Genomic DNA, 43,646 nt, shown 5'->3' on the forward strand with positions numbered 1-43,646 from the left:
CTTAAACATAGGCAGAAGACTACCTCAAAATTTAAGCGTTGCCGCATGTCCGGTGTTTGCGGGGGCCGACCCAGCCACGCAAGGATGTCTTACGCAACATGATGTACATATCCCGGAAGACGTCTCCATTGAAACGGACGACCTAGCTTGTCTGAGGCGCGGGAGCTGAGCGATGTCCGCATATGAGCGGCCTTTCCCGCGAGAGACAGCAAGCCTATAAAGTCGCACTTACCGTTCATCGCGTTCGCGCAATTTCGCGGATTCCCGCATGAGTGCTGCTATTACGGCTTCGCGCTTCTCTGGGAACCGCGCCGAGATGCAAGCAACGTTCATCGCTACCGTTGGGCGTCCCGGACCAAAGGAGATGCAAGTGGCTACGCCGGTCCCACCCAAGTCGGACTCGTCCGCCACTACACAGTAGCCATCGATACCCGCCTGTTGAATGATTTGCTCGATGCGCGTCGGGTCCGTAATTGTCACCGGTGTCCGAGCGACAATCTTTTGCTGAGTCAGCATCCGTTGCTTGGTCTCATCAGGCAACACGGAAAGCATCACTCGGCCCATTGCTGTGCAGAAGGCGGGCAAGAGCTGATTCACCGTAATCTCATATCGAATCGGTTGCTTGCAAAGGGTCTGTTTAATGACCTTCACCTCTCCGTCCTTGGTCATTATTCCAAGGCTGACAGATTCGTCCAGTTCCTCCGCAAGAAGCTTCATCACGGGCTCCGCCAGAGCCGAAAGTCGCGCGATGTGGTCGCCACCCCATCCGAATCCGTGGCTGCGGAAGTAAGGATTCAGCTCGTATGAACCCTGCTCGTTACGAACGAGGTACCCGCGCGCGCATAAGGTCTTGAGCAGACCGAAAGCGCTGCTCTTTGGCAGACCAAACGTTGACACCACGGTCGCCAGACTTGCACTGCCATCAATGCCGGCAAAGTACTCCAGAAGCTCTAGCACCCGCGCGGCTGACCGTACTTCACTCATTTCTCTCTCTTCATTTTCAAAAGGCAGCTTCGAACCTCCTCAGCTGCGACTCGACAGTAGCCGGGAATATTACGCGAAGCCGTTCGCTCCCGCGGCCGACACCAGGCCAGTCGCTTGCGAGCGCCGAGCCGAGGGGTTAACCCCAGTTGGCGCTCGAACGCCCGCGTGAAACTATGTTTATGTGCATGAACGATGTTCGTATATATGAACGATACCACAAAGGAACGCGCTCAGCGCGTCTGAGCCCAAGGAGGCGTTAGCGCATGGCAACTTCGAACACAGTGATGGGTCGTCACAAAATGGAAGCGACTCAAGCGCCGGTACGGCCCCGCAAGCAGCTAGCTGCGGCGATGATTGGCAACACGCTCGAGTATTACGACTTCATCGTCTACGCGTTCCTCGCGTCGGTGCTCGCCCGGAAGTTTTTTGCAAGTGGCGACGAAGTCGCCGGCCTGCTCGCGAGCTTCGCGACTTTCGGCGTCGGCTTTTTAGCTCGCCCGCTTGGCGGCGTCATCATCGGTCGCATTGCCGACACGCTTGGCCGCAAGCTCGCGCTTCAAATTACGATTTTCGGTATGGCTCTCGGCACCGTTGGAATTGGCTGCCTTCCGACGTATCAAGACATTGGCCTCGCCGCTCCGATACTTCTGGTGTCGCTGCGACTAATCCAAGGTTTGGCCGCTGGCGGTGAGTGGGGAAGCTCTACCTCCCTCATCGTCGAATCAGCCCCCGAGGGCAAGCGCGGCATCTTCGGCGCGTTCGGTCAGGCGGCAATTGCGGCATCGAACCTGCTTTCAAGCCTCGCTGTTGCCGGCGTCACTGCCATGTTCACGACGCAAGAGATGGATGGCTGGGCATGGCGTCTTCCCTTCCTGTTCGGTGGCGTATTGCTAGTCGTCGGCGTCTGGATGCGCCGGTCGCTGCACGAGACGCCGAAATTCGAAGAAGCACAGGCAGCCGGAGAGAAAGCTGAAAAGCCGACGAGGAAAGCTGCGCTTGCAGCGATGGGACGCGCCTTTGGCTTCACGATTATCTGGACGGTCTCGTACTACGTGATGCTCTCGTATTTGCCGACCTTCATGATGAAGCATGTCGGACTCACACAACTCCAGGCACTCGCGTCGAACTCCATCGCGCTCGTCGTTCTCGTTGCCATGACGCCTATCTCGGGCCTGCTGTCGGACCGTTGGGGGCGAAAGCCGTTGCTTCTTGCGTGCTGCGTGGTGTTCGCCGTTTTCGCCTATCCGCTCTTTTCGCTGCTGCTGGCGCATCCGAGCTTCGGCATGGCCGTCGCCATCCAAATCTTCTTCAATATTTTCATCGCAGGTTTCTCTGGCGCGGCCCCTGCAGCGCTCTGCGAAATGTTCCCGACCAAGTCGCGCACGACGCTTCTGTCCATCGGGTATAGCCTTGCCACGGCAATTTTTGGTGGCTTCGCACCGTTCATTGCGACCGGCCTCATTCAACAAACCGGTTCGCCGATTTCCCCCTCCTATTACCTGGTTGCGGCCGCCCTTATATCGGGATTCGTCATCCTCTGGCTCAAGGAAACCGCGCATAAGGCTCTCGATTAAACCAGCTTCAACACCATAGGTGAACGAACACATGGAAGGTGACATTCTCATTTGGGGCGCTGGCGCCATCGGCGGTACCGTTGGCGCCCACCTGCAAAAAGCTGGCTATGACGTGACATATGTGGACGTCGTCGAAGAACATGTCGACGCCATCCGAAACCCGGAAAAAGGCTTGGTAATCACTGGACCGGTCAGCATCCTGCGTGTCACCGGACCGGCTTTCACGCCGCAGGAGCTCAACGGGACTTGGAAGCGAATTTTCCTGTGCGTGAAGAGTCAGCACACGGAAGCTGCTGCAAAGCAACTCGAGCCGTTTCTTGCGAAGGATGGCTATGTCCTCTCTCTTCAGAACGGTCTTTGTGAGAGCTACATCGCCACGGTCGTAGGGGCAGAGCGAGTGGTCGGTGCGTTTGTCAACTTCGGCGCCGATTGGACCGGTCCCGGCGAGATTCTTTACGGAAATCGTGCCGCAGTCGTGCTGGGAGAGCTCGACGGTTCGTCTACGGACCGCCTGAAGAAGCTGCTCGAAGACATGAAGCACTTCGAGCCGGATGCCATCGCGACGGAGGACATTGACTCCTATCTCTGGGGCAAGTTGGCCTATGGGTCCATGCTCCACGCGCAGGCGGTGGGTGACCTCGGCATCGCTGACTGCCTCGCACGCCCCGAACTCCTTCCGTTGTGGCAGCAAATTGGCTCTGAGGTGATAAGCGTCGCAAAAGCCGAAGGCGTCCGTCCAAAGGGCTTCAATGGCTTTCGTCCAGAGGCCTTCCGCGAAGGCGCGCCGAAATCAGAGGTGGAAGAAACCGTCGACGAGATGGTGGCATTCAATCGTCCCAACGCCAAAACACATTCTGGAATCTGGCGAGACCTCGCCATTCGCAAACGCAAGACTGAAGTGGACATGCAAGTCGGCGAAGTCATCCGCGCAGGAGCTCGACATGGAATCAAGACGCCGACGCTCGCCGGGCTTCAGAAGATGATTCACGAAATTGAAGATGGCCATCGGGCAATGTCCGATTCCAATCTCCTGGAGTTGCTTGCATGAAACTAGATTTCTCGGGTCAGGTTGTCGCCGTCACAGGTGCTGGTAGCGGATTCGGACGTGCGATTGCGGCGCAGTTCGCAGACCTCGGAGCGAGGGTGTACGCCACCGACGTTAGTGATGCGGCGCTGAGTCCATTGAAGGGGCCCAATATCGAAACAGCCGTCGTCAACCTGCTCGACCGCAGAGCGTCGGCGCAATGGGTTGCTTCCATAGCAGAGTCGGCTGGGCGATTGGACGTAATGGTCAACAACGCCGGTGGAGTCATGGGTCAGGCACACAAGCCACTCGAGACGGTATCCGATGATGAGTGGGACCGTGTAATTGACATCAATCTAGGAAGCGCGTTCGCACTGGCGCGTGCGGTGACGCCTGTGATGAAAGCTCAGAAAAGTGGCGCAATCATCACTATTTCCTCGGGCGCCGCGCTTCAGGCATCGCTCACGGGCGTGCAGGCCTATTGTTCAGCTAAACATGGAGTCCTCGGGCTCACGCGACAACTCGCCCATGAGCTTGGGCCATTCGGCATCCGCGTCAACTCCGTCGCCCCTGGCTTTGTTCGCACGAACCCGGCGACTGAGGCGCAGTGGGACGCCATGGGGCCGGACAATCAAGCGGCGCTGATGCGCAGCATCGCACTTGGCCGGTTGGGTACACCCCAGGATATCGCGAATGTCACCGTCTTTCTCGCGTCGCCGCTCGCGTCATTCGTGAACGGCCAGATTATCTCTGTCGATGGCGGCAAGTAACCGTCCAGCACGCAAAAGGAATGAGCACTATGAGCATCGAGTCAAATCACGAAGAACTGAAGCCGTGGCAATGGGATGAGCAGCACTGGCGCGGGGTCTTGAACCATGTTCGTGCGGGACGCACCCTGCGCCCGAAAGCATGGCCAAACAATGCACCATGCGCTGTCGCGATTTCATTCGATAGTGACCATGAAACGAATGAGCTGCGCGATGGCGGCAAGTCCATCGGCAGAATGAGCTGGGGCCAGTACGGCAATCGGGTGGGCGTCCCCAATGTCGAAAAGGTCTTGAACAGGTTTGATGCAAGAGCGAGCTTCTACGTCCCGGCTGTTGCCGCTCTCACATATCCCGATGAGCAAAAGCGCCTCGCTGAAGCCGGTCACGAAATCGGCCTTCACGGCTGGATTCACGAACTGAACTCCGTGTTGCCTTACGAGGCCGAGCGAGACCTACTGTTGCGCGCATCGGATGCGTTGACGGCAATCACTGGAATTCGACCAGTTGGTATGCGTACGCCGTCGTGGGACTTTAGTCCCCATACGCTGCGTATCGCAGAGGAAATGGGCCTTGAGTACGACTCGTCGCTGATGGCGGACGTGGACTGTTACGAGCTGCTTCTCGACGGTCGACAAACCGGCGTCGTTGAGTTGCCTGTCGAATGGATTCGCGATGACGCCGTGTACTTCATGATGAACCGGTTCAGTGCATTGCGGCCTTATACGGCCCCGACCGACGTGTTGGACATCTTCAAGCGGGAACTGGACGCGGCGTTGGAGGACGGTGGCCTCTTCCAGCTGACGATGCATCCCCATGTTATCGGGGCACGCTCACGCATCTGGATTCTCGAAGAAATTCTTCGATATGCCCGTGAGCGCAAAGCATGGATTGCCACGCACTCAGAGGTTGTTCGATATGTGAAGAAGCACGCGGCTTAACGCGTCTCTTGGTATCGAGCATTTCCACCCAACGAATGCGAAAAACGGACGAACATGGTTTCTTATCAACCTCTGACCTACCCAGTTCATAACTGGACGGTCCGAAAGCCCATTGCCGAATCCTCGAAGGGCGTAGTGGCATCTCAGGTCTATGATGCGTCGGCGGCTGGCGTCGCAGTTCTCGAAGCTGGCGGCAATGCCGTTGACGCTGCTGTCGCGACCGCCTTTGCCCTTGCTGTCGTCGAACCTTGGAATTCCGGTCTCGGCGGCGTGGGGTTTGCGCTCTATCAAGGTCACGACAAAGGGACTGCGACGTCAATTCACTTTGGCCCGGTTGCGCCACGTAAGCTGCGGCCTGAGTTGTTCCCACTTACCGGACGTCCGGCCACGGACCTTTTTCCTTGGCCGCAAGTAGAGAACGACGCAAACTCCCACGGACCTTTGTCGTTCTGTCTTCCGACGGCGGTTGCGGGCTATGGCACGATGCTGGAACGCTGGGGGACCATGCCTCTCTCGGAAGTGCTGCAACCGGCCATCGTCCTTGCAAAGCGCGGGCTCCCATCGGACTGGTTCAGTACGCTGATGTTGGCGCAGGCCGCGCCGATAATGCGCAAATACGGCGAGACCGCACGCATTTTTCTGCGCGACGGATTGCCGCCGGTTCCTCCGTACCAAGGCACACCGGGCTTTCTCCCACTTGGTCGCATGTCCGAGACGCTCGAACGACTGGCTCATGCAGGCTGGCGCGATTTCTACCAGGGAGACTTGGCCACGTCCATCGTAAGGGACATCGCGGAGATGGGCGGCCTGATAGGCCGAGAGGAACTGGACGCTTATGAGGTTGAGACCGCTCATGCTCTTTCGGTGCCCTGGGGTGACTCGTCTATCCAGCTGTCTTCGGGGATGAACGCAGGGCCGACCCTTGCCGACGCTTTCAAAATGCTTGAGCCGCCAGTCTCACGACGCGAAGAGAAGCATCCTTCGGCTCAGTGGTATGTCGAGATAGCGAAGGCTCTCAAAGCGGCATACAAGAAGAGGCTTCACGAAGATAGCAGCGACCCGTCGGCGCCTAAGGGATGCACGACACATCTCAACGTGTGCGATGCGAAAGGTTCAATGGTTGCGCTGACGACGACGCTGCTCTCGTCAATGGGAAGCCGCGTGGTACTGCCGTCAACCGGTTTCGTCATGAACAATGGTGTGATGTGGTTCGACCCGAGGCCTGGCACTTCAAATAGCGTCGAGGGTGGCAAGAAAGCGTTGTCGAATATGTGTCCCGCAATCATTTCGCGCGATGGTCGCCCGGTCGTCGCCGGCGGCGCAGCGGGTGGCCGGCGAATCATGGCTGCAGTCGCCCAGTTGCTGCTATTGGTGCACGATTTCGACATGAGCGTGGGTGACGCGGCGCATTGCCCGCGAATTGACGTATCCGGACCTGAACAGGTCAGTGCGGACCGAAGACTGCCGGCACTTGTGTTGCACGCGCTACGCGAGCTTGGCGAGTGTGAGGTCGTTGACCACAACGTGCTGCCAATCAATTTCGCGCGTCCCAGCGTCATCGAGCGGTTCGATGGTCGAACGGCGCGCGGAGTCAGTGATGCGTTCTCGCCTTGGTCGGCGGCATTGGGTCCGCAGTAGGTAGGCCGTTCATCCTACGCAGGTACGGGACGGTGAATCGAAGGATTATCTCGCGTCAGGTTTCAGTGTTCAAACATAACGAACACACGAAATCCCTCGGAGTAGAGTCATTGCCAAGCGCAAACGGCGAGCTGCTAAAAACAGCGGAGGCGTGAATTGCGCTAGAGGTAGACATCCACTTCACGAGAGCAGAAAGGACGAGAATCGGTCTACACAGGACGCTGGGTAGACCGTTTTTCGTTGCGCGTCAATTCTGTTTCGCGCCGCAAGTCTTCGTTGGCTCAGGAAGTCCGCGTCCGACGCAGCGACCGAGAATCACCGATGCATCGGGTGTGAATCGCGGCGCCTATACGCCGCTCCCGTGCCGTCGACGTAACGCCTTGCACTGATAAAAGTAAGTCCCGTCTGAACGTGGACTTACTCCAACAGGAAACTTATCGAACGCTTAGAAGCGGTGGCGAATGCCGACAAGGGCAACTGTCTGCCGGTCGCTGTTCGAAGCAGTCGCGCCAAAAAGCGCTGCAGTGGCGGCCCGACCGGTCGAGTCGATGCCATTCGCTTTCTGATAGAAGACCAAGGCGTAGACGTCCGTCCGTTTTGAAAGCAGGTAGTCCGTGCCAACGTTGACCTGATGGTAGTCGGCGCCGCCGCTTCCATTGTTTCCGCCATTGCTCGTGTAAGCATAAGAAACGCCAACGCTGAGGCTCGGGGTGAATTGATACTTCACGTTGCCTTCATAGGAGTTGAAAGCAGCTGTACCGCGATAGGCGTTCTGAGCAGCCGTCATTCCAGTCACCCCTTGCGTTCCGAGGGAGCCGAATCGAGTGTTGCTGTACACGACGGACAGAGTCGCGTTGCCAAGAACGTATGAGCCGCCCGCCGCAAAGATGTTTTGGGAGCCTGCCGTTGCGTATCCTGAGTAGACCGGGCTTCTCATATTGCTGGCGGTCGTACTGTCGTTCGCCTTATTGCCGAAGAACGAGAAGTTGGGATTGTGCGTCGATTGATAGCCGACCGCCATCTTGAATGGACCGATGCCATAGGAGGCGGCGAGCGCCCAGATTTGATTCGTGCCGACGGAGCCAGGGCGACCTCCGAGGCTATACATGCCGCCAAACTGCAGCCCGTTATAAGAAGGACTTTGGTACTTGATAAGATTGTTCGCGCGGTTTGTGCCGTCTAGGTTGTCGACATCGCCCGGATGGGCGCCGAAACCTGCTCCGGCCGCCGCCCACGCTAGACCTGATTCGAAAGGACCGACGAAGTCGTAGACCGTCGTGTACTGACGGCCGAGTAACACGCTACCATAGGTGTTAGACGACAGCCCAACATATGCCTGCCGCCCAAATTCCGTTCCGTTTTGACCGATAGTACCGTTAATACTGCTGAACCCAGCCTCAAGGCGCATCACCGCCGAAATTCCGCCGCCAAGGTCTTCGACACCAGTCATACCCCATCGGTTGCCCGACATGTTCCCGCTCGACATTGCGTACTGCCGTTCACCGCCGGCGTTTGAGTTGTAGATGAAACCGGTGTCGACAATGCCGTAGAGCGTGACGCTCGACTGAGCCATCGCAGACGACGCGACGACGCAAGCGCCCGCGGCAAACAAAAACTTTCTCATTAGGTGTCCTTAGTCTTAGCGTAGTGGAGGCGCAGTCCGTCTAGCCGTCCCGCGTGCATTGCAGTGTGAGAGGGTCGTCGCCTGCGGCACTGTGCCGTTCACCATGTCAGGCGAGCGCCATCTTTCGTGCGCCGCTAGATTACTATAAAGAATATAGGAAATAGAATGGTTGCACGCCTTCGTCGGGCCCGGGAATTACCCTTAGCCCGCCTCTGTCAGGGGCATCCGCGCCGAAAACGAGTCGAACGGCTCGCTATTTCCTGTAAACTGTAAAGAAATAGCAAATGGACGTGTTCATGACGTTTGACGATATGGCCGAGAAATCGGACTCTCCAGTACCCGTTGTTTTGACCAGACTGGACCAGGAGGCAGCAGCGCCGCTTTGGGAGGTGGTCAAACGACAATTGTCTGAGGCTATCCTGATGGGACGGTGGGCGCCCGGAAGCTCCCTTCCCAGCGAGGTCTCGCTCGCACAGCAACTCGGAGTCGCCGTTGGGACGGTCCGCCGCGCGCTTGGGGAACTTACGAAAGAGGGCCTTATCAGTCGTCGTCGCAAGACAGGTACGGTTGTGACCGGCCGGAGCCCCCACCACAATCTGCGCAACTTCTACCAGTACTTCCGCCTTCACCGCCGCGACGGAGCTCTGCAGCGCTCGGAGCCCCGCGTCGTCGGGCTCGGTAGGTCAGTGGCGACAAAGGTCATTCGCGAGCGACTTCAATTGGACGAAGGCGAGGAGGTAGTTACGCTCGAGCGCATCCGCTCCGTTGATGGCAAGCCGGTGATACATGACACGTACGTTGTTCCGGCATCGCGAGTTCCAGACTTCCCGATGTCGGCTGCAGAAGTCCCTCAACTGCTCTACGTCTTCCTGCTCGAGCGGTACGGAATTCGGCTATCCGCGGTGCGCGAAGAGTTGCGTGCGTCGCTTGCAACTGAGCGAGACTGTGAGTATCTGCGACTCACGCCGCCCGCCGCCGTACTTGAAATCGAGGAGGTCGCGTACGACCAGTCCAACGTGCCGGTCATCTACGGAACGCGCCGGGCTTCCACCGAAAACCATATGTACGTCAACGAAGTCCGCTAGTAAGCCGCGGCCACGCCGCCGACTCAATTCACAGCCTGAGGCCCCGGCTCGACTTGTCGAGCCGGGGCCTCTTACTTTTGTGGCCCTCCTAGGGTTGCCCCTAGAACGCTATTCCTGTCTATTTCTATATAGTTTAGAGTATTGAAGATAAGCGAGCAGCGATTTGCGGCTAGCGGTTCACACATGAGGCAAATCATGGTCGTCCCCCAGTTTTCTTCTGACGAATTCGTTAGTCGGCTCGCCAAGATACGCGAAGCCATGAAAGAGCGTGCTCTCGACGTGGTCATCGTCGACGATATCGAAATCGTCGCGTACTTCACCGGTTACGAGCGCTCTATCAGCTCCTACCGCGCATGCTTGCTCCCGCTGAACGGCGAGCCGGTAATGGTCCTTCGCTCCCTTGATGTCGCTCCGTTCCGAGAGAGTTCGTGGTTCTCAAACAGCGTCGGATACATAGACGGAGAAGATGCCGTCGAACTTGTAGCCAAGACGCTCATCCTTCATGGACACGAAAAGGCACGAATCGGCGTCGACAAGAAGAGCCACGGCATGACCGTTTCCACGTTCGAGACCCTGACCCGAATGCTCCCGGGCGCGACGTTCGTCGACTTGGCAGGACTGCCGTGGGACTTGCGATTGGTGAAATCGGCATTGGAGGTCCAGCACATACAAGCCGCCGCCGCAATCGCAGACGAGACGCTGAACGGCATCTTCAAGATAGCCAAGCCGGGGATTACCGAGCGTATGGCAAGCGCTTTCGCTGCACGTCGTTACATTGAGCTTGGCGCACTGCCCGACCACGTCGGGCCAGTCACCGCGGGACGCGGATGGGACTTTCTTCACGGTCACTTGCACGATAACCCGCTGCAAGAAGGCGACGTATTGCACTGCGAGCTGGTTCCGCGGTTCCGTGGCTACAGCGGACGCCTCATGCGCAGCATCATCATTGGACGAGCGAGTGTTGAGCAGCGTGAGGTCGCGAACACACTGGTCAGATTGCAGGACAAGCAATTCGCGATGATGAAACCGGGTGCGAAAGCATCCGATGTCGACGCAGTGCTACGCCAAGGAGTCGTCGATAGCAGGTTGCGCGAGACCTACGACAACATCACTGGATACACCCTAGGGTTTTACTCACAACAGCCCATTCGTTCGAGCGACTTCACTCGAACCTTCAGCCCCAAATCTGACTGGTTGCTCGAAGCCGGCATGGTGTTTCACATGTACACGTCAGCCCGGGGTATCGCATTCAGCGAGTCAGTCGTAATTGAAAAGGATTGCGCCCGGCGGCTCACACGCCTACCTCGTGCGCTCTTCGAAACCGCGGAGGGTTACCCCGATGACTTCAGAAGCGAGGGGTAAGCCAGCGATATTGGTCAATGGGAGGGTCGGTTCCTCGACCCAAGTCAATCAGCTTCTTGTGAGTAACGGGTATGCCTAGTATTAGCGGAATTAACCGCAGACAGTTCCTCGTAGGCACGGCGGCGGCTGCCGCCGCGTTCAGCCTAAGTTCAGGACTAGCGTTCGGCGCGAGCGCGAAGCGTGGCGGCACTCTAAGGGTAAGCGTCGACCAGGCGATGGCAAAGCTTAATCCCCTGATAGCTCGGGTGACTCCGGAATATCTGGTGTCGGAGCTCTTGTACTCTGGGTTGACGCGCCTCGGCGAGGGCATGCTGCCCGTACCAGACCTCGCTGAGTCGTGGAGCTCGAACCCGGAACTCACGGTCTGGACCTTCAAGTTGCGGCAAGGCCTGGTCTTTCACGACGGCTCCTCCTGTACATCTACCGACGTCGTTGCGTCTTTTGTCGCGATTCGGGACGCGAAGACCGGCTCACCTGGCCGCCAGAACGTCGGCCCTATCGACAAAGTTAGAGCTCTGGATGCACACACCGTCGAGTTCACTTTGTCGGCTGCCTATGTCGACTTCCCGACGGCCTTGGCGTTTCCGAACGCAAAGGTCGTCCCCGCAGCAATATTGCAGTCAAATCCGGGTGCGCTCACGCGCACGGCGGTCGGGACCGGACCGTTCAAGCTGACATCGTTTCATCCCGACCGCGTCATCACCATGGTCCGCAACGAGAAGTATTGGGACCCGTCCCGCCCTTACCTCGACGGAATCGAGATTCGTGTTTATCCTGACCCAGCCGCCGAGGGCTCCGCGCTCCTATCGGGTGACATTGACCTGATGACCTTGGTGCGCCCGACTGAGTTCGCGCGTCTCAAAGATGCGCCGGACGTCCAGGCGCTTCGTATGCCGTCTGGTCAATTCTGCAACGTGAATATGGGCTGCAACCAAAAGCCGTTCACGGACCCGCGCGTGCGTCAGGCGCTCGCACTCACCATTGACCGTAAGGTCATGGTCGACTTCGTGGCTGAAGGTTACGGTCAACCCGGTAATGACAGCCCGATTAGCAGCGCATTTAACTTCTATGCGCCGTCGCAACTGAAGAAACCGAACATTGCGACGGCCAAAAGGCTTTTGGCAGACGCGGGGTATCCGAACGGCGTCGACCTCACGCTGATTGCGTCCGATAGCCCAGCGATTCGCACGCAGATGGCTGTCGCGATGGCGGAAATGGCGCGTCCGGCAGGCTTTCGCATTTCCGTTCAGACGATGCCTCACGCCACCTATCTCGAGCAGGTCTGGAAGAAGGGCGCCTTCTACGTCGGCTATTACACGATGCAACCGACGGTCGACTCGGTCTTTTCGCTGCTCTACACGTCCACTGCTGCTTGGAATGAAACGCACTGGAACAACAAGGAGTTTGACCAACTGGTCATTAAGGCGCGCGGAACAGCTGACAATGCGCAGCGACAGGAACTGTACTCGAAGGCCCAACAGATGATGGAAGACGATGTGCCCTCCATCATCCCAGTCTTCTTCGACATTCTGCGTGCCAAGCGTCCAAACGTACACGGCTACAAGATTCATCCCCGTGGCCTCGTGTTTCGCCTTGACTATGTCTGGCTTGACGACAGCCTGAAGGCCAGCGCCTAAGCGCCCCCGTTGGAAGGAGAAAATCTTGTCTACCAGTTATCTAATAAAACGTTTGGGACTGAGCCTGTACACGCTCTTTTTGGTCTCGGCAATCGTGTTTCTTATCACCCAGGTTTTGCCCGCCGACCCTGCAGTAATGCTGCTCGGCGAGAACGCAACGCCTGATGCCCTCAATGCCATCCGACAGGAAATGGGGCTGGATAAGCCTGTGTACGCGCAGTACGTTACGTGGCTGATGCAGGTTCTACATGGCAACCTCGGTCTGTCGATGCGAACGGGTGAGCCAGTAGCGTCGATGATGTTCGATGCACTGGGTCGCTCGCTGACCTTGGCTGTGTTTTCGATTGTCTTCATGCTTGCTGTCTCCATTCCGCTCGGCGTTGTCGCAGCGGTGCGCCGGGGGAAGGCGGCTGATTTCATCGTCAGTATCGTTTCATACGCGGGTGTGTCTTTGCCCGAATTCGTGACCGCGTCGGTTTTCGCGTTGGTCCTCGCCGATTATCTGCACCTGCTGCCCGCCGCGGGCTACGTTCCGATTTTCGACGACCCGGCTCGCGCAATTCCGAGGCTGATTCTTCCGGTGCTGACCATCTCGGTCATCCTGGTTGCGCACGTTTCCCGGATGGTGCGTTCGGAGTTGGTAGACGTTTTGCACACCGACTACATCCGTGCTGCCCGACTCAAGGGACTGTCTCGCCAGACGGTGCTCTTCAAGCACGGATTGCGCAACGCGCTTTTGCCAACCATCACTATCGTTGCGCTGGACGTCGGCTATCTCCTCGGTGGCGTGATTGTGGTCGAGGAAATCTTTGCAATTCCCGGTATCGGCCGCCAGTTGATTGTCGCCATCCAGACTCGCGACCTTCCCGCGATTCAGGCAGGCGCGCTCATTATGGCGGGCACGTATTGCATCGTTAATTTGGTGGCAGACATGACTTACGCCGCGCTCGATAAGAGGATTCGCTATGAATGAGTTCTTTGGACGTATGAGGAAGTCCCCGCAGGGGCTTGCCGGTTTAGTGCTTATTGGCGTTGTGCTCATCCTAGTGTTGTTCGGTCCGCAACTCGCTCCGTACAGTCCTACCGAGATGTCGGTGTTCATGCGTTACCGGGGGCCGGGGTTGGAGCACCTGTTTGGGACTGACCAATACGGTCGAGACATACTCAGCCGCGTCATGTACGGCGCTCGCTCAACAGTCCTGCTTGCGTTCATCGCGACGATGCTCGGAACGCTCGCCGGCGCCTTGATTGGAACAGCGTCGGCATTCTTGGGCGGGCGCTTCGATGAGTACATCATGCGGACGATTGACGCCGTCATGTCGATTCCGAGCTTGCTGTTCGCGCTGCTCATTGTGAACTTGCTCGGAAAGAGCAGCTTGAATGCGGTGCTTGCGGTCGGCATTGCTTTCACACCCAGCATGGCGCGTATCACCCGTTCCGTTGCCCTCTCAGTACGCAAACAAGACTTCGTCAATGCGGCCATCGCACGCGGCGAGAGTAGCTGGTATGTCATCGTGCGCGAGATGCTTCCGAACGTTGTTGCTCCCATTGTCGTTGAGACGACCATCCGCGTGGCCTTCGCCGTGATGCTGTTCGCGACGTTGAGCTTCCTCGGCCTCGGGGCTCAGCCGCCCGCAACGGAGTGGGGTTTGATGGCAGCTGAAGCGCGCTCCTATATGCATCTCAGTATCTGGATGATTATCTGGCCGAGCGCCGCGGTTGCTCTCGTTGCAGTCGGCTTCAACCTGCTGGGCGATGGTCTGCGCGATGCGCTGAATCCCCGAACGTAAGGAACGTCAATGAGTCCGGTTCTTGAAATAAAAGACTACTCTCTCGACTACGAGACGCCGCGCGGGGTCTACCACGCGCTGAGCCAGATAAACCTGGCCATTCACAGCGGGGAAGTGCTTGGTCTTGTCGGGGAGTCTGGTTCGGGAAAGACCTCGCTTGCGTGGGGCGTCATGCGCTACATGGCAAAAAACGCCCGCGACGTGAGCGGCACCATTTCACTGGGCGGCGAAAACTTGCTCAAGAAGTCCGAAGCGGAGATGAACTCGCTTCGGGGCTCGCGTCTTGCCATGGTGTTTCAGGACCCCAGCACCTCACTTAACCCCAACCTCTCGTTGGGCGAGCAGCTTTCCGAAGTCATCGTCCGGCATCGCGGCCTCGACAAGAGGTCAGCATGGGAGGAAGGCATTGCGATGCTGGAGCGAGTCGGACTGAAAAGTCCCGTGAATATGATGAAGCGCTACCCGCACGAGGCTTCAGGTGGCGAGAAGCAGCGCGTCGTTATCGCGACCGCGTTTGCCTGCAAGCCCGAGTGCATCATCTTCGATGAGCCGACTACGGCGCTCGATGTTCTGACCTCGAGGCAAATTCTCGAATTGTTCGAGGTGCTCCAGGCGGAAACCAACGTTGCCTCCTTATATATCTCGCACGACCTTGCGCTGGTGTCGAAGGTTGCGAACCGTGTGGCCGTCATTCACAAAGGCGTCATCGTCGAGCAAGGTGACGTCAAGCAGGTCTTCACGCACCCTGAACACGATTACACGAAGCGTCTTATCAGCGCGGTACCGCGACCTGACCATAGGCTGGTCGCCGTCGATTCTGCGAAGGCGCAAGATGTGCCGCTCTTGCAGGTCAAAGACGTGAGCGTTCACTACGGGCGAACTTCGGCATTCGCGCGTCTCTTCCGGAAGACGGACAACCGCGTTGTCGGCAACCGCAAGGTAAGCATCGAGATTAACGCCGGTGAAATCCTCGGAATCGTTGGCGAGTCGGGCTCTGGCAAGTCCACGCTCGCGAAGGCGCTTACTGGTTTGAACGATTTTGAGGGCGACGTGCGTCTCGAAGGACGCCCCATTACCGGTGTCAAAGCGATGGGGAAAGAGTATCGCAAAGACGTTCAGATTATCTTTCAGAACCCCGACTCCTCGCTCAATCCCCGTCAGCGCATCGGCGAAATTCTGTCGCGCCCATTGAAGCTGTACACGAATCTCTCTCAACGCGAGCAGCAGAAGAGGGTGGCTGAGATGCTTGAGCAGGTGCGCCTGCCCAGAGAGTACGTTAGCCGCTTCCCTCACCAGCTTTCAGGTGGCGAGAAGCAGCGCGTCGCTATTGCCCGGGCATTCGCATCCCGCCCGAAACTTGTCATCTGTGACGAAATCACGTCGGCGCTGGATGTGTCGGTGCAGGCGTCCGTCGTCGAACTGCTTGTCGAGCTCCAGCGCAGCTACGGAACTGCGTACATGTTCATCACGCATGACCTGAACCTTGTGCGGCAGATTGCTCATCGGGTTGCTGTGATTTATCGCGGAGACCTGGTCGACATGTTTTCAATGGGTGGCCTCCAGCAACCCGAGCGACATCCGTATACGCGCTCTCTGATGGATGCGGTCCCGACGCCCATCGGAAACTTCGAAGCAATTCCTCTCTGAGAGAAACGTAATGAATTTGGAAGCGGTATTGAAGCACGTAGACGAGAAGGAATGCCTCGACTTTCTGAGCTCGATGGTGCAGCACAAGAGCTACTCGGAGACTGACGGCGAGAAGGTGCTGGCAGACTATATGGTCGAACAGATGCAGGAGCTCGGACTGTCCGCCGGCCTGACACCAGTTCCCGGAGAGCGCGTCAACGCGATAGGAACTTGGAAAGGTACGGGCGGCGGTAAGAGTCTGCTCTTCAACGGCCACCTCGACACCAACCCGGTTTCCGAAGGGTGGACCGTAGACCCATGGGAAGGCAAAGTCGACGAAGAGTTCATCTATGGCATCGGCGTCTCAAATATGAAGGCTGGCGATGCGGCGTATTTTTGCGCCGTGAAGACGCTGTTGAAAGCGGGGGTTCGGCTGAAGGGCGACGTCATATTGACGTACGTGGTCGGCGAACTGCAGGGCGGCATCGGTACACTTGCCGCGGTCAACCAAGGCGTTCGCGCGGACTACTTCATCAACAGTGAGCCAACGGACCTTGCCGCGCTAACGATGCACGCTTCCTCGGTTTCGTTCGTAATCGAACTCACCGGGATAACACGTCACCTGTCGAAGCGAGAGGAGGCGGTCGACGCCATCATGGCGGCTTGTAAGCTTATCCCTCGCATCAGCGCTATGACGTTTTCCGGCGCTCGCAGCGATGAGCATCGCTCAATCAACCGCGCTCACGTAGGAATCGTACATGGCGCGCTTGGCCGCGAACTCCAGGAATGGCGTCCTCCGCAGGTCGCTGACTTTGTAAGAATCAAAGGGTCTGCCCGTTTCGCACCGGGTCAGAGCGCCGAAGGCGCGTTGGAGGACATCCAAGCGTTGCTCGCGCAATTGCAGACGGAAATGCCAGGCCTGAAGGCGACGGTTCGCAAGGAAGCAGTGGAAGGACGTCCGGTAATGCCGCCATTCGAAGTAGCAAAGGACTCGCGAATCGTGCGCAGCCTCAACGCCGCCTTCAGGTCTGTTCGCAACGAAGAACAGCCGACCGGTGCCATCACGCCCCCAGGGTTCTACGGTACCGATGCGGGACATCTCTATGAAGCCGGTGGGATGGAGGGTGTCGTTTGCGGTCCCGGCGGCCGTTACAACACGATGCCGGACGAGCGCGTTGACATCAAGGACTTCATCGACATGGTCAAAATCTACATGGTCACGATGATGGATATCTGCAGCGTCGACGCCTAACTCAAAGAGGCCGATGCGCGACTTTCTCGCATCGCGCATTGGCCGCCCCCGTTTGACTGACTTAACTCTGTGGCATGCCAGCCCTTGGCTGGCGCCGCGCGTTTGGCACGTCTGGCCGATTTAGGTCCTTCGCCAAATTCATTCATATTGGAGTACACCGACTCATGGGCAACCACGAAAACTCGCCGTCGAATGCTAACCGCGATGCCCGGTGGCAGTTTTGGATTGACCGAGGAGGCACCTTCACGGATATCGTCGCGCGCAAGCCTGATGGCGGGCTGGTGACTCACAAGGTACTGTCCGAGAACCCCGAGCGATACCGCGACTCGGCAGTGCAAGGCATCCGCGAATTGCTTGGTGTCCCGTCCAACGAGCCTGTTCCTGCTGAGCTTATTGAAAGCGTTCGAATGGGCACTACTGTCGCAACCAACGCGCTGCTCGAGCGCAAGGGTGAGCGAACCGTTTTGGCAATCACAAAGGGGTTCGCGGACGCGCTGCGCATCGCGTACCAGAGCCGACCGAAGCTCTTCGTCCGAGAAATCGTCCTGCCGGAGCTTTTGTACGAGGCTGTTGTCGAGATTGACGAGCGCGTTGGTGCCCACGGCGATGTCGTGAAGCGACTTGATGATGCGCAGGCGAGAATCGCACTCCAACAGGCCTATGACGCCGGAATCCGTTCATGCGCAATTGTGCTGATGCACGGGTACCGTTTCACTGAGCATGAGCGCAGGCTCAAGCAAATCGCGCAGGAAATTGGCTTCTCGCAGATTTCGGTCAGCCACGAGACCAGCCCGCTTATGAAGCTAGTCTCTCGCGGTGACACCACGGTAGTTGATGCCTATCTATCGCCGGTTCTACGTCATTACGTCGACCAGGTGAAAAGCGAGCTAGGCGATGTACCGCTGCAATTCATGCAAAGCAACGGCGGGCTGACGGATGCTCATCGCTTCCAGGGCAAGGACGCCATCCTGTCGGGCCCTGCTGGTGGCATCGTTGGTGCGGCGCAGGTCTCGAAGCTGGCTGGCTTCGACAAGATTATCGGCTTCGACATGGGTGGCACATCGACTGACGTGACGCACTATGCGGGCGAGTACGAGCGCGAGTTCGCGACTGAAGTGGCGGGCGTGCGCATCCGCGCCCCAATGATGAAGATTCACACGGTCGCGGCGGGTGGCGGCTCGATATGTTCGTTCGACGGTGCTCGCTTGCGCGTCGGTCCTGACAGCGCAGGTGCGAATCCGGGCCCGGCGTCTTACCGCCGCGGTGGCCCGCTTACGGTCACCGACTGCAATGTAATGACCGGCAAGATTAACGCGAAGTATTTCCCGCACGTGTTTGGTCCGAAAGGCGATTTGCCCCTCGACGATGCGGTCGTAATGAGCAAGTTTGCCGAAGTGGCGTTGCAGATTGAGGCGGCGACCGGAGTTAAGCGCAGTCCCGAAGCCGTGGCGGACGGGTTCCTGAAAATCGCCGTCGAGAATATGGCCAACGCCATCAAGCAAATCTCGGTACAACGCGGTTACGACGTTACGAAGTACGCTTTGGCCTGCTTCGGCGGCGCCGGCGGCCAACACGCGTGCCTTGTCGCAGATGCGCTCGGGATGACGCGCGTGTTCATCCATCCGCTTGCCGGCGTGCTCTCTGCATATGGAATGGGTCTCGCAGATGTGCGTGCTCTTCGTCAGGAAGCTGTGGAAGCACGCTTAAGCAACGAGGCACTGACGGAATGCCAACCCGCGTTCGAGCGGCTTGAACGCGCTGCGCTCGACGAAGTGGCTGCCCAACGTATCGAAGGGGAACGTATAGCCCTCCATCGAACCCTTCATGTGAAGTATGAAGGAACTGATACGGCGCTCGAGGTCACATGGTCGCCAGATGCTCGCGACATCGCCGATGCGTTCGAGCAGCTTTATCGAACGCGCTATGGCTTCTTAATGCCGAACAAGGCACTCGTCATTGAAGCTGCCGCCGTCGAGGCTATCGGCAAGACTCAAAGTGCGGAGGAGGAAAATTGGGCGCTCGCGAGCGGTGCGTCGAGCGCGCCCGAACCGCTTGCTGCGACGCTAGTTTTCTCCGCAGGGGAATGGCACGACACTCGTGTCTTCGACCGCGACTTGTTAGCACCCGGTGCCCGTATCGACGGTCCGGCGATTGTCATTGAGAAGACGGGTACGACTGTCATTGAACCGGGTTGGCAAGTTCAGGTGACACGTCACAACCACCTGGTGGTGGAGCGAACTGTAGCGCTCGACAATCGCAAGGCCATCGGAACCGAGGCAGACCCAGTCCTCCTGGAGGTTTTCAACAACCTTTTTATGTCGATTGCCGAGCAGATGGGTGTCACGCTCGCGAACACGTCCTATTCGGTCAACATCAAAGAGCGCTTGGATTTCTCATGCGCCCTGTTTGACGCGGGCGGCAATCTCATTGCAAACGCGCCCCACATGCCGGTGCATCTGGGGTCGATGGGGGAAAGCGTTCAGACGGTTATTGCGCGGCGCGGCGATACCATGCGCAAGGGCGACGTCTTCATGCTGAACGCCCCTTACGGCGGGGGCACACACCTTCCCGACGTAACGGTCATCATGCCGGTGTTCATCGGTGACTACGCTCAACCGATGTTCTACGTCGCGGCCCGAGGTCATCATGCTGACATCGGTGGGATTTCGCCGGGCTCCATGCCGCCGGATTCCGTTCACGTCAACCAGGAAGGCGTATTGCTCGACAATGTCCAGCTAGTTCACCAAGGGCGATTTCTCGAAAACGAGATTCGGAGCCTTCTCACCTCGGGCGACTATCCGGTTCGTAATGTCGAACAGAATATGGCCGACCTTCAGGCTCAAGTCGCCTCGTGCACGAAGGGCGCCGATGAGCTCGCGCGCATGTGTGAGCAATTTGGTCTCGATGTCGTCCGCGCATATATGCAACATGTGCAAGACAACGCGGAGGAGGTAGTCCGTCGCACGCTCTCCGTGCTGAAGGATGGCCGTTTCGAGTACGAGTTGGACGACGGCGCGAAGGTTGTGGTGTCAATATCAATCGACCGTGAAAATCGTTCCGCGGTTGTCGACTTCGCGGGAACCAGCGAACAGCAACCGAACAATTACAACGCTCCGGCAGCCATCTGCAAGGCGGCGGTTCTTTACGCCTTCCGCACGCTTGTCGACGATGACATTCCGCTGAATGCTGGCTGCATGAAGCCCTTGGAACTGCGCATCCCCGAGGGTTCAATGCTTAATCCTCGCTTCCCTGCAGCAGTAGTTGCAGGTAACGTCGAGACGTCGCAGGTCGTCACTGATGCGCTTTACGGTGCGCTCGGGGTTATGGCCGGCGCCCAAGGGACGATGAACAATTTCACGTTCGGGAACGACACCTACCAGTATTACGAGACCATCTGTGGTGGTGCTGGCGCTGGCCCGACCTTTGACGGGTGCAGCGCGGTGCAAACGCATATGACCAACTCGCGTCTAACGGACCCTGAGGTTCTTGAATGGCGCTTCCCCGTTCGCTTGGAAGACTTCCGTGTTCGTCGCGGAAGCGGCGGGGCTGGTCGGTTTCGTGGAGGCGATGGTACGGAACGTCGCATCCGCTTTCTTGAGCCGATGACTGCTGTCATCCTGTCAAATCGTCGACGGGTCGCGCCTTTCGGCCTTGAAGGAGGAGGGTCGGGCGCTGTGGGTGTCAACTGGGTGGAGCGCGGTCAAGCGGCCGAGGTCGAGGACTTCGGCGCACGGCATCGCGCGCAGATGGATGCCGGCGACGTGTTTGTCATCCAGACGCCCGGCGGCGGTGGCTATGGCAAGAACGAGGACGTGCAGTAAGAGCAATGCCGGCAGCCCGTAAAGCTGCCGGCTCTTGACGCCGCTGTGGTGGAAAGGCTGCGGCAGGGTAACTTCGGTTCAAGGCCTATGGTTTAGGGAGCACGGTTATCGCACTTCGAAAACAGCAGGCTCTTGGCGCTCGGAGAGGCGCAAACAGGATTCAGCTCTGCTCGGTCATGAACGACACGGTGCGTTTGCGGCGCTCATCAACGGACAGCGAGAATACATCGGGGCGCGCATAGTGCCCAACTACATCGAAGTCGTAACGGGCGCGGGTCAGCTCCTCAGTATCGATTTCTGCGACCACCAATCCAGCCTCTCCATGCAGCGGTCCTGCTAGGACATCGCCCAGCGGCCCAACGATGAGACTTCCGCCATTGATGAGCGGGCGGTTGTCATCCCAGTCTGCCACTTTCACGCCTAGCTGCGCCGGCGAAGGCTGAACCTGGCAGGAGCTGATAACAAAGCAGCGTCCTTCGTGAGCAATGTGGCGCATTGAGCATTGCCAGATTTCCCGTTCGTCGACTGTGGGAGCACACCATACCTGTACGCCCTTCGCGTACATCGCGGTGCGCAGAAGTGGCATGTGGTTTTCCCAGCAGATTGCTGCTCCGATGTTTCCTGTGTCTGTTTTCACGGTGGGCAAAGTCGAGCCGTCTCCCTGGCCCCAGATGAGCCGCTCCGTGCCTGTTGGCATCAGCTTGCGGTGTTTTGCGACCAGACCTTCGCCCGGGTTGAAGAAAAGGGCCGTGCAGTAGAGCGTATTGCCATCACGTTCTATGACGCCAATCACAACGGATGCGCCGCAGCGGGTAGAAAAGTCGGCAAGAGCCTGCGTTTCCTCGCCCGGCACGTCAATCGCATTACTGTAGTAGCGAGCGAACGCGGCGCGTCCTTCGGGCAAACGGTAACCGAGCCGCGTCCCGAAAGTCTCACCTTTTGGGTAACCTCCGAGAAGCGCCTCGGGCAGGACAACGAGCCGGATACCCGACGACCGAATCTGGTCTTCGAACGACAGGATGTGCTCGAGCGTCTGGGCCTTACCGGCTGGGGATGAGCCGATTTGGAGGGCGGCGACCTTGGACTTGGACATTGAGATTTCTCCGTGGATGTGCCCGAATCTTCGCGCGACGCTAAAATCTCGTGAACACATATCAGGACTATTTGATATGAATCCCATAGATATCGGCGACGTCGACCTCAACCTCTTCAAAATCTTCGAAGCGTTGTTCGAGGAGGGCGGGGCGAGCCGTGCAGCAATACGGCTGAACATGACGCAGTCGGCAGTCAGTGCGTCGTTGCGGCGCTTGCGCGAGGTGTACTCGGACGCGCTCTTTGTTCGAACAGGTCGCGGCCTAGCGCCGACCTCGCGTGCGAAGGAACTCGCGCCCATCGTCAGCGAAGCACTCGACCGTTGCCGACAAAGTTTGGCTATTGCGTCGCCTGAGCCCACGAACTTTCACGGGAGGTCCATCTCAGTCGGCATGTCCGATGACTTCGAAATTGCGCTCGGACGACAGCTCATCGAGACGCTCACGCGGATAGCGCCGGGCCTGAGGTTAATCTTCCGGCAGACCCATAGCCAAATCGTGAGTGACGCTTTGGCAAATCAGGAAATGGACCTCGCGGTATTCGCGGGCGCATTCGCCGGGCGAGGGCTACGGCATCGGTTGGTCGGGGAAGGAAGCTATGCCTGCTTGATTGATGGTTCGCAGCACAAGAGGCGGCCTACCCTCAGCGTGGACGAGTTCTCGTCAAGAGGTCACATTCTCGTATCGTCTGGCGGCGTGGTTGGCATAGTCGACGAAGCCCTTGCCGCGCTCGGGCGTCGCCGCACGGTCATCGCGTCCACCACGCATTTCGCCTCGTTACCGCATCTTCTGCATGGCACGCAAGCAGTTGCAACGATTCCCGAGCACGCTGCCATTGCGATTGCACAGCTAACGGGCCTCGCCTTGCTGCCTTGCCCCGTTGACCTGCCGAGATATCCCATAGCAATGGGCTGGCGGAGCAACTCGATGCGGGACGCCGCGGTCGTAAAAGCCCACACCGCAATCTTGGAGTGCTTCGAAGCGCAGGGCTTTCGCTTCGCGCGAGGAACCGCGCCGTGACATCGTAAAAGGCTCCTTCTTTGGGTTAGAGAGAGGCCTCTTAGCGTGAGAGACTCTTTTTAAAACCAATAGGCACGGGCGTTTATACGGCGGAGCCAAGAGTTGCTCTTCTGCGAGTTGCTTCGCACCATGCATCATGAAAGACCCGAGATGGGCCTTCAATCTCACATCACCGGACCTGTCCATCGAATTCTTGCTCCTCCATACCTCCACGGTATGCCTGCACATGGCAGCCGTAAGCAGTGATAGCTGTGCACGCGCTTAAACGTCGCTCAGCATTCGCTTAACTGTGTCGCAAAACCACTGCTGAGCGCCCGCGTCTTCTGCGTGCGGATACCAATACAAATTCACCTCGAACGGCTGTATCTGGAGCGGAAGCGGTAGGACCTTCATGCGACCATCGCTTGAAAATGCTTCGGCGACGCGTGTCGGCAGCGTGAGCACTAAGTCTGTCGTGGCGATTGAAGAAAACAGGCTAGTGAAGTGGGGAACTCGAAGGACAATCTTCCGTTTGAGCCCCATCTCGCTTAACACGTCCTCAACAAGATGGTGGCCCGTAAATGGCGCCACAACAACGTGATTGGCAGCCACAAACTCTTCCAAAGTCAGCGTATCGCCGATGCTCGGGTGCGATGCGCTCAACAGGCAAGAATAGCTCTCGCTGAACAAAGTCGCCTTTCTTGACTCCCCTCCCACAAATTGCAGATTCCCGACGACTGCGTCGACGTATCCGGTCTGCAGCCAGTCAGCAACGAGGTTGCTGTCGATTTGCACGATTTCGAGGCCGACCGAAGGGGCGATGCCTTGAAACTCGCGAATCAGGATGGGAAGAAAGTACAACTCACCCAAGTCGGAGAGCGCGAGCCTGAAAGTGCGCTCCGACTTCGAGGGGTCGAACTGTCGCGTCGCCGATATCGCTGACTCGATGCTGTTCAGTGCAGCCTTGAAGGAACTGAAGAGCTGCGTTGCGTTGAATGTCGGCACCATCCCGTCCCGACTGCGAGTGAAGAGCGGGTCGTGGAGGAGGTCGCGCAGCCGATTGAGCGAATAGCTAACCGAGGGTTGAGTGATGCTCAACCGCTTTGCTGCGCCGCTGACACTTTGTGTCTCGTAAATTGCAACGAACGTTCGAATTAAGTTCAGGTCGACGCTCATGGTTGTCACCTATATAGACAGCATCTATTTTAAGAACAAAAAAAAGATGATTGGTCTTATTCCTTTTGCGCTCATAGCATAGGTGCATTGAGACGGAATTGATGCTATGAAGACAATCCACCAAGCGTGCTACGAGATTCTCCGCAACCAAGGCCTCACCACCTTCTTCGGAAACCCAGGTTCTAACGAACTGCCTTTTCTGAAGGATTTTCCGAGTGACTTCCAGTACGTGCTTGGTTTGCACGAGGGAGCGGTCGTAGGGATGGCAGACGGTTACGCTCAGGCGACTGGACACCCAACGCTAGTGAATTTGCACTCGGCAGCGGGCACCGGTAACGCAATGGGCGCGCTTGCCAACGCATGGAACTCGCACACGCCGCTGGTTGTGACGGCAGGTCAGCAAGTTCGCGCAATGGTCGGCGTCGAAGCGCTGCTCGCAAACGTCGATGCTGCGGCCCTGCCGCGCCCCCTCGTGAAGTGGAGCACCGAGCCGTCGTGCGCGCAGGAGGTGCCGTTAGCTCTCAGTCGCGCCATCCATACGGCGGGAACGGGCGCCAAGGGCCCGGTCTACCTGTCGGTTCCTTACGATGATTGGAAACAAGAGGCTGCTCCGGGAGTTGACCACCTAGCGACGCGCCGCGTCGAGATGGCAGGTGTTCCCACGGCCACAACGCTTCAGAATCTCGCACGTCAGCTTGAGCAGGCGAAGAACCCGGTGATGATTGTCGGTCCGGACGTGGACGCCAGCGAAGCGAATGGGTTCGCGGTAGCGCTCGCAGAGAAACTCGCCATGCCTGTCTGGATGGCTCCCTCGGCGCCCCGCTGTTCTTTCCCAACGACCCATGCTTGCTTCCGCGGCCTTCTGCCGGCTGGCATTGCGAGCATCAGCCGACTGCTCGAAGGTCATGACTTGGTGCTCGTGATTGGCGCACCGGTGTTCCGTTATCACCAATACGAACCCGGTGAGTTCCTGCCGCGAGGCACCCGTCTCATCGCAATTACCTGCGACATCAACGAGGCCACTAGGGCCCCGATGGGCGACGCCATCATCGCGGAAATTGCGCCGACCCTCGAAGCGCTCACGAACATCGTCACCAAAACGTCTCGCCCAATGCCGGCAGCGGTGCGCCGGCCGGAACCGGCACTTGCCGAAGCTGGACGTCTGGCTCCCGAGCGGGTGTTCGACATCCTCGATGAAATGGCGCCGCGTGACGCAATCTACGTGAACGAGTCGACGTCGACGACCAATCTGCTCTGGCAGCGTCTTCGCATGACGGAACAAGGCAGCTATTACTTCGCTGCTGCAGGCGGTCTCGGCTTCGCGCTGCCGGCTGCGGTCGGCATTCAGCTGGCAAAGCCAAAGCGCCGCGTGATTGGCGTCATTGGCGACGGCTCTGCGAACTATGGCATTCAGGCTCTGTGGACGGCTGCCCAATACAACATCCCGACCATCTTCATCATCATGAAGAACGGCACATACGGAGCGTTGCGCTGGTTTGCTGGCGTGCTGCAGGCCGAGAATGTGCCTGGGCTGGACGTTCCTGGGTTGGACTTCTGCGCGCTTGCACGCGGCTACGGCGTCGAGGCACTGCACGCTGACTCTGCTGAGTCGCTCACTTCCGCCTTGAGACAAGCGCTTGCCGGGAACAAGCCTGTGCTCATCGAGGTTGAGACTCGAGCGTAAGGCGTAGAGGTACTGAGTTATGAAAAAGCTCGTAAATGTCGCGGATTTTCGCGAAAGCGCTATGGCCCGCCTGCCCAAGATGGTCTTCGATTATCTCGAAGGCGGGGCGGAAGACGAGATTGGTCTTCGCCACAACCAGGACGCTTTCAAAGAAATCAAGTTTCAGCCGCGCCGGCTCGTTGACGTCAGTGCTCGCAACATGCAGGTGAACATCCTTGGGAGGACGGCGAGCGCTCCGCTTGTCATCGCACCAACCGGGTTGAACGGGATTTTCTGGCCGCAGGGCGACTTTGCCCTCGCGCGCGCTGCTGGCAAGTTCGGCATTCCCTTCGCGTTGTCGACAGCATCGAACGCTTCAATCGAAGAAGTGGCGAAGGCGGCGACCGGCGAACTCTGGTTTCAGTTGTACGTGGTCCACCGCAAGCTTGCTGAGTTGCTGGTCAAGCGCGCGTTGAACGCGGGTTACACGACGCTCATCCTGACAACCGACGTCGGTGTGAACGGAAAGCGTGAACGTGACCTCAGAAATGGCTTTGGGGTGCCCATGAAGTATTCAGTGAAGACCATTCTCGACGGCGTACTGCATCCGCGCTGGTCGCTGGACCTGGTCAAGCACGGCATGCCCCAGCTGGCGAACTTTGCAAGTCAGGACGTGCAGGACACCGAGTTGCAGGCAGCGCTGATGAGCCGCCAGATGGACGCGAGTTTCGCGTGGAATGACCTGAAGTGGCTTCGCGACCTCTGGCCGCACAAGTTGTTGATTAAGGGCATCAGTCGAGCTGATGATGCGCGTCGCTGCATCGAACTCGGAGCCGATGGGGTGATTCTTTCGAATCACGGCGGTCGGCAGCTGGACAGCGCCATCGCGCCCGTCGAAGTGCTGCAGGAAACCGCGAAAAGCGTCGCGGCCCCGGTTTTCGTTGATAGCGGCATTCGCCGTGGTTCGGATGTCGTCAAAGCAGTGGCGTTGGGAGCAAGTGCGGTTCTTCTCGGGCGGGCAACGCTGTACGGCCTGGCTTCCAATGGGGAAACCGGTGTGGACGCGGTCCTTTCACTCCTTAAGGGCGAAATCGACACGACGCTGGCGCAAATTGGCTGCCCATCGGCCAGCCAGCTCAACTCTGACTTCTTATGGAATGGTGGTCATTGCACGGCCGATAACTTCAACACCGCCGTCTCGGTATCTGCATAGAAAGGTTTTGTCATGGAAGATATTCAAATCACCGGCTTGCGTGCACGTGCTGTCAATGTGCCCCTCCAATATCCGGTTAAGACGGCAGTGGGAACTGTTGCTACCTCGCCGCTGGTGCTGATTGACCTGCTCACGAACGCCAATGTCACAGGGCACGCATATGTGTTCACTTACACACCGCTCGCACTGAAGCCGACTCTTCAGATGGTCGAAGAGCTTGAAGCGCTGGTCAAGGGCATGCCGCTGTCTCCTCACGACATCGACCGGACCGTCGGCGCCCGCTTCCGCCTCATTGGCAACACCGGCATCGTTCGCATGGCCACCGCAGGCCTCGACATGGCCGCGTGGGACGCGAAGGCCAAGGCCCACCGATTGCCACTCGTCGAGTTGCTTGGTGGAAAAGCGCGTCCGCTGGCTTCGTATGACAGCCACAGCATGGATGACGTGGAGCTGGGCACAAAGCGCGCTCGTGATGCAGTCGAAGCCGGCTTCAAGGCAGTCAAGACGAAAATCGGTTACGCGACGCTCGAGTACGACCTGAAAGTCGTGCGGGCGTTGAAGCAGGTGACGGGCGAATCGGCGCAGCTCTTGGTCGACTACAACCAGGGTCTGTCGGTGCCGGAAGCAAAACGTCGCGGCCGTGCTTTGGAGGCTGAAGGCATTTCGTGGATTGAAGAGCCGACTTTGCAACATGACTATGCCGGCCACGCATCAATCCGTGAGGCGCTGACAATTCCCGTTCAGATGGGTGAAAACTGGTTCGGCCCCGACGAGATGCAAAAGGCCGTTGACAGCCGCGCGTGCGACTTCTGCATGCCGGACCTTATGAAAATCGGCGGCGTCACCGGCTGGATGAAAGCGAGTGCAATCGCAGAGCAGCACAGCCTGCCGATGTCGAGCCACATCTTCCAGGAGTTCAGCGCGCATGTTCTTGCGGTGAGCCCGACCGCCCATTATCTCGAACGGATGGACCTCGCAGGTCCCATCCTCGAGCCGGTTCTTGAATTCAAAGACGGGCAAGCGCATTTCGGCAGTGAGGCCGGCGCCGGAATCCGCTGGAAAGAAGACCAAGTGAATAGGTTCTTGGTTTAAAAACAACCTTGAAATATACCGTCAACGAAGCGAACAAACGCAGATTCGTTGTACTAATTGAAAGCCATTAAGAGCTTGTCCACAGTTTAAATTTGGAGACAAAGATGGACCATCACGCCGCCGCTGGTGACGCGTTGTTCAACACGCGCCTTAACTCCCGCCATCTCATGGTCATGTTTTGGTGTTCGTTGCTGATGCTTTTCGACGGGTACGACCTGGTGATTTATGGGTCAATCCTCCCGGACCTCATGCATGATTGGCAGCTCTCGCCGGTCACCGCGGGGTTCATCGGTAGTAGTGCGCTGTTTGGGATGATGGTGGGCGCCCTGACACTGGGCAGCTCTTCTGACAGATTCGGCCGCCGCCGCATCATCCTCCTTTCCTTAGTGCTCTTCGGCATTGCAGCCTTCGGCAACGCCTTCTGCACCAATACGACCGAGTTCGCCCTCTGCCGATTTATGACGGGCCTGGGACTTGGAGCAATGGTGCCAAACATCGTGGCGCTGGTGACGGAGATGTCCCCTCGCAGCAAGCGCAACATCATGGTCACCGTCATGTTGAGCTTCTTTTCCGTTGGCGGCGTCGTTGCCGCGCTCATCGGGAAAGCAATCACGCCGGAATTTGGCTGGCGCGCCAACTTTCTTATCGCTGGTATTCCGCTGCTGTTCTTCCCGGTCTTCTACAAATGGCTCCCCGAGTCAATCAGCTACCTGATTGCTCACAAGCGCTTCGCTCAAGTCGAACCCGTCTTGCGCAGTTACGCCCCGGACTTTCACGGCAGTGCGGCAAGTTTGGCGGCTGAAGAGGAAGACGTGGAGCAGGCTCGTGTGCGCGCCGTTGAGCTGTTTTCCCACGGTCGACTGATGGACACCCTGTTCCTCTGGGTTGCGTTCGGCATGTGCATGCTGATGGTCTATGGCCTCAATACATGGTTGCCCAAGCTGATGGCCGCAAGCGGCTATTCCCTCGGCTCGAGCCTTTCGTTCCTGATTACATTGAACATCGGCGCGGTCATCGGTGGCTTGTGCAGCGGTTGGTTGGCGGACCGCTTCGGTGGCAAGCCCACATTGATTCTCTTCTTTGCGGTGGCTGCCGTCTCTATCGGATTGCTGGGCTACAAGCAGTCCCCCATCGTCTTGAACATCTTGTTGATGGCGGCCGGCGCAACGACCATCGGAACGCTGTGTATTGCTCACGCATTCGCCGCGCAGCTCTATCCGTCCGGTATCCGTTCGACCGGTGTGGGTTGGGCGGCAGCTGCAGGACGCTTCGGCGCCATGGCTGGTCCGGCTCTCGGTGGGTATCTCCTCGCACAAAAATTTGCCGTCAGTTTCAGCTTCCTCGTATTCGCCGCACCGGGAATCGTTGCCGCAATCGCTGTCTTGCTGATTTCGAGCCGCCGCGTCCGGGCTGAGCATCCGGTGCACACGCTCGCGTCACAGGCGAAGTGAATATCCAGGAAAAGCATCAACATGCATCACGGAGAAATAGCATGAGCAATATTGGTGAGTCGCAAGTTTGGAACGGGCGCATTTTTTCGGATGGCTGGAAGACCGCGGTGGGTGGAGCCCAGGCAGTCGTCGAGCCGGCGACCGGCGAGAGCATCGGCTTGATTGGCGTCGGTTCTGCCGAAGATATCGATAACGCGGTCGTTTCTGCGACGAAGGCTCAGGAAGCGTGGGCTTCTATGCCCTTTGACCAGCGTGCAGCCGTCATGCGAGAGGCAGCACGTCTTTTGAAGGAGCGCGCGCCCGAAATCAACGAGTGGAACGTTCGCGAGTGCGGCTCGACGCGCCCGAAAGCTGAGTGGGAGCTGCACGCTACATACGAGCAACTGCAGATGGCAGCGGCGATTCCCATGCAGCCCGAGGGAGCGCTTTATCCTTCGGCGATTCCAGGCCGCATGAACATCTGCCGCCACGTACCGGTGGGTGTCGTCGGCGTTATCGCACCTTGGAACTTCCCGATTCTTCTCGGGATGAGGTCTGTTGCGCCCGCTCTGGCGCTTGGCAATGCGGTCATCTTGAAGCCGGACCCGCAGAGTGGGGTGGCTGGTGGTCTTCTGCTTGCCAAAGTCTTTGAAGATGCGGGCCTGCCTGCTGGCGTGTTGCATGTGATTCCGGGCGGACCGGCTGCGGGCGACGCGCTCGTGCGCCATCCGAAGGTCGCCATGATTTCGTTCACAGGCTCGACGGCGGTTGGTCGCTCCATCGGCGAAATCTGCGGTCGCATGCTGAAGAAGGTCGCGCTGGAGCTCGGCGGGAACAACGCCATCGTCGTCCTCGAGGACGCAGACATCGAGGCAGCAACGTCCAGTGGGGCATGGGGTTCATTCCTGCATCAGGGCCAAATCTGCATGCAGACTGGCCGTCACCTTGTGCACCGGTCCATCGCTGAGAAATACGCACAGCGACTCGCCGAGCGTGCGCGTAACCTCGCGGTCGGAAATCCCGCGAAGGAACAGGTGCATCTGGGCCCGCTGATTAACCAGAAGCAGCGCGACCGAATCAATGACATCGTTCAGTCGAGCGTTGGCGCAGGCGCCACGGTTCTGGCTGGTGGGAAGTACAGCGGACTGTTCTACGAACCGACCGTTCTCGCCGGCGTGAAACCGGGTATGGCCGCTTACGAACAAGAGATTTTCGGGCCCATCGCTCCAATCACGGTCTTCGACAGCGATGACGAAGCAGTGGAGCTGGTCAACTCCTCGGAATACGGGCTGGCTGCGGCTGTCCACACGCAGTCGATGTCGCGCGGCCTGGCAATCTCATCGCGAATCCGCGCCGGAATGGTTCACGTCAACGACCAAACGGTGAACAACGAGTTCCATGTGCCTTTTGGCGGCATGGGCGCATCGGGCAATGGCGGCCGCTTCGGCGGGCCAGCAAACGTGCATGAGTTCACCCAAACGCAATGGGTCAGCCTGACCGACAAGCCAATGCAGTACCCGTTCTGAGACGACGCGTTAAATCCACTGCTCGCCACGGACTCGTTGTCCGTGGCGGGTCAACAAGAGAACACGCATAGAAAGTTGTAGACTTGGAGACAGTCAATGAATAAGCCCACATCGATGAGTCGTCGCACATTCGTCACTCGTGCAGGTACCCTCGCGCTCGCGCCAGCAATCGGCGTCGGCTTCTCCGCATGCGGCGGAGGCAGCGACTCATCACCCCCGCTTCAGACGGACCAATCACAGCAGCTTTCGTTAACTGCAACGCAGGCCGTCTCCGCGATGGCAACGGGTCAGCTTTCCGCAGAAACATATGTTCGGACACTGCTTGAAAGAGCGAGCTCGCTGTCGAATCTTCACGCTTTCATCACGCTCAACCAAGGCGCCATCGCATCCGCGCGCGCGGTCGATGCTGCACGGGCCGCGGGTCAGAAGTTGCCGCCATTGGCCGGCTTGCCCATTGTCGTCAAAGACAACATCAATACAAAGAACCTTCCAACGACCGGCGGCACTCCGCGCCTGCAAAACTTCCAGCCAAACAACGACGCCGTTGTCTTGCAACGCTTGTTGGCAGCTGGAGCCATCGTGCTTGGCAAGGCAAACATGCACGAGCTTGCATTCGGCATCACGACCACAAACTTCTCGTCATTCGCCGGCTTCGCACGCAATCCGTACGACACGAATCGTATGGTCGGCGGCTCGTCGGGCGGTACCGGCGTGGCAATCGCGGCGAGAATGGCGCCGGTCGGCCTAGGCACCGATACGGGCGGCTCTGTTCGTATCCCTGCCGCCTTAAATGGAATTGCTGGACTGCGACCCTCCGTAGGCAATGGCGGCGCGGAGCGCCGCTATGACGGCACTGGGGTGATTCCGCTGAGTCACACACGTGACACTGTTGGACCGATGGGCCGAACGCTCGAAGATGTGGCTCTTATCGACGCTGTCATCACAGGCACCGAGGTTCCCACCGCGGCCTCGCTGAGCGGACTTCGATTCGGCATTCCGGCGACGTACTGGGACGTTGTGGACAACGAGGTCCTGCAGATAATGAATGCAGCGAAGGCCAAATTGCAGGCTGCTGGCGTCACGTTCGTCTCAGTCGACCTGCCAACGATTCGCGACTTGGGTGCAAAAGTCGGCTTCACCGTCGTCTTTCACGAGGCGTCACTTGAGATTCCGAGTTATCTGGCAGCCAGTGGCGGCAGCGACATCACGCTTGCGCAAATATCGGCAGCGATTGCCAGCCCCGATGTCAAGGGCGGCTTCGCGAATGTCGGGTCGGCCGAATCTACGGCAGCTTACCCCGACGCTGTGAATGTCTATCGTCCGCAGATGCGTGCATTGTTCGATGCATATTTTGCCTCGAACCAAATCGACGCCATCTTTGCTCCGATGACACCACTGCCCGCTGTGCCCATCGACCCCGTCAACGGTTCGTCGACGGTCAGCGTCAATGGCGGACCGCCGGTCGACGAGTTCGGCACCTTCATCCGAAACGCGGACCCTGGCAGCATCACGGGCATTCCCGGTGTCACGGTACCCGCTGGCCGCACGGCCTCCGGCCTTCCGGTCGGTTTGGCCCTTGACGGTCCCGTTGGAAGCGATAAAAGGTTGCTCTCCATTGGCATGGGTGTCGAGAAGTTACTCGGTGTGTTGCCTGCGCCGAACGTCTAAAACGGTGCCTCAGACAGGCAACAACGCGCAGCAAGGAACACCCTTGCTGCGCTTCAGAATAAGCCGTTCCCTTAGGCGCAACGCCTGACGGCGGGTCGTACCGACACCTTAAAGCATCGCGAACAATCGTCCGTTCCCCAAGGAAAAGGCGGCGGCTCGCGTGCGCCCCTGTTTTCGCGCTTCTGGACACTGCTCCAGCCATATGCAACAGGCGGACCCAAAAATTTTCCTTTGGAGACTAGATGTAATGAAGAAGACCGCTCTCGCAGTTAGCTGCTTGGCCATGTTCGCAGCCACCGCGCACGCACAAAGTAGCGTCACTCTGTACGGCATCCTCGATGAAGGTTTCAACTGGAACTCGAATTCTGGCGGTCATAACCTTTACAACCTCACGAGTGGGGTAATGCAGGGCAGCCGTTGGGGACTGAAGGGCGCCGAGGACCTCGGGGGCGGCTTCAAAGCTATATTCGTTCTCGAGAACGGTTTTGACTTGAGTAATGGTTCCCTAGGGCAGAAAAATTATCGAGGGAGCACACAGGGTCTTATGTTCGGCCGGCAAGCATATGTGGGCGTTTCAAGCGCATATGGGACGGTAACACTCGGACGGCAGTACGAGTCTATCGTGGACTACGTCGGTCAGTTCGAAGCAGCAACGCAGTGGGGAGGATTTCTCTCCTCACACCCGGGCGACTTGGATAACTTCAACAACCTGTATCGAGCGAACAACGCAATCAAGTACACCAGCGTCAACTACGGAGGATTGACCTTCGGCGGCCTCTACAGCCTCGGCGGTGTCGCAGGTGAGCCTACGCGCAATCAGGTTTGGTCGGTCGGAGCAAACTATGCGCAAGGGCCAGTCTCTTTCAGCGCGGCATATTTGAATGCTCGCAACCCGAACGTTGGGTTCTTTGGTGACAACGGCGCGAGTGCGGCTGTGACACCGGCGGCATCTACCATCGCTTCGCCGGTCTACAGCGGCTATGCGTCTGCGCACACCTATCAAGTCATTGGTGCGGGCGGCTCTTTCAAACTCGGTGCTGCAACTATTGGCGCAACCTACTCGAACATCCAGTTCAAGAATCTCGGCGATACCGCGACCTCGGGACCCAATCCGCTCGGATACCAGGGCAATGCGAAGTTCAATAATGCAGAAGTCAATTTCAAGTACCAAATCACGCCGGCGCTGCTCGTGGGCGCGGCGTTCGACTACACGAAGGGCGATAGCGTTTCGTCGGCAGCCGGCTCGACGGGCGGCGTCAAGTACTACCAAGGCGCGCTGGGCATTGATTACTTCCTGTCCAAGCGCACGGATGTCTACCTCATTGGGGTCTATCAGAAGGCATCGGGCACGGACTCTACTGGTAGTACGGCAGTCGCATCTATCACAAACCTGACGCCGTCAACGAGCGACCGTCAGAGTACGGTGCGTGCAGGTATCCGTCACAAGTTCTAAGTGCCGCGCGGGGAGGTGTAGTGGGACGTCGCGGCGTCGTGAATGACGAGTTACAGCGAATTCGAAACGACGTCGAACCGCCTCAACTCGGATAGTCAACAGAACCACAGGCGGAGTGGGCTTAATTGCGGTACGACGAGAGTTTTGCCGCAATTTTTTTCGCGCTCGCCTAGCCGCCGATTGCATCACGTCCGAGGCCACATTAAGGATGTCTGCGTGGTCGATTAAAGCGTTTGTGGGGGACGATGGTCGTCGGTGTCCACGCAACATACGAGAACTTCAGCGTCCTTCGCGCCAGTGCTGATGTAGACATGCCCCTGCGCGCTGTCGAAGTAGAGACTGTCACCTTTCTCGAGCCTGAACACAGACCCATTTTCGAAGTGAAGTTCAAGTTTGCCTTGCAGAAGAAAGACAAACTCTTCTCCACTATGTCGGATGTAGTCAGGGAAGTCTTCGAGCGCATGTGCACGTATGTGCGCTCGCATAGGCACCATGCGTTTGCCAACAAGGTCGTTGGCAATCATGCCGTATTCGTAATTTGGGGTGTCGTAAATCAACTGCTTTCCAGACCGCGTCAACGTTGGCTCAATCGCCCCAGTTGGACGTCGGGGTGCACGGCCGAAGATGGTGTCGAAGTCGACATTGAGGGCGTGAGCCAGCGCGACGAACTTGTCGTAGGTAAGCGCGATGTCGCCGCGTTCTGCCTTGGAGATGGTCGAGACCGCGATGCCCGAACGTTCGGATAGCTGCATCAGGGTCAGGTCACGCGACTTGCGTGCCTGACGCAACTGCGCTCCGACCGCCTTGTGGTCGATGTGAGGGGACGCTCCGTCGGTCGGTGTCGACGGGTTCGCTTGCTCGTGTTGTGCTGCGGACTTTCGCATAGTGACTCTTTATAGGGTTTTGTCGTATACGAGAATTATTATTTTCTCATATATGATAACTCGCATCACATCCATCACCCCGAAGGAGCAGCATCGTGGCATCGCTTGCACTCGAAAAAGCTGGTCTCTCAAAGACTCAGGTCGTTGCTGCAACTACTCTCGGGACAGCTCTTGAGTACTACGACTTCACCATCTATAGCTTCTTCGCCATCCAAATCGGGAAGCTCTTTTTTCCATCCGCGTCCCCGGTCAATCAGTTCCTTCTCTCGATTGGGGTCTTCGGCGTTGGCTTCGTAGTTCGTCCCCTCGGGGGCATTGTCATCGGCGCCTATGCTGACCGCGCCGGGCGAAAGAAGGCGATGGTGCTGACCATCATGTTGATGGCACTGAGTTGCGCGCTTATCGCTTTCGCTCCGACGTATGCGGTGGCAGGCGTCTTTGCACCGGTGGTTGTCCTTGCCGCCCGTCTCATTCAAGGCTTTGCCGCAGGTGGCGAATTTGGCCCCGGAACTACGTTGCTTGTAGAGTACGCGACCAACAACTCTCGGGCGTTCTTCGCAAGTTGGAACTTCGCAGCAACTGCGCTTGGCCTTGCACTCGGTGCTGTTGTCGCCACCCTCGTAAATGTGAGTCTACCCAAGGAAGTCGTGGACGATTGGGGATGGCGCCTTCCCTTTCTTCTTGGAATTTTCGCTGCCCCGGTCGGAATGCTGATTCGGCGTCGCCTTGAAGAAACACTGAGCGATGCACCGGCTCATCACGCAAAGAAGCACGGCGCGCTGAAAGCGGCTCTCACGACTCATCTGAAACTCACCTTCCTGGGAACATTCGCCGAACTGGGCGGCTCAGTGTCGGTGTACATAACGGCATTCTTTCTGCCGAATCACGCAGTGCGAACCCTGCACCTGTCCCCGACCGCATCAGTCATTTCAGGCGTAGTCAGTTCGTTGACCCTGTTCGTGGCGGCTCCCATCGCTGGCAAACTAGCGGACCGATTCACGCGCAAACGTGTATTGGTCATCTCGCGAGTCATCCTGCTGGCATCGGTCTATCCCGCGTTCTCAGTTTTAAGCGCACATCCCTCCATAACTCTTCTGTGCGCCGTTTCCGCATTCCTCGCTATCTTCGTCGCCGGACAGATTGTTCCTGTGTTGGTGATGATTCCGGAGCTGTTCCCGCGCGAAGTACGAGCAACGGGCATTGCGCTGACATACGTGGTGAGTGCGTCGTTCTTTGGCGGATTTTCCCCGCTTATCGCAAGCTGGATTGTCGAGCGCACGGGCAATCCGTTGGCGCCAGCATGGTACGTGGCAGCTGCGTGCGCTGTGTCTTTGGTCCCTGTCATCTGGCTGCGAGACCGCACCGGCGAAGCCATCAACTGAAGACGAAAACAGGAACGACAATGACCTCCGCTAAAGACGAGTTGGTGACTAAGTCTGCAGAAGAGCTACGCAGGTTGATTGGCTCGAAGCAGATTTCCCCAGTCGAACTGGTCGACGCCTGTATCGACCGCATCGAATCCTTGAATCCCGCTGTGAACGCGGTAACAGCGACCTGTTTCGACCGCGCGAGAAGCGAGGCAAGGGTCGCCGAGCAGCATGTGATGGATGGGAAAGAGCTGGGGCTGCTCCACGGCCTACCCATGGGCGTCAAAGACCTTGAAGATACCGCGGGCTTGCTTACCACTTACGGTTCGCCCATGTCGCGGGGCAATGTGCCGTCGCGCGATGTCGTGCTCGTTGAGCGTCTGCGCAAACAGGGGGCAATCTTGCTGGCAAAGACGAACGTGCCGGAACTCGGTGCTGGTGCAAACACGCGAAACCCGGTATGGGGTGCAACGGGCAATCCGTTCAATCCCGCGCTTATCGCAGGCGGTAGCTCGGGAGGTTCGGCTGCAGCACTCGCATGTGACATGTTCCCCGTCTGCACCGGCTCTGATACGGGAGGCTCCTTGCGCATTCCCGCGTCGAAGTGCGGAGTGGTCGGCTTTAGACCGTCGCCCGGACTCGTGCCCAACTCTCGCCGTTTATTAGGCTGGACGCCCATTTCTGTTGTCGGACCGATGGGGCGAACTGTCGCCGAGGCTGCGTTGCAGCTTGCCGCGACGGCGGGCGAGTCGGCCGGTGACCCTTTGAGCTATTCGGTCGACGCGCTTAGTTTTCGTCGGATTGGCAACGTTGATTTATCGAAACTTCGCGTCGGCTACACCGAGGACTTTGGCTGCTGCGACGTCGATGAATCGATTCGAAGAACGTTTCGGTCAAGGGTCGCTGCCATTAAGGGCGTTGTTCACGTATGCGAGCCCGTCGAATTCAACCTCGGCGAGGTGCATCGGTGCTTTGACGTGATTCGCGCCGAAAGCTTCGTCGCCGGTTTGCACGCCGCATACGAACGTGACCCCAGCGCTTTGGGTCCGAACACTCGCGCAAATTACGAAATGGGCGCGAAAATGTCATTGGCGGATTCTGCGTGGGCTCAATCGGAGCAGACCCAAGCCTTCCAGCGCTTCCAGTCGGCATTTTCCAAGTACGACGTCATCCTTTCGCCAACGACTCCGGTGTCACCCTTCCCGTGGACCGAGCTCTACGCAGCTACAGTCGAGGGAAGACCGCAGGAGAATTACTACCGGTGGCTGGCGCTCACTTATGTCGTCACGCTCACGACCCACCCGGCCCTCTCCTTGCCTTGTGGCGTCGACGAGGCGGGCATGCCCTTCGGCTTGCAGATAGTTGGACCGTTCCGTGGCGACGCGCAGACGTTGGCGATTTCCCATGCGTTCGAGCAGGCCTTTGCTGACTCGTCGACCCTGCGTCGCCCGCGCCCGAACCTCCTGCTACTGCACGAGGCTACTCCAGCGCTGAAGTCGCTTGTCACTTCACCTCCAATTTTTAACCTATCCGGAAGCGATTCATCCGGCTTTTCAATGGTGTAACCATGAGCAATCAAATTGAACGCCTGCAGACCAACGCTCGCATGAGCCAAGTCGTCGTAGCGAACGGGGTTGTCTATCTGTCTGGACAGGTTCCGGATTCGGCTGGCGCCGCCATTGATGTACAAGCGACCGAAATCCTCACCCGAATCGATAAGCTGCTGGCATCAGCCGGAATCGACAAGGCTCGCTTACTCACCGCTAACGTATGGTTGAGCGACCCGAAGCACTTCGACGGATTCAACGCTGTATGGGACGCGTGGGTGCCTGAGGGGAACGCTCCGACGCGTGCGTGCGTGACGTCGATTCTCATGAAACCGGGTCTTGACGTTGAGATTGCCGTTACGGCGCACGCCTAACTGGCGGGCCCCGGCCAATCAAGCAGCTCGCGTGGTGCGTGTACGAAAGGAATATCGAGATGAAGTTTGATGCAATGGTTCTCGGCGGCGGCATCGTCGGCACATCTGTAGCTTTGCATCTGCAGCGCCGAGGCCTCAAAGTGGCGCTCATCGACCGCAAGGCTCCTGGCAACGAGACGTCGCTCGGCAACGCTGGACTCATCCAGCGTGAAGGCGTGTATCCGTACGCTTTCCCTCGCGACTTTGCGTCCCTTGCGCACTATGCGAGCAACCGCGCGACGGATGTGCGTTATCACCCGATGGCCATGCCGAAGTTGACGCCGTTCCTTGTGAAGTATTGGCACAACTCGCGAGCCGACCGTCACGCAAAAATTGCCAGAGCCTATTCAACGTTGATAGAGCACTGTGTGTCGGAACATCGCGACCTTATTGACGCGGCGGGGGCGCAAGCTCTCCTCAGACAGAACGGGTGGATAAAGGCTTTTCGCACTGTAAAGGCTTTTGACGGCGCGGTCGCGGAAGCTTCGCGGTGGAAGGACGAGTACGGTGTCGATTTTGATGTCCTGGAAGGCAATGCTCTTCGACAAACCGAGCCATCGCTGCATTCCGTCCTTCGCGCGGCAGTTCGCTACTCGTCGTCTGATTCCGTAAGTGACCCGGCCGGCCTCGTAGATGCATATGCAAAGCTTTTCGAACGTCTCGGTGGCACTGTGCTCATTGGCGACGCCTCCACGCTAGAGGCTGGCTGGCGCGTGCGGACCGAGTCCGGAGTAGTGGAAGCGGAGACTGGGGTCATCGCCATGGGCCCGTGGTCCGGCGACCTGACCGCGAGGCTCGGCTATTCACTTCCGCTGGAGGTGAAGCGCGGTTATCACATGCACTACGCGACCAAGCCAGGCGCGGCGCTCAATCAGCCGGTTCTGGATGCCGAATTTGGCTACATGATTACACCGATGGTTCGAGGGATTCGACTGACGACGGGCGTAGAACTTGGATTCCGAGATTCACCGAAGACGCCTGTGCAACTGGAAGCCGTGGAACCTATCGCCCGTGAAGTGTTTCCTCTGGGAGAAAGAGTCGACGCAGAACCGTGGCTCGGCCGCCGTCCTTGTACGCCGGACATGATGCCTGTCATCGGACCCGCACCGCGCCATAAAAACCTTTGGTTCGCATTTGGGCACGCACACCACGGCTTGACGCTGGGCCCCATTACGGGGCGCTTGATTGCGGAATCGATTCTGGGCCTTCGCCCAACCGTAGACCTGACGCCGTTTCGAGCCGACCGATTCTAACAACCGAGCCATGAATAAATAATTCTCAAATACGAGAATTTTATTTTGGCTCGGATAAGATACTTACCACCCAACCCACGAACACAGAGTTATGTCTCGGAAGACCTTCGTCTTATACGGTAAGGATTACTAACGTAGGCCACGCGCAATGATTTACGCAAACGACTGGAAACTCTTGGAGAAACAGCATGCCTAATCGGACTCACCTTCAGACGTCGCTCGCCGGTACGTTCAGCGCAGCTCTCTTTGCATTTGCGTCCATGAATTCGTACGCAGACGAGGTAATAGCAAAGATTGCTGTCGCTGGGCCGACCACCGGCCAACTGGCAAGCTTGGGCAAAGACGTGCAGAACAGCGGGGAGTTGGCGATTGATGAGCTCAATGCCAAGAACATCGTGGTGAACGGGAAGCGTGTTCGCTTCGAACTCGTCGCGGCGGACGACGGGGCCGACCCTCGGGTAGGTACTATTGTCGCGCAGCGATTGGTTGATGACCATGTGGTCGCTGTCGTCGGCCACATCAACTCAGGCGTCGCTATCCCCGCTTCGCGCATCTACAGTCAAGCCGGCATTCCCTTCATCTCGAGCGGCGCATCAAATCCAACGCTGACTGCTCAGAACCTCAAGAACACGTTCCGCGTTGTCGCTGACGACAACGCTCAGGCACGCGGCATGGTTCAGTTCCTCAGCGGCCAGTTGAAGGCCAAGCGGATTGGACTGGTGGATGACAGGACCGCATATGGTCAGGGCCTGGGCGACCAGGTGGCGAAAGATGCAGGCGAGTCCGGGATTGCGGTAACGCGTGAGTTCACGAACGATAAGGCCGTCGACTTTCGGGCAATCCTCACTTCGCTAAAGTCAACCCAACCGGACGCCATCGTGTTGGCAAGCACTGATGCCATCGCGTCGCCTTTCGTGAAGCAAATGAAGACGCTCGGTATGACTCGCGTGCGATTCGTTGGCGGCGATGGGATTTGCACGGAGAACTGGGTTCGCGTGGCGGCCTCTGCTGCAGAGGGAGAGTACTGTACGCAGACTGGCGCGCCGCTTGACCAGCTCCCCGGTTCAAAGGAGTTTGTTCAGAAATACGAGGCACGATTCAACCAGCCACCTCAGTACTTTGGACCGTACACATATGACAGCGTCATGGTGGTCGGTGAGGCCATACGGAAGGCTGGTTCCCTCGACCCGCTAAAGCTTATCGACGCGCTCCATTCCGTCGACTACAGCGGCGTGACGGGCAGAATCGAATTTGACAACAAGGGCGACCAGAAGTACGCGGCGGTTTCGGTGTATCAGGTTAAGTCGCAGAAGATTACGTCACTGGGTGTCGTCGGAAAGATGTGATATTTCGGAGCGCGTCGTTGAGACGCGCTCCGAAACACGCCGACCCATACCGTGCCAGAGTCCGCGTTTTACAGCTTAGAGCGAACGCTGAGTAACGGTGCCGCCTGACGTGGCGAGGACATTTCGCGAAGAACCGCCGACATAGAACGAATAGGAACCACCCGGCAAAATCCATTTTTGTGAGCTGTCGTCCCATACGCCCAGCCTTTTCGCGTCGACGTTCAGCGTGACGTTCTTGGATTCACCTGGCGCCAACGCGACCTTCTGATAGGCAACGAGGCGCTTCGGCGGTTCACCGCCGAACGGAATGCCCGCGTATACCTGAGGAGTTTCAACACCTGCCCGGGTGCCGGTGTTTGTAACGGTGAAGGTCACGTTGAAGTTACCTTGCCCGTCGGGGGTCGCCGAAACGTTTCCGTACGCGTAGGTTGTGTAGGAAAGGCCAAATCCGAACGGAAAAAGCGGTTCAATCTGCTTCGCATCGAACCAACGGTAACCTATGTTCAGCTCTTCCGTGTAGTTGTACACGAGCGATTCCCCGGTGATAGGCCCCTCCGGCAAGTCAGCGTCTCTCTTGGGGAACGAAATCGGCAGCTTCGCAGAGGGATTGGCCGCCCCAAACAGAACGTCAGCGATGGCAGGACCACCTTGCGGGCCCGGATACCACGCGACCAAAACGGAGTCCACCGAGTCAATCCAAGGCATTGTGACAGCCGTACCGACCTCCAGCACGACAATCACTCGCTTAGCCTTAGCTGAAACCGCAGTTATGAGAGCGTCTTGGTCGTACGCTTGGTTTGCAGGGTCCGTCAGCGCATTTGAGAGACTGAGGCTTGGAAGGTCTATGTCCTCGGACTGGAACCGCGTTGCAAAGACGATTGCGGCATCTGCGTTAGAAGCAGCTGCACTCGCGGCTTGTGCATCTGTTCCGTCGATGTAACTGACTGTCGCATTCGGTGCGGCGCTTTTGATAGCGGAGAGCGGGGACGAAGCATACCAGGGAGCACATGCTGGTTCTACGCCGGCGGAGCCAACTTTCGTTCCTGGACGGAAACACGCGACAACTGATGCGTCCGCGCCTGGCGCATGACCCGAGCCCCCGCCGCCCATTACCGCGCGGTCGGCGTTGCCGCCGATGACAACAATCTTTCCTGTGGTCGACGCAGTGAGCGGAAGGGTCGCATTGTTGGAGCCTGTATGCACCGCGTTCTTCAACAGGACCATGCTTTGTTCGGCAACGGACTGAGAGAACTTCGCGCCGGCCGATAACTGGTCTGCTGGGATGGTCGTAGCAGTCGGTGCATCATCCAAGACCCCGACCTCAATCAGGGTTCGCAACTTGCGCTTGACCATGTCATTCAGACGAGACGTCGGTACCGCGCCCGATTGGACCGCAGCTTTGAGGCGCTGATTGAACTGCGAATACTTCCCAAATGGACCGAGAACGTAATCGTTCGCTGAGCCAGTTTCTTCCTCGTCGAGTCCAGCGTTGGCACCCTGAACTCCGTCATCCAGCGCCAGTTCCCAGTCACTTTGGACCTTCCCTTTGAACCCCCACTCATTCTTCAGGATATCCGTGATGAGATGGGCGTTCTGGCAGGCCTTGATACCGTTTACAAAGTTGTAGGCGCACATGACGTTTCCGACTTGGCTGTCTTTCACCGCCATTTCGAATGGCAGTAGATACAGTTCGCGCAGTGTTCTTTCGTCGACGTTCGAGCTGGCCGTATATCGATTCGTTTCCTGGCTGTTGGCGGCGAAGTGCTTAACTGTGGAGACCACCTTGTGGGCTTGAACGGCCTTTGTGCGAGCGACAATGAAATCGCCAGTCAGGAGCGGGTCTTCTCCCAAGTACTCGTAGTTGCGACCGTTCCGAAGCTCCCGTGCAATATTGACGCCGCCTCCCAAGCTTTCGGTGAAACCCAGTTGCCGAACCTCTTTGCCAATCAAGTCGCCGTAGGCATAAGCAAGTTGAGTATCGAAGGTTGCTGCGAGCGCTAAATTGTTGGGCAAGCTGGTCTTAACACCCGCGCTGCTGTCCGTCGGGACTTGGTCCGGTATGCCGAGCCTCGGGATTCCGGGGATACAACTCGCTCCGCTCACGGCGCACGTCGTTCCAGCCCCATGAACCTGTGAAATTTTTTCGTCGAGCGTCATCTGGGCGACTATCGCCGACGCTCTGACATCGGAAGCCGTGTCAGTGGGGTTTAGTGCAGGATTATTGGAAGAATCGTTGCTGCCGCCACCGCACGCAGACAACACGGACGCTGCCGCACTGAGTGTGAGACCCAGGCGCCGAAACTTGACTTTCATATGTCTCCCAGTATTGAAAATCATCTAGCGGGCCTCCCACCGTCGTCATGGAGGCGACGGGGTTAAAGTGAGTTTGCCAACTGCTTCAAC

32 protein-coding genes are annotated in these 43,646 nt (G+C 58.0%); 26 read left to right on the top strand and 6 right to left on the bottom strand.

What is annotated here, in order from left to right; genetic code table 11:
- Positions 1–228: 228 nt before the first annotated feature.
- On the bottom strand, positions 229–984 hold the full coding sequence (locus tag AWB74_RS36170; protein ID WP_061151419.1) for an IclR family transcriptional regulator: 756 nt from the start codon (positions 982–984) through the stop codon (positions 229–231).
- Between the two features lie 263 nt (positions 985–1,247).
- Here AWB74_RS36170 and AWB74_RS36175 point away from each other — a divergent pair, with 263 nt between their 5' ends.
- Genes AWB74_RS36175 through AWB74_RS36195 form a run of 5 tightly spaced genes read left to right on the top strand, consistent with a single transcriptional unit; the run spans position 1,248 to position 6,925 of the window.
- Positions 1,248–2,558: an MFS transporter gene (locus AWB74_RS36175; RefSeq protein ID WP_200822084.1), complete on the top strand. Its 1,311-nt coding sequence runs from the start codon at positions 1,248–1,250 to the stop codon at positions 2,556–2,558.
- Between the two features lie 31 nt (positions 2,559–2,589).
- Complete coding sequence (locus tag AWB74_RS36180; protein ID WP_061151421.1) at positions 2,590–3,606, top strand: ketopantoate reductase family protein; 1,017 nt, start codon at positions 2,590–2,592, stop codon at positions 3,604–3,606.
- Positions 3,603–4,352: an SDR family NAD(P)-dependent oxidoreductase gene (locus AWB74_RS36185; protein ID WP_061151422.1), complete on the top strand. Its 750-nt coding sequence runs from the start codon at positions 3,603–3,605 to the stop codon at positions 4,350–4,352. The genes AWB74_RS36180 and AWB74_RS36185 overlap by 4 nt, the downstream gene beginning before the upstream one ends.
- A gap of 29 nt (positions 4,353–4,381) precedes the next feature.
- Positions 4,382–5,287: a polysaccharide deacetylase family protein gene (locus AWB74_RS36190; RefSeq protein WP_061151448.1), complete on the top strand. Its 906-nt coding sequence runs from the start codon at positions 4,382–4,384 to the stop codon at positions 5,285–5,287.
- 54 nt (positions 5,288–5,341) lie between these two features.
- Entirely contained in the window at positions 5,342–6,925 is a 1,584-nt protein-coding gene (locus AWB74_RS36195; protein WP_061151423.1) for a gamma-glutamyltransferase, read from the top strand.
- Positions 6,926–7,370: 445 nt separating this feature from the next.
- Here the strand turns inward: AWB74_RS36195 and AWB74_RS36200 are convergent, their stop codons facing one another.
- Entirely contained in the window at positions 7,371–8,549 is a 1,179-nt protein-coding gene (locus AWB74_RS36200) for a porin (RefSeq protein WP_061151424.1), read from the bottom strand.
- Positions 8,550–8,833: 284 nt separating this feature from the next.
- On the opposite strand from AWB74_RS36200, the gene AWB74_RS36205 reads away from it, so the two are divergent.
- The 8 genes from AWB74_RS36205 (at position 8,834) to AWB74_RS36240 (ending at position 21,122) form a co-directional block, all read left to right on the top strand.
- Positions 8,834–9,634 (top strand): GntR family transcriptional regulator, encoded by an 801-nt coding sequence (locus tag AWB74_RS36205; RefSeq protein WP_200822085.1) that lies wholly within the window; start codon positions 8,834–8,836, stop codon positions 9,632–9,634.
- Between the two features lie 195 nt (positions 9,635–9,829).
- On the top strand, positions 9,830–10,996 hold the full coding sequence (locus AWB74_RS36210; protein ID WP_160110349.1) for a M24 family metallopeptidase: 1,167 nt from the start codon (positions 9,830–9,832) through the stop codon (positions 10,994–10,996).
- Positions 10,997–11,211: 215 nt separating this feature from the next.
- On the top strand, positions 11,212–12,633 hold the full coding sequence (locus tag AWB74_RS36215; protein ID WP_200822086.1) for an ABC transporter substrate-binding protein: 1,422 nt from the start codon (positions 11,212–11,214) through the stop codon (positions 12,631–12,633).
- A gap of 25 nt (positions 12,634–12,658) precedes the next feature.
- Positions 12,659–13,606, top strand: coding sequence for an ABC transporter permease (locus AWB74_RS36220; RefSeq protein WP_061151427.1), 948 nt, complete (start codon positions 12,659–12,661; stop codon positions 13,604–13,606).
- Complete coding sequence (locus AWB74_RS36225; RefSeq protein WP_061151428.1) at positions 13,599–14,423, top strand: ABC transporter permease; 825 nt, start codon at positions 13,599–13,601, stop codon at positions 14,421–14,423. Before AWB74_RS36220 ends, AWB74_RS36225 begins: the two co-directional genes overlap by 8 nt.
- Positions 14,424–14,432: 9 nt before the next feature.
- On the top strand, positions 14,433–16,070 hold the full coding sequence (locus AWB74_RS36230; protein WP_061151429.1) for a dipeptide ABC transporter ATP-binding protein: 1,638 nt from the start codon (positions 14,433–14,435) through the stop codon (positions 16,068–16,070).
- A gap of 10 nt (positions 16,071–16,080) precedes the next feature.
- Positions 16,081–17,301 carry a M20 family metallopeptidase gene (locus AWB74_RS36235; RefSeq protein WP_061151430.1) on the top strand — a complete coding sequence of 407 codons (1,221 nt, stop codon included), beginning with the start codon at positions 16,081–16,083 and terminating at the stop codon, positions 17,299–17,301.
- Between the two features lie 164 nt (positions 17,302–17,465).
- Positions 17,466–21,122, top strand: a complete 3,657-nt coding sequence (locus AWB74_RS36240; protein ID WP_061151431.1) for a hydantoinase B/oxoprolinase family protein — start codon at positions 17,466–17,468, stop codon at positions 21,120–21,122.
- 160 nt (positions 21,123–21,282) lie between these two features.
- Here AWB74_RS36240 and AWB74_RS36245 read toward each other — a convergent pair whose 3' ends face one another.
- Complete coding sequence (locus AWB74_RS36245) at positions 21,283–22,215, bottom strand: carbon-nitrogen hydrolase family protein (RefSeq protein ID WP_061151432.1); 933 nt, start codon at positions 22,213–22,215, stop codon at positions 21,283–21,285.
- Positions 22,216–22,291: 76 nt separating this feature from the next.
- On the opposite strand from AWB74_RS36245, the gene AWB74_RS36250 reads away from it, so the two are divergent.
- Entirely contained in the window at positions 22,292–23,233 is a 942-nt protein-coding gene (locus AWB74_RS36250) for a LysR family transcriptional regulator (protein ID WP_061151433.1), read from the top strand.
- 261 nt (positions 23,234–23,494) lie between these two features.
- On the opposite strand, the gene AWB74_RS36255 is transcribed toward AWB74_RS36250, so the two are convergent.
- Positions 23,495–24,388 carry a LysR family transcriptional regulator gene (locus tag AWB74_RS36255; RefSeq protein ID WP_061151434.1) on the bottom strand — a complete coding sequence of 298 codons (894 nt, stop codon included), beginning with the start codon at positions 24,386–24,388 and terminating at the stop codon, positions 23,495–23,497.
- A gap of 106 nt (positions 24,389–24,494) precedes the next feature.
- Between AWB74_RS36255 and mdlC the strand changes: the two genes are divergently transcribed.
- The 7 genes from mdlC to AWB74_RS36290 all read left to right on the top strand — a co-directional run bounded on the left by mdlC (position 24,495) and on the right by AWB74_RS36290 (position 34,433).
- Positions 24,495–26,072, top strand: coding sequence for a benzoylformate decarboxylase (mdlC, locus tag AWB74_RS36260; RefSeq protein ID WP_061151435.1), 1,578 nt, complete (start codon positions 24,495–24,497; stop codon positions 26,070–26,072).
- Between the two features lie 19 nt (positions 26,073–26,091).
- Complete coding sequence (locus AWB74_RS36265; protein WP_061151436.1) at positions 26,092–27,264, top strand: alpha-hydroxy-acid oxidizing protein; 1,173 nt, start codon at positions 26,092–26,094, stop codon at positions 27,262–27,264.
- Positions 27,265–27,276: 12 nt separating this feature from the next.
- Complete coding sequence (locus AWB74_RS36270; RefSeq protein ID WP_061151437.1) at positions 27,277–28,356, top strand: enolase C-terminal domain-like protein; 1,080 nt, start codon at positions 27,277–27,279, stop codon at positions 28,354–28,356.
- 104 nt (positions 28,357–28,460) lie between these two features.
- The gene (locus AWB74_RS36275) at positions 28,461–29,807 is read left to right on the top strand and encodes an MFS transporter (protein ID WP_061151438.1); all 1,347 of its coding nucleotides are present in this window, start codon (positions 28,461–28,463) and stop codon (positions 29,805–29,807) included.
- A 41-nt stretch (positions 29,808–29,848) separates the two neighbouring features.
- Entirely contained in the window at positions 29,849–31,312 is a 1,464-nt protein-coding gene (locus AWB74_RS36280) for a benzaldehyde dehydrogenase (protein ID WP_061151439.1), read from the top strand.
- A gap of 96 nt (positions 31,313–31,408) precedes the next feature.
- Positions 31,409–32,980 (top strand): indoleacetamide hydrolase, encoded by a 1,572-nt coding sequence (iaaH, locus tag AWB74_RS36285; RefSeq protein WP_087039386.1) that lies wholly within the window; start codon positions 31,409–31,411, stop codon positions 32,978–32,980.
- Positions 32,981–33,227: 247 nt separating this feature from the next.
- Entirely contained in the window at positions 33,228–34,433 is a 1,206-nt protein-coding gene (locus AWB74_RS36290) for a porin (protein WP_061151450.1), read from the top strand.
- 224 nt (positions 34,434–34,657) lie between these two features.
- Here AWB74_RS36290 and AWB74_RS36295 read toward each other — a convergent pair whose 3' ends face one another.
- Positions 34,658–35,317 carry a helix-turn-helix domain-containing protein gene (locus tag AWB74_RS36295; RefSeq protein WP_061151441.1) on the bottom strand — a complete coding sequence of 220 codons (660 nt, stop codon included), beginning with the start codon at positions 35,315–35,317 and terminating at the stop codon, positions 34,658–34,660.
- A gap of 95 nt (positions 35,318–35,412) precedes the next feature.
- Between AWB74_RS36295 and AWB74_RS36300 the strand changes: the two genes are divergently transcribed.
- The 5 genes from AWB74_RS36300 to AWB74_RS36320 all read left to right on the top strand — a co-directional run bounded on the left by AWB74_RS36300 (position 35,413) and on the right by AWB74_RS36320 (position 41,243).
- Positions 35,413–36,699, top strand: coding sequence for an MFS transporter (locus tag AWB74_RS36300; protein WP_061151442.1), 1,287 nt, complete (start codon positions 35,413–35,415; stop codon positions 36,697–36,699).
- Between the two features lie 20 nt (positions 36,700–36,719).
- Complete coding sequence (locus tag AWB74_RS36305; protein WP_061151443.1) at positions 36,720–38,249, top strand: amidase; 1,530 nt, start codon at positions 36,720–36,722, stop codon at positions 38,247–38,249.
- A 2-nt stretch (positions 38,250–38,251) separates the two neighbouring features.
- Positions 38,252–38,605: a RidA family protein gene (locus AWB74_RS36310; RefSeq protein ID WP_061151444.1), complete on the top strand. Its 354-nt coding sequence runs from the start codon at positions 38,252–38,254 to the stop codon at positions 38,603–38,605.
- A gap of 59 nt (positions 38,606–38,664) precedes the next feature.
- Positions 38,665–39,897 (top strand): NAD(P)/FAD-dependent oxidoreductase, encoded by a 1,233-nt coding sequence (locus tag AWB74_RS36315; RefSeq protein ID WP_061151445.1) that lies wholly within the window; start codon positions 38,665–38,667, stop codon positions 39,895–39,897.
- A 188-nt stretch (positions 39,898–40,085) separates the two neighbouring features.
- Positions 40,086–41,243 (top strand): branched-chain amino acid ABC transporter substrate-binding protein, encoded by a 1,158-nt coding sequence (locus AWB74_RS36320; protein WP_061151446.1) that lies wholly within the window; start codon positions 40,086–40,088, stop codon positions 41,241–41,243.
- Between the two features lie 75 nt (positions 41,244–41,318).
- Here AWB74_RS36320 and AWB74_RS36325 read toward each other — a convergent pair whose 3' ends face one another.
- Entirely contained in the window at positions 41,319–43,556 is a 2,238-nt protein-coding gene (locus tag AWB74_RS36325) for a beta-glucosidase (RefSeq protein WP_061151447.1), read from the bottom strand.
- Positions 43,557–43,646 lie beyond the last annotated feature (90 nt).

This window comes from Caballeronia arvi (assembly GCF_001544695.2).
In the GTDB taxonomy this organism is placed as follows: Bacteria; Pseudomonadota; Gammaproteobacteria; order Burkholderiales; family Burkholderiaceae; genus Caballeronia; species Caballeronia arvi.

Coding starts and splice junctions, on each gene's coding strand:
- AWB74_RS36295 (WP_061151441.1), bottom strand. CDS start 35,317: ATGCGAAAGTCCGCAGCACAACACGAGCAAGCGAACCCGTCGACACCG.
- AWB74_RS36230 (WP_061151429.1), top strand. CDS start 14,433: ATGAGTCCGGTTCTTGAAATAAAAGACTACTCTCTCGACTACGAGACG.
- mdlC (WP_061151435.1), top strand. CDS start 24,495: ATGAAGACAATCCACCAAGCGTGCTACGAGATTCTCCGCAACCAAGGC.
- AWB74_RS36315 (WP_061151445.1), top strand. CDS start 38,665: ATGAAGTTTGATGCAATGGTTCTCGGCGGCGGCATCGTCGGCACATCT.
- AWB74_RS36270 (WP_061151437.1), top strand. CDS start 27,277: ATGGAAGATATTCAAATCACCGGCTTGCGTGCACGTGCTGTCAATGTG.
- AWB74_RS36250 (WP_061151433.1), top strand. CDS start 22,292: ATGAATCCCATAGATATCGGCGACGTCGACCTCAACCTCTTCAAAATC.
- AWB74_RS36175 (WP_200822084.1), top strand. CDS start 1,248: ATGGCAACTTCGAACACAGTGATGGGTCGTCACAAAATGGAAGCGACT.
- AWB74_RS36200 (WP_061151424.1), bottom strand. CDS start 8,549: ATGAGAAAGTTTTTGTTTGCCGCGGGCGCTTGCGTCGTCGCGTCGTCT.
- AWB74_RS36290 (WP_061151450.1), top strand. CDS start 33,228: ATGAAGAAGACCGCTCTCGCAGTTAGCTGCTTGGCCATGTTCGCAGCC.
- AWB74_RS36180 (WP_061151421.1), top strand. CDS start 2,590: ATGGAAGGTGACATTCTCATTTGGGGCGCTGGCGCCATCGGCGGTACC.
- iaaH (WP_087039386.1), top strand. CDS start 31,409: ATGAATAAGCCCACATCGATGAGTCGTCGCACATTCGTCACTCGTGCA.
- AWB74_RS36215 (WP_200822086.1), top strand. CDS start 11,212: ATGGCAAAGCTTAATCCCCTGATAGCTCGGGTGACTCCGGAATATCTG.
- AWB74_RS36235 (WP_061151430.1), top strand. CDS start 16,081: ATGAATTTGGAAGCGGTATTGAAGCACGTAGACGAGAAGGAATGCCTC.
- AWB74_RS36265 (WP_061151436.1), top strand. CDS start 26,092: ATGAAAAAGCTCGTAAATGTCGCGGATTTTCGCGAAAGCGCTATGGCC.
- AWB74_RS36190 (WP_061151448.1), top strand. CDS start 4,382: ATGAGCATCGAGTCAAATCACGAAGAACTGAAGCCGTGGCAATGGGAT.
- AWB74_RS36325 (WP_061151447.1), bottom strand. CDS start 43,556: ATGAAAGTCAAGTTTCGGCGCCTGGGTCTCACACTCAGTGCGGCAGCG.
- AWB74_RS36170 (WP_061151419.1), bottom strand. CDS start 984: ATGAGTGAAGTACGGTCAGCCGCGCGGGTGCTAGAGCTTCTGGAGTAC.
- AWB74_RS36305 (WP_061151443.1), top strand. CDS start 36,720: ATGACCTCCGCTAAAGACGAGTTGGTGACTAAGTCTGCAGAAGAGCTA.
- AWB74_RS36310 (WP_061151444.1), top strand. CDS start 38,252: ATGAGCAATCAAATTGAACGCCTGCAGACCAACGCTCGCATGAGCCAA.
- AWB74_RS36195 (WP_061151423.1), top strand. CDS start 5,342: ATGGTTTCTTATCAACCTCTGACCTACCCAGTTCATAACTGGACGGTC.
- AWB74_RS36240 (WP_061151431.1), top strand. CDS start 17,466: ATGGGCAACCACGAAAACTCGCCGTCGAATGCTAACCGCGATGCCCGG.
- AWB74_RS36280 (WP_061151439.1), top strand. CDS start 29,849: ATGAGCAATATTGGTGAGTCGCAAGTTTGGAACGGGCGCATTTTTTCG.
- AWB74_RS36225 (WP_061151428.1), top strand. CDS start 13,599: ATGAATGAGTTCTTTGGACGTATGAGGAAGTCCCCGCAGGGGCTTGCC.
- AWB74_RS36210 (WP_160110349.1), top strand. CDS start 9,830: ATGGTCGTCCCCCAGTTTTCTTCTGACGAATTCGTTAGTCGGCTCGCC.
- AWB74_RS36205 (WP_200822085.1), top strand. CDS start 8,834: ATGGACGTGTTCATGACGTTTGACGATATGGCCGAGAAATCGGACTCT.
- AWB74_RS36185 (WP_061151422.1), top strand. CDS start 3,603: ATGAAACTAGATTTCTCGGGTCAGGTTGTCGCCGTCACAGGTGCTGGT.
- AWB74_RS36275 (WP_061151438.1), top strand. CDS start 28,461: ATGGACCATCACGCCGCCGCTGGTGACGCGTTGTTCAACACGCGCCTT.
- AWB74_RS36255 (WP_061151434.1), bottom strand. CDS start 24,388: ATGAGCGTCGACCTGAACTTAATTCGAACGTTCGTTGCAATTTACGAG.
- AWB74_RS36320 (WP_061151446.1), top strand. CDS start 40,086: ATGCCTAATCGGACTCACCTTCAGACGTCGCTCGCCGGTACGTTCAGC.
- AWB74_RS36245 (WP_061151432.1), bottom strand. CDS start 22,215: ATGTCCAAGTCCAAGGTCGCCGCCCTCCAAATCGGCTCATCCCCAGCC.